Below are 55,518 nucleotides of genomic sequence, written 5' to 3'. Positions count from 1 at the left end.
GCGCATCGTCACCGAGGACTGGGTGTCCGCGGCGATCATCGTCTGCACCCTGCCCCTGATCCCCGTATTCATGATCCTCATCGGCTGGGCCACCCAGTCCCACATGGACCGTCAGTGGCAGCTCCTGTCCCGGCTTTCGGGTCACTTCCTGGATGTGGTCGCCGGCCTTCCGACGCTGAAGGTGTTCGGCCGGGCCAAGGCGCAGGCCGAGTCGATCCGCCGGATCACCGGCGAGTACCGGCAGGCGACGATGCGGACCCTGCGCATCGCCTTCCTGTCGTCGTTCGCCCTCGAACTGCTCTCGACACTGTCGGTCGCCCTGGTGGCCGTGACCATCGGCATGCGGCTCGTTCACGGCGACATGGACCTCTACGTGGGACTGGTCATCCTCGTCCTCGCACCCGAGGCCTATCTGCCGCTGCGTCAGGTCGGCGCCCAGTATCACGCGGCGGCCGAGGGGCTCGCCGCCGCGGAGGAGATCTTCGCCGTCCTGGAGACCCCGGTGCCGCAGTCCGGCGCCGGCGCGGTGCCCGCGGCCACCGGTATCTCCTTCGACGGAGTGACCGTCCGCTATCCCGGCCGGTCCGCGGACGCCGTCTCGGGGGCCGACTTCGAGGTCGCACCCGGGGAGACGGTGGCACTCGTCGGCCCGAGCGGCGTGGGCAAGTCGACGCTGCTGAGCGCGGCGCTCGGATTCGTCCGTCCCCAGGCCGGCCGGGTTCTCGTCGGAGGTGCCGATCTGGCCGGTCTCGACCGGGCGGCGTGGCACGCGCGCGTGGCCTGGGTGCCTCAGCGGCCTCAGTTGTACGCCGGGTCGATCGCGGACAACGTGCGGCTCGTGCGGCCCGACGCGTCGCCCGCTGAGGTCGAGGAGGCGTTGCGCGAGGCGGGGGCCCAGGACTTCGTCCGCGCGCTGCCCGACGGCGCGGACACCCTGCTCGGCGAGGACGGGGCCGGGCTCTCGGCCGGGCAGCGGCAACGGCTGGCCCTGGCACGGGCGTTCCTCGCCGACCGGCCCGTGGTGCTGCTGGACGAGCCGACGGCCGCGCTCGACGGCGAGACCGAGGCGGGGATCGTCGAGGCGGTCCGCAGGCTCGCCGCCGGCCGGACCGTCCTTCTGGTGGTGCACCGTCCCGCGCTGCTGGCCGTCGCCGACCGGGTGGTGCGTCTCGACGTACCGCGTTCCCCTGCGGTGGCGGGGGAGCCTGCGGTACGTCCTGTGCCGCCGGCGCTGGCGGCCGAACTGCCCGGCTCCGTAGAGGACGGTCACGAATCGGCCCTCTCCGGAGAGAGCCGGGGCAGTGTGCTCTCGCGGGTGCGAGGCGCCACACGGGCGCGGCGGGGGCGGCTTGCTCTCGCGCTGCTGCTCGGCGTGCTCGCCCTCGGCAGCGCCGTCGGGCTCATGGCAACCTCCGGGTGGCTCATCTCGCGGGCCTCGCAGCAGCCGCCCGTGATGTACCTGATGGTCGCCGTCACGGCGACCCGCGCCTTCGGGATCGGGCGCGCCTGCTTCCGGTACGGCGAGCGGGTCGTGTCGCACGACGCCGTGCTGCGGATGCTCGCGGACACCCGGGTCGCCGTCTACCGGCGGCTGGAGCGGCTCGCCCCAGCGGGCCTGCGCGCGACGCGCCGAGGCGATCTCCTCTCCCGGCTCGTCTCCGATGTGGACGCCCTCCAGGACTACTGGCTGCGCTGGCTGCTGCCCGCGTCGGCCGCCGCGGTGGTCGGTGCCGCCTCCGTCGCGTTCACCGCCTGGATGCTGCCCGCCGCCGGTGCCGTGCTCGCCGTAGGCCTGTTGCTCTCGGGGATCGGCGTGCCGCTGCTCTCCGGAGCCGTCGCCCGCCGCGCCGAGCGCCGGCTGGCCCCCGCGCGCGGGACGCTCGCCACCCGCGTGGCCGAACTCCTCACCGGCACCGCCGAACTGACCGTCGCGGGAGCGCTGCCCGCGCGCACCGCGCAGGCGAAGGCCGCCGACTCCGTGCTGACGCGGATCGCGTCCCGCGCCGCCACCGCCACCGCGCTGGGCGACGGTCTCACCGCGCTCATCACCGGTCTCACCGTGGCCGGTGCCGCGCTCGCCGGGGTGCAGGGAGTGCGCGAGGGCCGCCTCGACGGGGTCCAGCTCGCGGTCGTCGTCCTCACGCCGCTGGCCGCGTTCGAGGCCGTCATGGGACTCCCACTCGCCGTGCAGTACCGCCAGCGGGTCAAGAAGAGCGCCGAACGTGTCCACGAGGTCCTGGACGCGCCGGACCCCGTACGGGAGCCGGAATCGCCCGCGCAGGCGCCGCAGGACCCCTTCCCTCTGCTGGTGCGCGGTCTCGCCGCGCGCCACGACGGGCAGGGCAGGGACGCGCTCCGCGGGGTCGACCTCACGCTGGAGCGGGGCCGCAGGGTCGCCGTCGTCGGCCCGTCGGGATCCGGAAAGACGACGCTCGCCCAGGTCCTGCTGCGGTTCCTGGACGCGGGCGAGGGGGCGTACACCCTGGCCGGGCAGGACGCGTACGGGCTCGAAGGGGATGCGGTGCGGCGGCTTGTCGGGCTGTGCGCGCAGGACGCGCACCTCTTCGACAGCTCGGTGCGCGAGAACCTGCTCCTTGCCAAGAAGGACGCCACCGACGACGAACTGCGCGAAGTCCTGGCCGCCGCGCGCCTCCTGGAGTGGGCCGATTCGCTGCCCGACGGGCTCGGCACCCTCGTCGGCGAACACGGCGCGCGCCTGTCCGGAGGCCAGCGGCAGCGGCTCGCCCTGGCCCGCGCCCTGCTCGCCGACTTCCCCGTCCTCGTGCTCGACGAGCCCGCCGAGCACCTCGACCTGCCGACGGCGGACGCGCTCACGGCGGACCTCCTGTCCGCGACCGAGGGCCGCACGACGCTGTTGATCACGCACCGGATGGCCGGCCTCGACGCCGTGGACGAGGTGATCGTCCTCGACGCGGGGCGGGTCGTGCAGCGCGGCAGGTACGAGGATCTGATGGCGGTCGACGGGCCGTTGCGCGTGCTGAGGGAACGCGAGCGGGAGGCGGAGCTGTTGGTGGCCGGGTAGCCATGTGGCCGGGTGGCCATCCGTACCGGGCGGCCTCGCGTACCGGGTGGCCGGGCAGTGGCCCGTAACGCCGACTTTCCTCTCCAAATGGGACTAACTAGTCTCGAGGCATGTCAGCTGCACCGGTGCCCGGCGCCACCCCACCGTCCGACGGCGAGCGGGACTCCTCCGACGCGCTGGAGGCGGCGACGCAGGCGACGCGCGGGCTCCAGGGACTGTCTGCCGAGCTGACCGCGCGGGTGCCACAGCTGCTCGAAGCGATGCGCTCCGTGGGCACCGGTCTGGAACTGCACTCCACCCTCGACCGCATCTGCGAGACGGCCGCCGAACTCGCCGACGCCCGCTACGCGGCGATCGGCGTCGTCTCCGAGGACGGCGAGGCACTCTCGGACTTCGTCTTCCACGGAGTCGACGTGGAGACGGCGGAGCTCATCGGGCGGCTCCCCGACGGCCACCACGGGCTCCTCGGAGCGCTCATCCACGACCCGGGCCCGGTACGCCTCGCGAACCTGGCCGACGACTCGCGCTCCTGCGGCTTTCCGGTCCACCACCCGCCGATGCGGACCTTTTTGGGCGTCCCCATCCGTGTACAGGGGGAGATCTTCGGCAACCTCTATCTGACGGAGAAGCACGGCGGGGTCGAGTTCAACGACTACGACCTGAACATGGTCCGCGTCCTCGCCACGGAGGCCGGCATCGCCATCGGCAACGCGCGCCTGTACGAGGCCGCCAGGCAGCGCGAGCGGTGGATCGACGGATCGGTGGCCGTCACGACCGCCCTGTTGTCCGGCAGTGACGCCGAGGAAGCCCTCCAGGTCGTCGCCGAACAGGCCAGGCACCTGTCGGGCTCGGCGGCCGGCATCGTCCTCCTGCCGGCCGAGGAGGGCGGCATGGAGATCGTCGCCGTCTCGTCGGACGAGCCGTCGCAGGCCCTTGGCGTGATCATCCCGGCCGAGAGCGAGATCGTCGCCGAACTCCTGGGCGGCGCGACGGTGTTCGTCGACGACGCGTCCACCGACCCGCGTATACTGACCGATCTCGCGCGCGACTACGGTCCCGCGATGATGCTGCCCCTCCAGAGCGACGGCCGCGTCCTCGGCACACTCGTGACGCCACGCGCGCGTGGCGCCCAGCCCTTCACCGACGCGGAGCGCACCCTCGCCACCCAGTTCGCCTCGCAGGCCGCACTCGCGCTGAAGATGGCGGAGGCGCAGCGCGACCGGGAGCGGCTCGCGGTGTACGAGGACCGCGACCGGATCGCCCGCGATCTCCACGACCTCGTCATCCAGCGCCTGTTCGCCACCGGGATGATGCTGGAGAGCGCCCAGCGCAGGTCCGTCGTGCCCGAGGTGCAGGTCGGTGTCGGCAAGGCCGTCGACGAGCTGGACGTCACCATCCAGGAGATCCGCACGGCCATCTTCGCGCTCCAGCAGGGGCCCGCCGAGGCGCCCTCGGGCCTGCGCACACGCGTCCTGCGCGAGATCAACATGGCGGCCGTGCCGCTCGGCTTCAAGCCCACGCACCACTTCGTCGGCGCTGTCGACACCGTGGTCGGCGAACTCGCCGGCAAGAACCTCATCGCGGCCCTGCGGGAGGCGCTGTCCAACGCGTTCCGGCACGCGGAGGCTGCCCGTATCGACGTGGTCGTCGACGCGAACGTCACGCTCCCCGACGGGCAGCGCGGTGTCCGGCTGACGGTCTCCGACGACGGCGTCGGCATCCCGGAGGGCGGCCGGCGCAGCGGCCTCAAGAACCTCAAGCTGCGGGCCGAGTCCCTGGGCGGCGACAGCTGGTACGGGCCGGGCATCGGCGAGGACGGGGGCGGCACGACGGTGGTCTGGCAGGCGCCTCACTGAGGGCGCGACCCAGGTACCGCGCCTGGCCCTGTTCGGGGGGTATGTATCTGAGCCGTACGGGGCGCCCGCTCCCCCCGGCGTACGAGTTCAGCAGGCCGTCGCCGTAAGCCCCGGGTCACGATCCGAGACATGCGCCGACGCCATAGTCGTCCTCTTGCCGTACCGGTCCTGCTGCGCGCGCTGATCGCGTTCGCCGGGACCCGCACGCAGGCGTCCGAAGGGTCCGACGAGCCGGCACACCGGCCAGGGCTTCGCGGTCGGCATCGGGACACCGGTGCGGGCCGTCGGGGACGGCCGCGTGGTGAGCGTGTCCTGCGGCGGCGCCTTCGGCATCGAGATCGTCGTGAGCCACCCGGGCGGCTTCTACACGCAGTGCGCGCACTTGGCCGCCGTCACGTTCGACCAGGGGGAGCGGGTGCGTACGGGCAGTGGATCGGTCAGTCGGGGACGAGCGGCAACTCGACCGGCCGCACCTGCACTTCGAGGTCCGTCTCATGCCGTACCTCCGGTCGGGAATCGACCCGGTGCCGTGGCTCGCGGAGCATGGGGTGCCGCTTTAAGGGCGGGGACCATGCGCGGGGCGGGCTATGTGTGGGGCGGTGTGTGTGCGGGTCGAGACCATGTGCGGGTCGGACTCACGTGCGGGTCGGACTCACTTGCGGGCCGGACCCACGTGTGGAGGACCGTTTCTTCCAGTGCTCCTAGGAGTCGCCCGGTGCGCCGTCCCCGGAGGGCTGACGCGCCGCCAGGATCTGTTCGATGACCGCGGCCACGCCGTCCTCGTTGTTCGGCACCGTGTGGCCCGACGCGGCGGCGAGCACGTCCGGGTGCGCGTTGCCCATCGCGAACGAGGTGCCGGCCCAGCGGAGCATCTCCATGTCGTTGGGCATGTCCCCGAAGGCGACGACCTCGGCCGCCGTGATGCCGCGCTCGGCGCAGCACAGCGCGAGGGTGCTGGCCTTGGATACGCCGGGGCCGCTGATCTCCAGGAGCGCGCTGGGGCTGGAACGGGTGATCGCCGCGCGGTCGCCGACGGCCGCGCGGGCGAGGGCGAGGAACTCGTCGGGGGCGAGATCCGCGTGGTACGCGAGCAGCTTGAGGACGGGCTGGTCCGCGCAGGGCGAGCCGTCGGCGAGGAGCTTCTCGGCGGCCGCGACGCTCTCCCCCGCCTCCAGGTGCAGCGGCGGGTACGTCGGCTCGTGGTGGAGGCCGCCGGTCCGCTCGACGGCGAAGGCCGTGCCGGGCGCTGCGGCGCGCAGGATGTGTACGACGTCGAGGGCGATCTCGGGGGCGAGGTCCCTGACCTTCACGAACCGGTGGCGACCGGGGCCGCCGTGCAGGTCCACCACGGCCGCGCCGTTCCCGCAGATCGCCAGGCCGTGGCCGTGCACGTGGGCGCTGACGACGTCCATCCAGCGGGCCGGTCTGCCGGTCACGAAGAAGACCTCGATGCCCGCCTGTTCGGCGGCGGCGAGCGCGGCGACCGTCCGCGGCGAGACGGACTTGTCGTCGCGCAGCAGCGTGCCGTCCAGGTCCGTGGCGACGAGCCGGGGCGCGGGGGCGTTGGCGGCCGGGGTCCAGGGCCGAGGAGTCGGTGAGGTCACCGCACTATTGTCCCGCATATGCGCGCACGGGCGTGCGGTGGGGCGCGCAGATGAGTACGGTCCTCGCGCAGGCGCCCCACCGGTTCCGCCGGGTTGCCGCGGGGCCTCAGCCGAGCTGGGCGAGGGCCTCCGTGGCGATGCTTTCGAAGACCTTCTGGTCGGCGGCGAACTCCGAGTCGGGGATGGGCCAGTGGATCACGATCTCGGTGATGCCCAGGGCGGCGTGCTTGCCGGCGAAGTCGACGAAGGCGTCCACGGACTCCAGCGGACGGCTGCGGTCCGGGGTGAACCCGGTGAGGAGGACCTTGTCGAGTTCGGCGGCGTCCCGGCCGATCTCGGCACAGGCGTCGGCGAGCTTGGCGGCCTGTCCGCGAATGGCTTGAATCGACTCCTCGGGCGTGCCCGTCTCGAACAGCTTCGGGTCGCCCGTCGTCACCCACGCCTGCCCGTGCCGGGCGGCCAGCTTCAGTCCGCGAGGTCCCGTCGCGGCCACCGCGAAGGGCAGCCGTGGCCGCTGCACACAGCCCGGGATGTTCCGCGCCTCCTGCGCCGAGTAGAACTCACCGTCGTACGTCACCGAGTCCTCGCTCAGCAGCCGGTCGAGCAGCGGAACGAACTCGGCGAAATGGTCGGCCCGTTCGCGCGGGGTCCACGGCTCCTCGCCGGCCTTCAGGAGCGTCGTCGCGTCGAAGCCGTTGCCGCCCGCGCCGATACCGAGGGTGATCCGGCCACCGGAGATGTCGTCGAGGGAGATCAGTTCCTTGGCCAGCGTGACCGGGTGCCGGAAGTTCGGCGAGGTGACGAGTGTGCCGAGGCGCATCCGCTCCGTGACGGACGCGGCGGCGGTCAGGGTCGGTACGGCGCCGAACCACGGGCCGTCGCGGAAGGTCCGCCAGGCCAGGTGGTCGTAGGTGTACGCGGTGTGGAAGCCCAGCTCCTCGGCGCGCTGCCACGCGGCTCGGCTGCCCTCGTGCCAGCGGCGGTAGGGCAGGATCACGGTGCTCAGGCGCAGGGCGGGCGTGGGCTGACGGGGCTGATCGCTCATGCCCCAGAGCCTAAGCGGCGCGCGCCGGGGGTGATGGCGGCGTGGGGGACCGCGTCTCGCGGGGCCGGTCGGTCTCAGCCGGGAAACCGCAGGTAGCGGGGTGGAACGGCCTCCGTGAGCCAGACGCCGTTGGCGCTGACGCGGAACATGTGGCCGTCCCGGTGCATCGCTCCCGCGTCGACGGACAGCACGACGGGGCGGCCACGGCGGGCGCCGACGCGGGTGGCGGTCTCGCGGTCGGGCGAGAGATGGACGTCGTGCCGGCTCATGGGCCGCAGCCCCTCGGCGCGGATCGCGTCCAGGGCAGCGGCGACGGTGCCGTGGTAGAGGTACGCGGGCGGTGTCGCCGGGGGCAGTCCGAGGTCGACATCCACGGTGTGGCCCTGGCTGGCGCGGATCCGGGAGCCATCGATCGCGAAGCGCCGCTTGTCGTTGGCGGCGACGACATGGTCGAGCTCGGCCCGCGTGATGCGGAAGCCGTGGGCGGCGGCCGCGGCGAGCAGCGTCCCGATCTCGACCCAGCCGCCCTCGTCGAGGGTCAGCCCGATCCGCTCCGGCTGGTGGCGCAGATGCTTCGAAAGGTACTTCGACACCTTGACGGTGCGTCTTTCATCCATCCCATCAGAGTGGCGGGCGTCTCACTCCTCGGCACGTGATTTTTCTGTTCGCAGGTTTGATCCACAGCCAAGTCCGGTTATCCACAGGGGATTTGGCGATTCTGTGGACAACCGTCATGCCGTTGGCGGCATTTGGTCAACAGAGGCGGAATTGCGGTAGCTTGAGGCAAGAGCATCCAATGCTCTTGCTTGTACTTCCCGTTCGGCCGCCGCGGCGATGAACTCGGCGACGCTTTTGGCGCCAACGAGGCTCTGTACGGCACGGATCGTGTCGGCGGGAAGAGCAACCGAATGGGCCTCCTCCACATGCGAGGTGACCGGGCCCTCCGACAGGTGCCGGTGGAGGTGCCGAGTGGCGAACAGCTTCATGGCACGTGCCAGTTCGGCGTCGACCGACTGCTGCGCGAGCGGCCGGAGTCTGCGTACGAGCGAGGCCGCCTCGGCCGCTTCCGCGTCCGTGGGGGGCAACGGGCCGAGGTAGCGCGCGAAGACATGCTCGGTCGTGAACTCCAGGAAACGGGTGGCGATGTGCTCGATCTGCCCCCTCAACTCCCTTAGATGAGCGGAGATCGCGGGCAGCGGGACGCCGGATGCGTGCAACTCGGCTGCCACTGCCAGCTCTTGAGGGCTCGGCACCAGGAACTCGTCCTCGTGCCCCGGGATCTGCTCCAGGATCCCGAGCGCCACCGCGTCGGCGATGGCCGCCTCGTCCTCGCTGCCTCCGAACCGTGCCGCGAGATCGGCGCGCGAGATCCGGTCGGCCTCCTCGTCGCTCCACGGCCCGTCGACCTCCGCGACCAGGCCGAGCACACCACCTAGCCCGCGCCCCGCGTCCCACGCCTCGAGCAGCTCTTTGATCGAGGCCAGGGTGTACCCGCGGTCGAGGAGGTCGGCGATCTGCCGCAGCCGGGCCAGATGCGCATCCCCGTACACATTGGCCCTGCCGCGCCGCTCGGGGCGGGGGAGGAGTCCGCGGTCCTGGTAGGCGCGGATGGTGCGGACCGTGGCGCCGCTGCGGTGCGCCAGGTCCTCGATCCGGTACTCGGCCACAGCCTGCTCCGTCACGCTTCACATCCCTCTGCCGTGCCTGTGGCCGCCGTGCCTGTGGGAAGGCGGCGCCGCCCCGTATTCGGACGCCGACCGCGTGTGGGCCGGACGAAAGTCCCTAGGACAGAGCGGTCCGGCCGATCGCGCCCGCCGCCGTCCTGGCCGCGGGCGACTGCGCCAGATACTCGACGGCCTTGCGCAGCGACCCCTCCTGCGAGGGATGGTACGACCGCCGCAGATAGCGGGGTATCGCCGCACCCAGCTCCCGCCAGCTGGGCAGCAGTCCCTTGCGCACCGCCCTGTTGTGTTCCGCCAGCGAGTAGCGCATCCGTCCGGCGAGCTGCGGGTCGTGGCGTATGAGATACGCCGCGCCCCAGGCCCACAGGTACAGCATCACGGGAGCGGTGACGGCCATGCCCGCGAGCCGGCGGGCGTAGCGGGGCAGGCCCTCGCCGCCGCAGTGCTGGTACATGTCGAACGCGACCACGCGGTGCTCGACCTCCTCCGCGCCGTGCCAGCGCAGCAGGTCGAGCATGACCTCGTCCGTACCCGCCGCGTCGAGCCCTTCGGCGTGCAGTACCCAGTTCCCCAGGACCGCGGTGAACTGCTCGATCGCCGCGACGACGGAGAGCCGGAAGCGTAGCCACTCCTGGGTGGAGACCGGGGCGCCCAGCGGCGGCCGCTCGCCGAGGAGCTTCTCGAAGAGGAAGTCGACGTACTTCGTGAAGTCCCCGGTGTCGAGCCGCTGCGCGGCCAGATGGTCGAGCACGTACGCGTGCTGCACGCTGTGCGTGGCCTCCTGGCCCATGAACCCCTTGACGTCCCCCAGCAGTTCGGGATCGTCGACGAGCGGCAGGCCCTCCTTGAAGACCTTCACGAACCACCGCTCCCCCGCCGGGAGCAGCAGGTGCAGCACGTTGATGACGTGCGTCGCCGTGGGCTCGTCCGGTATCCAGTGCAGCGGCGTCGTCTCCCAGTCGAAGGAGACACGGCGCGGGGTGATCGCGTAGTGCCCGGTGGGCTCCGTGTGTCCGGTGTGCCCGGTGCTCTCCTCGGTGCTCACAACGGCGGCTCCAAGCGTGCGACGGCGCGCAGGGCCTTGGGCATGAAGCGGGACATGAGGTGGGCGCCACGGGCCTCCGGTGTGACCGGGACGACCGCCTGATTGCGTACGACGGCGGTCAGGATCGCGTCGGCGACCTTCTCCGGCGGGTAGTTGCGCAGGCCGTACAGGCGCGAGGACTTCTTCTGGCGGCGCTTCTCCTCCTCGGCGTCGACCCCGGCGAAACGGGCCGTCGCCGTGATGTTCGTGTTCACGAGGCCGGGACAGATCGCGGAGACACCGATCCCCTGGCCCGCCAGCTCGGCGCGCAGGCACTCGCTGAGCATGAGGACGGCCGCCTTGGACGTGCTGTAGGCGGGCAGCGCCTTGGAGGGCTGGAACGCCGCGGCGGACGCCGTGTTCACGATGTGGCCGCCCTGTCCGCGCTCGGCCATCTGCTTGCCGAACAGGCGGCAGCCGTGGATGACGCCCCACAGATTGACGTCGAGGACCTTCTTCCAGTCCTCCGGTGTGGTGTCGAAGAAGGACCCGGACAGGCCGATGCCCGCGTTGTTCACCAGCACGTCGACGATGCCGTATTCGGCGGCGACCTTCTCGGCGAGCTTCTCCATGGCCTGTTCGTCGGTGACGTCCACGGTCTCGGCCCATGCCTGGGGGGCGCCTATGAGTTGGGCCATCTCGGCGGTGCGGGCGGCGCTCTCCGTGTCCCGGTCGACGGCCACCACGCGCGCGCCGGCCTCGGCGAATGCGAAGGCGGTGGCCCGCCCGATCCCGCTGCCCGCGCCGGTGACCAGCACGAGCTGGCCGCCGAAGCGCTCGGCGTGCTTGCCCGTGGCCTTCGTGCGGTGTGCGGGCACGCCCGCCTCCCGCTCCTCGTTCGCCAGGACGAACTCGCTGATCCACGCGGACAGTTGATCCGGCCGGGTGCGCGGCACCCAGTGCTTGGCCTGCAGCGTGCGACGGACCAACCCCGGTGCCCACAGCTCCAGTTCGTCATAGAGCCGCTCGGACAGGAAGATGTCGCCGAGGGGCAGGACGAGCTGCACCGGCACGTGCGCGTACGCGTCAGCGCGTGGCCTGCTCAGCCGCGCCCGTACGTTGTCCCGGTAGAGCCAGGCGCCGTGGGCGGCGTCCGAGGGCAGGGACGGCGTCGGGTAGTCGCCCGCCGGCACCTTCTCCATGCGTTCGAGGATCTTCGGCCAGCGCTTGCCGAGTGGCCCGCGCCAGGCGAGCTCGGGCAGCACGGGCGTGTGCAGCATGTACACGTACCAGGACTTGGCGCCCTGGCCGAGCAGCTGGCCCACCCTGCGGGGCGTCGGCCGCGCCATGCGCTTCTTGATCCAGTGCCCGAAGTGGTCGAGCGACGGGCCGGACATCGAGGTGAAGGACGCGATCCTGCCCTCGGTGCGCTGGACCGTGGCGAACTCCCAGGACTGCACCGAACCCCAGTCGTGGCCGACCAGATGGACCGGCTCGTCCGGGCTGACCGCGTCGGCGACCGCGAGGAAGTCGTCCGTCAGCTTCTCCAGCGTGAACCCGCCGCGCAGCGGCGTCGGCGCCGTCGACCTGCCGTGGCCCCGTACGTCGTACAGGACCACATGGAAGCGGTCGGCGAGCCGCTCGGCGACCTCCGACCACACCTCCTTGGAGTCCGGGTACCCGTGCACGAGCACCACCGTGGGCCGGGTCGGGTCGCCCAGCTCGGCCACGCACAGCTCGATACCGCCCGTGCTCACCCAGCGCTCCCGCGCTCCGGCCAGCCCCTTGAGTTCCGCCATCAGATGCCCTCCGCCCAGCGCCGCACATGCGGCAGATCGTCGTCCAGCCAGAACGCGCTCTGCTCGGGGTCCTTGGAGTCGGTGACGACCAGGATCTCCTCGAACTTCGCGCCCGTACCCCGGAATCCGAGGTGCGGCTCCACCGCCCACAGGCCCGGCTGCGGCGGATGGTCGGAGAACTTGTACGGCGACCACAGCGGGGACCAACCGTCCCGGTGCCCATGGATCGCGTCGCTCGCGAGTCCCTTCAGGGACTGCGTGCCGAAGCCGAACAGCGTCGGGGAGATCCGGCGCTCCTTGACCCGGTCCACCTTGTGCGCGATCACCCCGAACGGGTACGCGCGATGCCGGTTCGCATAGCCCTGGCGGACCATGAGGCGGTCCACGTCCTCGTAGATCTCCCGCAGGGAACGGCGCTCACGGACCTCGCGCACTATCAGCTCGCGGTGCGCCTCGAGGTCGGCGAGCAGCTTGTCCTGCACGGGATTGAGGCCGAGCGAGCCCGAGTAGCCGATGTCCGCCGTACAGCCCTTGTAGACCGGGGCCATGTCGAGGATGAACGGCATCCCCGCCTCCAGCTTCCGGTTCGTCGGGAAGAACTGGAGCGGGATCCGGAAGCCGGCGAACGCCGTGCGGTCGCCGAACCAGGCGAACGGCAGATGGAACCAGTCGCGCACCCCGCGCTCCCGCAGCCACTCCCGCTGCATCCGGGCGGCCTCGCGCTCCGTCACGCCCGGCTTGAGCTGCGCCGCGACCGCCTCCGCGCACTCGTACGCGAGGGACTGGACTTCTCTGAACCCCCGCAGCTCCGCGGAGAGTTCACGTACCACTGCTGGGGTCATGCCACCGTCCGTCCGTGTCCGGTCCGTTGCCGTACGCGCTCGTAACTTGACACTGATGAATGTGACAATGGTTGGAGGCTGCGTCAAGGGGTGTGCACGGGCGCCTGTGGAAAACTCCGGGAGCTCACGGAGGGCGACTCAGGGAGGAACCCCTAGGGACCCGTAGTACTCGAGTCTGAGACGGGGACAAGCCCCTGGTCTGACGATCCGTGTGGTCTGCGCCACTACCTTCGAGGTGTGACTGTGATCGCGACCGAAAGCCTGAGCAAGCGGTTCCCCCGGGTGACCGCGCTTGACCGGCTCTCCATGGACATCGGGCCCGGTGTGACGGGACTCGTCGGAGCCAATGGAGCCGGCAAGTCCACACTGATCAAGATCCTTCTGGGTCTGTCCCCCGCCACGGAGGGCCGCGCCGCCGTGCTCGGCCTCGACGTGGCCACTGAAGGCGCCGCCATCCGCGAACGCGTCGGCTACATGCCGGAGCACGACTGCCTGCCGCCCGACGTCTCGGCCACCGAGTTCGTCGTCCACATGGCGCGCATGTCGGGCCTGCCGCCCACCGCGGCTCGCGAGCGCACCGCCGACACCCTCCGCCACGTCGGCCTCTACGAAGAGCGCTACCGCCCCATCGGCGGCTACTCGACGGGCATGAAGCAGCGCGTGAAGCTCGCGCAGGCTCTTGTCCACGACCCGCAGCTGGTCTTCCTCGACGAACCGACGAACGGTCTCGACCCGGTCGGCCGTGACGACATGCTCGACCTGATCCGCCGCGTACACACCGACTTCGGCATCTCGGTCCTCGTCACCTCGCACCTTCTGGGCGAGCTCGAGCGCACCTGTGACCACGTCGTCGTGGTCGACGGAGGAAAGCTCCTGCGCTCCAGTTCCACCACGGACTTCACCCAGACCACGACGACTCTGGCGATCGAGGTCACCGACTCCGACGAACACCCGGACGGCACGCGCGCGTTGCGCGAGGCCTTCGCCCTGCGCGGCATCGAGACCGCGACCGGCGGAGAGCTGCCCGGCGCCGGACACACGGTGCTGATCACCACCCAGAGCGACGACACCTACGACCTCGTGCGCGACATCGTCGCCGAGCTCGGCCTCGGGCTGATCCGGATGGAACAGCGCAGGCACCACATCGCGGAAGTCTTCCGCTCAGAGACGGACAACGAGCGGAAGGAGGCGGTCACCCATGGCGGTTGAGCAGTCCCTCACCCCCGCCGGTGAGCAGACCCGCATCCACAACATCGGCTACCGCCACTACGACGGCCCGCGCCTCGGCCGCGCCTACGCCCGCCGCTCGCTCTTCTCCCAGAGCCTGCGCGGCGCCTACGGCCTCGGCCGCTCGGCCAAGTCCAAAGTGCTGCCGATGCTGCTCTTCGTCGTCATGTGCGTCCCCGCGCTGATCATGGTCGCGGTGGCCGTCACCACCAAGATGAAGGACCTGCCGGTCGACTACACGCGCTACGCGATCCTCCTGCAGGCCGTCATCGGTCTCTATCTCGCCTCCCAGGCACCCCAGTCCGTCTCGCGCGACCTGCGCTTCAAGACGGTCCCCCTGTACTTCTCCCGCCCCATCGAGCGCGGTGACTACGTCCTGGCGAAGTTCGCGGCCATGACCTCCGCCCTCTTCGCCCTCACGGCGGCCCCGCTGATCGTGCTCTATGTAGGCGCGCTGCTCGCCAAGCTCGACTTCGCCGAGCAGACCAAGGGATTCGCCCAGGGACTGGTCTCCGTGGCTCTGCTCTCGCTGCTCTTCGCCGGCATCGGCCTCGTCGTCTCGGCGGTCACCCCCCGCCGCGGCTTCGGCATCGCCGCCGTCATCGCCGTCATGACCATCTCCTACGGAGCGGTCTCCACCGTCCAGGCCATCGCCGACTCGCAGGACAACGGCGGCGCGATCACGTGGCTCGGCCTCTTCTCGCCGGTCACCCTCATCGACGGCGTGCAGACCGCCTTCCTCGGCGCCACCTCCGCCTTCCCCGGCGGACACGGCCCCTCGACCGGCCAGGGCGTCGTCTATCTGCTCGTCGTGCTCGGACTCATCGCGGGCTGCTACGGCCTCCTGATGCGCCGCTACCGGAAGGTCGGACTGTGACCACGATCAACATCGACCACGTATCGCGCTGGTTCGGCAACGTGGTGGCGGTCAACGACATCACGATGACGATCTCCCCCGGCGTCACCGGGCTCCTCGGCCCGAACGGCGCGGGAAAGTCCACCCTCATCAACATGATGGGTGGCTTCCTCGCCCCGTCGAACGGGACGGTCACCCTCGACGGGGAGCCGATCTGGCGCAACGAACAGGTCTACCGCCACATCGGCATCGTCCCCGAGCGCGAGGCGATGTACGACTTCCTCACCGGCCGCGAATTCGTCGTCGCCAACGCCGAGTTGCAGGGCCTTGGCACGCACGAGGCGCAGAAGGCGCTGGCCACGGTCGAGATGGAGTACGCGCAGGACCGCAAGATCTCGACGTACTCCAAGGGCATGCGGCAGCGCGTGAAGATGGCGTCAGCCCTTGTCCACGAGCCGTCCGTGCTGCTGCTCGACGAGCCGTTCAACGGCATGGACCCGCGCCAGCGCATGCAGCTCATGGACCTCCTGCGCCGCATGGGCGCCGAGGGCCGCACGGTCCTCTTCTCGTCCCACATCCTCGAAGAGGTCGAACAGCTCGCCTCCCACATCGAGGTGATCGTCGCCGGGCGCCACGCGGCCGGCGGGGACTTCCGCAAGATCCGCCGCCTGATGACCGACCGCCCGCACCGCTATCTCATCCGCTCCAGTGACGACCGCGCCCTCGCGGCCGCGCTGATCGCGGACCCGTCCACCACGGGCATCGAAGTCGACCTCAAGGAGGGCGCGTTGCGCGTCCAGGCCGTCGACTTCGGCCGGTTCACCACCCTGCTGCCCCAGGTCGCCAAGGCCCACGGCATCAGACTGCTCACGGTCTCGCCGTCCGACGAGTCCCTCGAGTCCGTGTTCTCGTATCTGGTCGCGGCGTAGGAGGCCCTGATGTACGACCCCACTGTCGCCCGGCTCACCTACCGAGCCCTGCTCGGCCGCCGCCGGGCCCTCATCCTGTGTGCCCTGCCTGTCCTGCTCATCGCCATCTCCGCGCTCGTGCGCGGCCTCACCGGAGCGGACGACCAGATCGCCGCCGACGTCCTGGGCGGGTTCGCGCTCGCCACGATGGTGCCGATCATCGGCGTCATCGCGGGCACGGGCGCGATCGGCCCGGAGATCGACGACGGTTCCGTCGTCTACCTCCTCGCGAAGCCGATCAAGCGCCCGACGATCATCTTCACCAAGCTGATCGTCGCCATCGCCGTGACGATGGCGTTCTCCGCGGTCCCCACGCTCATCGCGGGCCTGATCCTGAACGGGAACGGGCAGCAGATCGCCGTCGCCTACACGATCGCGGCCCTCGTCGCCTCCATCGCGTACGCCGCGCTGTTCCTGCTCCTCGGCACGATCACGCGCCACGCGGTGGTCTTCGGTCTCGTCTACGCCCTGGTCTGGGAGGCGCTCTTCGGGTCGCTCGTGGCCGGTGCGCGCACCCTCAGCGTGCAGCAGTGGTCCCTCGCCGTGGCCCACAAGGTGGCGGGCGGCGACCTGATCACCTCGGACGTCGGCCTGCCCCTCGCCACCGTCCTGCTCGCCGGGGTCACCGTGCTCGCCACCTGGTACGCGGGCCAGAAGCTGCGCACGCTGAAGCTCGCCGGCGAGGAGTGACGGCTCTTGACAGCGGCTTCACCCTCCCACCAGGACACTGGTCGGGAGGGTGACCTGTTTTCCAGGGGAGCGAACCGTTTTCCAGGAAGGCGACCCGTTCCAGGAGGAGTGGAGATGGCGGCGGATCCGGAGCACGAGCGGGACGAGACGTGGGAGGACGTGACCTTCGACGAGGACTTCATACGGTCCGCCGAGACCACGGAGCCGTCCGCGAGGGCCCGCATGCTCGCCGCCCGCTGGCGGAACGAGTCGCCCGAGCCCCAGCCGTGGCGCTCCGACAAGCCCCCCGCGGGCTGGTTCTTCAGCCGCGCCCGACGCCGCAAGTGGCGCAGACGCTAGCCGCGTCCCGGTCCCGGTTTTATTCGGTGGCACCCAACTCCCAGTAGGGGCACAGTAGTTCTGTAACCGCGCCGCGCACGGCGCCCGCCTGCTGGGAGAGGAGCGAGACGATGTCGGTCAAGATTCCGTCGAGCTCCCGGCAGGGCAGCCCACGGCGGGCTCCGGAGTAGTTACTCACTCCGTACGAGCCGGCTCACGGGGAGGCTGCCCGGGGCGGCCGCTTCGAGCGCGCACCTTCCGGGTGCGCGGGCCGCCCACCCAGAATTTTCGATGCCGCGCCCTTCGGGGGAACGGCAGCCGCAGACGGCCGCGGCGACGGCAGGCCGTCAGCCCAGCAGGCGTTCCAGGACCACCGCGATGCCGTCGTCCGCGTTCGACGTCGTGACCTCGTCCGCGACGGCCTTGAGCTCCGCGTGGGCGTTGGCCATCGCCACGCCGTGCGCCGCCCAGCCGAACATCGGGATGTCGTTGGGCATGTCGCCGAAAGCGATCGTGTCGGCCGCCTTCGCGCCCAGTCGGCGCGCGGCGAGCGAGAGACCGGTCGCCTTGGACAGACCGAGCGGCAGCAGCTCGACTATGCCCTCGCCCGCCATGGTGACGCCCACCAGATCACCGGCCACGGCCAGCGCCACGGCGGCCAGCTCGTCGTCGGTCATGCCGGGGTGCTGCACGTACACCTTGTTCAGCGGTGCTTTCCAGAGCTCGGTGACATCCGTGAACGGGATGACCGGCAGGGGGCCTTCCTGCACCTGGTAGCCGGGCCCCACGATGACCTCGCCCTCGAGGCCGTCACGGCTCGCGGCCAGGGCCAGCGGCCCGGTCTCCGCCTCGATCTTGGAGAGCGCGAGACCGGCCAGCTGCCGGTCGAGCGTCACCGACGTCAGCAGCCGGTGCTCGCCGGCGTGATAGACCTGCGCGCCCTGCCCGCACACCGCGAGGCCCTCGTAACCGAGGTCGTCGAGGATGTGCCGGGTCCAGGGCACGGCCCGCCCGGTCACGATGATGTGGGCGGCGCCCGCCGCGGTGACCGCGGTGAGCGCCTGACGCGTCCGCTCGGAGACCGTGTCGTCGGGCCGCAGGAGCGTCCCGTCGAGATCGGTCGCGACGAGTTTGTACGGGAACGGGTGAACGAGCGGAGCAGGGTGGCTCACTTGTTGATCGGCTCCAGGATCTTTCGGCCCCCCAAGTACGGACGCAGCACCTCGGGCACCCTCACGGAGCCGTCGGCCTGCTGGTGATTCTCAAGGATGGCCACGATGGTGCGCGGCACCGCGCACAGCGTGCCGTTGAGCGTCGCCAGCGGCTGCACCTTCTTGCCGTCGCGCATCCGGATGGACAGGCGACGGGCCTGGAAGCCGTCACAGTTCGACGCCGAGGTCAGCTCGCGGTATTTGCCCTGCGTCGGGATCCACGCCTCGCAGTCGAACTTGCGCGAGGCCGAGGACCCGAGGTCGCCCGTCGCCACATCGATGACCTGGAAGGGCAGCTCGAGGCCGGTCAGCCACTGCTTCTCCCACTCCAGAAGCCTCTTGTGCTCGGCCTCGGCGTCCTCGGGAGCGACGTACGAGAACATCTCGACCTTGTCGAACTGGTGCACGCGGAAGATGCCCCGGGTGTCCTTGCCGTACGTACCGGCCTCGCGGCGGAAGCACGGCGAGAAGCCGGCGTAACGCAGCGGCAGCTTGTCCGCGTCGAGGATCTCGTCCATGTGGTACCCGGCGAGCGCGACCTCGGAGGTGCCGACCAGGTAGTAGTCGTCCTTCTCCAGGTGGTAGACGTTCTCCGCGGCCTGGCCGAGGAAGCCCGTGCCCTCCATGGCGCGCGGACGCACCAGGGCGGGCGTCAGCATCGGGATGAAGCCGGCCTCGGTGGCCTGCGCGATCGCCGCGTTCACCAGGGCGAGCTCGAGGAGCGCGCCGACGCCCGTCAGGTAGTAGAAGCGCGAGCCCGATACCTTGGCGCCGCGCTCGACGTCGATGGCGCCGAGCGCCTCGCCGAGCTCCAGGTGGTCCTTGGGCTCGAAGCCCTCGGCGCCGAAGTCACGGATCGTGCCGTGCGTCTCGAGGACGACGAAGTCCTCCTCGCCGCCGACCGGGACATCCGTGTGCACGATGTTGCCCAGCAGGAGGGCGAGGCGCTGGGTCTCCTCGTCGGCCTCGCGCTGCTCGGCCTCGGCGCTCTTGACGGCGGCGGAGAGCTCGCCGGCCTTCTTCAGGAGCTCCTGCTTCTCGTCGGCGGGGGCCTTGGGGATCAGCTTGCCGAGCGACTTCTGCTCGGAACGGAGCTCGTCGAAGCGGAGCCCGGACGACCTGCGCCGCTCGTCGGCGGAGAGCAGGGCGTCGACGAGCGCGACGTCCTCTCCACGGGCGCGCTGGGAGGCGCGAACACGGTCGGGGTCCTCACGGAGCAGGCGAAGGTCAATCACCCCTCAAGGCTACCGGTGCGCGGTTCCACCGCACGAACCGATATCCCGTGCGTTACCTTATGACCGATATGCCGGAATATGAATTCGGCAATGCGAGGTCAAGCGCGACGAAGCGCGTGGCCGAAATGGATCTTCTCGGGACCGGTCGGACGCTGTGGGCGCCGGTCAATGAAAAGGGCCCCATTCCCCGAAATGGGGCAGACGCGGCACGGCCGCTTGACCAAATCCCCTTGTATGCAGCGGGACTTGGGGGCGGGGTTGTCCACAGGAATGCGGCTCTCCGAAAAGTTATCCACAGGCTGTGCGAAAGATCTGTGGACACCGGAAGAGATCGTTCTGAAAGCCGCATGCGCGGCGAAGGATTCCCGATCCAAACCCATCTCACACGCACTTTCGAGTGGAAATGGTTCGCTCTATAGAGTTGATCAAAGGAAAAGAGTGGACGAGGGGTGACGTGAGCGCCTGTGGACGGACTTGAGGGCTGTAGGGCGATTTGTCGACCATGTAGCGAGATGGTGTCGACTTGTCCCCAGGTCGAGAAGCACACCTGTGGATAACTTCTGTGGATGGCGAAAATCTGCAGGTAGGACTGGTTCTCGGAACGTCGAAATCCGGCGCCCGAAGACGCCGGAAAGCCCTCGGAACCCGTATGCCCGAAGGCTCCGCGACCTGGAACCCGAAGGCGTCAGAAACGGCCGTCCTGGCAGCGCGCGAGCCAGTCGGACGCCGCCATGAAGTCGCTGTCGGACGTCCCTGTTCGCGGAGTCCGGACGTCCGCCCTGGTGACCCCGGCCCTCGGATACGAGCCCAGGAAGCGCACCTGCGGGCAGACCCGCTTGAGCCCCATCAGCGCCTCGCCCACGCGGCGGTCCGAGATGTGGCCCTCCGCGTCGATGGCGAAGCAGTAGTTCCCGATGCCCTCACCGGTCGGCCGGGACTGCAGCAGCATCAGGTTGACGCCGCGCACCGCGAACTCCTGGAGCAGTTCGAGCAGCGCGCCCGGGTGGTCGTCGCGCTGCCAGATGACCACGGAGGTCTTGTCCGCACCGGTGGGCGCCGCGGGGCGGGCCGGCTTGCCGACGAGGACGAACCGCGTCTGTGCGTTCTCCGCGTCGTGGATCTCGGTGACCAGCGGCACCAGGCCGTAGCGCTCGGCCGCGAACTCGCCCGCGAACGCCGCGTCGTAGCGGCCCTCCTGCACCAGGCGCGCGCCGTCCGCGTTGGACGCCGCCGACTCCCACGTCACGTCCTCGGCGAGATTCGCCTTCATCCAGTTGCGGACCTGCGGCTGAGCCGCCGGGTGGGCCGTCACCGTCTTGATGTCCGACGCCTGCGTACCGGGCCTGACCAGCAACGCGAAGGTGATGGAGAGCAGTACCTCGCGGTAGATCATCAGCGGCTCGCCGGCCACCAGCTCGTCGAGCGTGGTCGTGATGCCACCCTCGACGGAGTTCTCGATCGGCACGAACGCGGCCTCGGCCTCGCCGTTGCGTACGGCGTCGAGTGCAGCGGGCACGGACACCACCGGAACGAGTTCCCGGGTGGCGGTCTCCGGGAGCGTGCGCAGAGCAACCTCGGTGAAGGTGCCCTGGGGTCCGAGATACGCGTAACTGGCTGACATATTGGTCACCCTAATCGGCCTCCAGCAACGCCTGCCCCACGTAATCGCCCTCGCCTGCCCCGCCGGGCACCGCGAACAGCCCGCTCGACTCGTGACGGATGAAGTCCGACAGGGCGTCTCCCCGGTCGAGCTTGCGCTGCACCGGGACGAAGCCCCGCAGGGGGTCCGCCTGCCAGCAGACGAAGAGCAGCCCGGCGTCCGGCACCCCGTCGTGACCTATGCCGTCGTGGTACGAGAACGGGCGGCGGACCATCGCGGCGCCGCCGTTCTGGTCGGGCCGGGTGATGCGCGCGTGGGCGTTGATGGGGATGACGAGCTTGCCGTCGGCGCCGGTCTTCTCCAGGTCCGGCTCCGTGGTCTCGGTGCCGCCGGTCAGGGGCGCGCCGTCGGACTTCTTGCGTCCGATGACGTCGTCCTGCGCCTTCCCCGACAGCTTCTCCCAGTCGTCGAGCAGCATGCGGATGCGTCGTACGACGGCGTACGAGCCGCCGGCCATCCAGGCGGGTTCGCCCGAAGCGGGCACGAAGATCCGCTTGTCGAAGTCGGCGTCGGCCGGCTTCGGGTTGTTCGTTCCGTCGATCTGTCCCATGAGGTTGCGGGCGGTCATGGGGTGGGAGGTGGCGCCGGGCGAGCGGTTGAAGCCGTTCATCTGCCAGCGCACCCGGGCCGCTTCCCCCGCGTCCCCCTGGACCGCGCGCAGTGCGTGGAACGCGACCAGCGCGTCGTTCGCGCCGATCTGCACCCACAGGTCGCCGTTGCTGCGGGCCTTGTCGAGGTGGTCGGAGAAGAAGTCGGGCAGTGGGTCGAGGGCGGCCGGGCGCTGCTTCTCCAGCCCCGTACGGGAGAAGAAGCTGTGGCCGAAGCCGAAGGTGAGCGTCAGCGAGGAAGGGCCGGCGTCGCGGGCGACATCGGTGTCGGAGTCGCCGAGCGTCTCGCCGGCCATCAGCCGCTGGGCGGTTGCCGACCAGCGGCGCATCAGGGCCGCTGCTTCCTTGCGCCCGGCGCCCGGCGCGAGATCGAAGGCGATCAAGTGCCCGCGGGACTGCGTCGGGGTTGTGATGCCGGGCTGATGTTTCCCGTGAAACATCACGCGGTCCGCGCCGAGGGAGGTCAGCGACGCGGCGGCGTCGGGGGAGTTCGACGACGCGGTCGCGTACCCGGCGGCGCCGCCCACGGCGCCCAGGGCGAGGCCCGTCGCGCCCGCGGTACCGAGGAGTCGCCGTCGGGAGATGCCGGAGTCGGTCCGGTTCTCGGAGTCAGCCATGGTGGGGGTCAGCCGATCTTCGCGTTCTTGTTGACGGTCACTTGGTCGATGTCGGAGGTGCGCACGGTGACCGCGATCTTCCAGTCGCCCGCCACGGGGATCTGTACGCCGCTCGCGCTCCAGTGTCCGGTGGCGATGTGATCGGGAACGACCGGCAGAGGGCCGATCTTCTTCGCGGCGAGGGTGAAGGAGACCTTCACCTCGGGGATGTCGAACGCCTTGCCGTTGGGGCGCTCCACGTAGACGTGCATGTCGTTGCTGCCGGTGCGTCCGGGATCCATGTCCAGGAGGAGCGTGCCCTTGCCGTCCTGGCCGCCCGTGTCGAACGGCAGCTTCAGGGAGAGCGGCCCCGACCGCTGGGAGGCCGCCGCGGTGACGGCCTTGGCCTCCTCCTCGGTGCGGCCCGGCTCCGTGGAGGTGAGCACGGTCGTGACGACGAGCAGGACGACGGCCACACCGGCCTCGGTGAGTACGGAGCGGCGCAGTCCGGAGCGGCCCGGGTCGGCGTCCCGTATGCGCTTGTCACGGGCGGTGGCGAGCGCCGCGCGCTGTCGTGCGAGCTGGGCGGACCGCTTGTCGTCGACACCGGAGCCGGAACCGGAACCCGTATCAGAGCCGGAACCTGAATCCGTATCGGCACCGGAGCCGGAACCCGCATCGCCCCTGGCGTCCCCCGACGACGACCCCTTCGACGCGCCACCTGCCGGTACCGTCACCGCCTCCTCCGACCGCGTGCCTTCCTCGATCACGGTGGTTGCGGCGGCCTCCGGGGCGAGCTCTTCCGACAGGCGTCCCGTCCACTTCCGCGAGATCCAGGCGACGCCGACCATGACGGCGACGAGCCCGATCTTGAGCAGCAGCAGTTGCCCGTAACGGGTGCCGGTGAGTGCCGACCAGGAGCCGACCTGGCGCCAGGACTGGTAGAGCCCGGTCGCGGCCAGCGTGGAGACCGCGCAGAACGCCACCCGGGAGAACCGCCGGACGGCTGTGGCCTCGATCGAGGGCGCCCGGTACAGGGCGACGAGCAAGGTGGTGAGTCCGCCGAGCCAGGCCGCGACCGAGAGCAGGTGAAGTACGTCGACGGGCATGGCGAGTCCGGCCTGGATGCCGGTGGAGGCGTGCTCGGCCATCGCCCAGGTCGCGGCGAGACCGGCGGCGACGACCGCCCCGCCGATCGCGAGCCCGAAGGTGAGGTCCTTCTTCTCCTTGGGGTCGGTCCGCTTCTCGTACGCGCCGAAGAGCACGGCGATGAAGAGTGCGGCGGCGGCCAGCAGCAGGAGCCGTGACACCAGGGCCGCGCCCGACTTGGTCTGCAGGACCTGCCCGAGGAGGGTGAGGTCGAAGATGTCACCGACCGCGCCGGACCCCGTGTAGGAGCCGCGCATCAGGAGCATGGCAAGGGTCGCGCCGGTGAGGGTGATCCAGCCGCCCACCACGACACGCTGCACGGGGCGGACACCCGCTCCGTGCGGCCAGCAGGCGAGGACGAAGGCCGCGCCGCCGACGGTGAGGATGAAGCCCGCGTAGGAGAGGTAGCGCGCGACGCCGTAGAGCCCGCCGACGACGCCGCCGCCCGCGGTCTGGTCGGGCAGGGCCGCGGTGGTCTTGGAAGGGGCGCCGATGGAGAAGGTGAACGCCCCGGAGACGGGGTGGCTGTCGGCCGACACGACCTGGTAGGCGACGGTGAACGTGCCGTCGGGCAGCCCGGAGTGGAGGGGGACGCCGTAGGTCGTGCCGCCGAGGTCGGTCGTCTTGCCGGTGTCGACGCGCTTCCCGGCCGGGTCGAGGACCCGTACAGAGCCGTCGGACATGGCGACCTCCTCGGAGAAGGTCAGGGACACCCGGGTGGGGGCCTGCTCGACCACCGCGCCCTGCTTCGGGTCGCTCCCGGTCAGCGCGGCGTGCGCGGAGACGGGCGCGGCGCCGGCGAGGAGGGCGCCGGTGACGGCGAGGAGCAGCAGCAACAGGTGCCGGAAGCGGGGAGCGATGGTCTTCACGAACGGTCAGCCCCTCAGTGCGACGTGTGCGACGACTTCGCCGTCGGGTTGTAGGTGGCGGCCTTCACCGGGAAGGTCACCGTGACGGTGCCGGACTTGGCGAAGTGCAGCTCCACCGACACCTTGTCGCCCTCCTTGGGCGTCTGCTTCAGGTTTTCGAACATCAGGTGGTTGCCACCGCGTTCGAAGTCGAGCTCGCCGTCGGCCGGGACGGGGAAGGACTTCTGTTCCTTCATCGCCCCGCCCTTGGTGCTGTGGAGGGTGACCTGCCGGGCGATGGCACTGGTCACCGAAGTGAGCGTGTCGGCGCCGCCGCTGTTGTGGACGACGAAGAAGCCGGCCGCCATGTCGCCGCCCGCGGGCGCCGGTATGAACGCCCCGCCGACCTTCACCGCGGGCTTGCCGGAGGGCGCCGGGGCCGACGAGTCGCCGGAGCCGCAGGCCGTGAGGGCGAGTCCGGCCGCCAGCGCGGTGGCGCCGAGGGCGAGCGGTGTACGCCTCACGGCTGCTCCCCCTTGATGATCTTGGGGAGGTCCTTGGTGTAGTCGTCCACGGTGGCGTCCTCGCCGTACAGGACGTATCCGGCGTCGGTCTTCGGCGAGAAGGCGATGACCTGCGTGCCGTGCATCGAGACGAGCTTGCCGTTCTTGTCCTTCTGCGTCGGCTCGACGGAGATGCCGAGGGTGCGGGCGCTGCCCTGGATGGTGGCGAAGTCGCCGGTCAGGCCGATGAAGTCGGGGTCCTGCGCCTTGAGCCACTTGCCGAGGACGGGCGCGGTGTCGCGGTCCGGGTCGGTGGTGACGAAGACGACCTGGAGCTTGTCCTGCTCGGCCTTGGGCAGCGCCTTCTTGGCGACGGCGATGTTGCTCATCGTCAGGGGGCACACGTCGGGGCAGTGGGTGTAGCCGAAGTAGATCAGCGTGGGCTTGCCCTTGGTCTGCTCGCGCAGGTCGAACTTCTTGCCGTGGGTGTCCGTGAGGACGAGGTCCGGCTTCTTGAAGGGCGTGTCGAGGACGGTCGCGGCCTTGTTGGAGCCGGTCTCGGCGGAGACCTCTGCCACGGGCTTGTTGCTGTCGTCGCCACTGCCGCAGGCGGAGAGGGTGAGCGACGCCGCGGCGATGAGCCCGGCGGCGAGCAGCGTCTTCTTACGGAGGGCCTGGCGAGGAGCTGTGTGCGGGGTCTTACGGGGAGAGCGCATAGAAAAATGTCCCAGATGTGAGGCGGGCCGGTGTGCACCGGGGTCGGCCGGCGGCCGCGGAGGGCCGCCGCCTGCGCCGGCCCCGGTGCACACCCGCGGCTGGTTCAGCTGTTGGTACGACGGCGTCCCGCGAGCACGCCGAAGGCCACGCCGGCGGCGCCGACGACGATGCCGGCGATGCCGAGGGCGCGTGCGGTGGTGTCGCTGCCGGAAGAGCCGTCGGAGGAGCTGTCGGACGAGGACGCGGTCGTGGCCGCCTTGTCGTCACCCGACTTGGCGCTGTCGTCGGCCGCGGCGCCGCCGTGGTGGTCCTCGGTCGCGGCCGAGAGCTCCAGGGTGGGCGCCGGGTTCTCCGGCTCCTCCTGGCCCTTGGCCTGCGGCTCGATCCAGCGCACGACTTCCTTGTTGTCGTACGTTTGGATCGCCTTGAAGACGAGCTCGTCCGTGTCCTCGGGCAGCTGCCCGATGGAGAGCGGGAACTTCTGGAAGAAGCCGGGCTGGATGCCCTTGTCCTTGCCCGAGCCGTCGGCGGTCCAGGTGACCTGGGAGACGGCCTGGTCGATCTTCTCGCCGTGCATCTCCAGCGGCTTGTCGAGCTTGGACTTGGTGACCTTGGCGGTCCAGCCGGGGATGGGCTCGGGCATGACCGAGGCCAGCGGGTGGTCGGTCGGGAAGTTGACCTCGACCTTGGTGGTCGCGGCGTCGTCGCGCTCGTTCGGCACCTTGAAGTTCACGACGGCGTATCCGCCCTTGGCGGCGACGCCCTCCGGCTGCACGCTCACGTGTGCGAAGGCGGGGACGGAGAGCACCAGGACGGCGGACGCGGCGCCGGCGCCGACTACGGCGACGCGGGAAATCTTCTTCATGGCAGAAACCACTCCACTCGGGTTCAGCGGGATCAGGCGAACGGTGAGTGCGCGCACCGGAAAAGGGGCACGCGCGCGTGCCGCACGACACCCCTCCGCGCTGTGCGGAAACCCGTACAAGGGCCCCGCGTGGAGTACGTGTGTCGTGTCAGGCAGCGAGACGGAACGCGTCGCCCGCGGGCGGGCCGCGCCTGATCACCGAGTGCTGAAGTGCCGTCGTGCGCAGGGGCAGTGGCGCGAGGAGCCCGATGGGCACCACGTGGGGCGCCGCTTCGGAAGCCCCGGGCAGGCCCGCCCTGAGGGCGCGTACGAGAGCGAGAGCGGCGCGCAGGGAACAGACGAGCGCCCCCTGGGCGACTCCATGCGCCGAGTTCACCGAGAGGCGGACGAGCCGACCGAGAGCGAGGTCCCCGTGGCGCAGCAGCCAGCCCGCGACGACCGCGGCGAGCAAGTGCCCGAGCAGCATCGGCAGGGACGGCAGCAGCGGCATGGAGGTGGCCGCTTCGGTGACGGCGTGGTGGTGCATGGCCGTTCCGGAACCGGGTTCGACGCCGGCGTCCGACAGGATCTTCTGCGCCTGCGCGGGGCTGATCGCCGCCATGCCCGTGCCGCACATGAGCCGGGCCGCGCGCTCCACGACCGAGGGTTCCTGGGCGGTCTGCGCCATCGTCATGGTGCCGTGCTGGCCCACTCCGAAGAGGGTGTGCAGACCGGTCTGGCCGACCGCGAGAGCGGCGGCGATGCCCGGCAGCGAGCGCTCGCGCCCGGCGAGCGGCGCCGCGACGGCGAACACCGCGAGGAACCCGACGCCCAGCGTCCACAGGGGGACGGTGACACACGAGGCGAGCACATGTCCGGCCGCGGACAACGCGACGCAGACCGCGGTGAACACCGCGGCCCTCAGCAGCCGGACATCCGTTCCGGTGCGCGCCTCGCGCTGGTGGGGGGCAGACATGGCGGGCTCATCATCGCACTGGGCTTACCCGCCTCATACGGCAGGTCCACAAGGTCCGGAATCTTCCGCCCCGCCCCCTTGAGGCCGACTCCGTACACCGCCGCCATCGGTCCGCGCGTCCGCCGTATGGGCGATATCACGCGAAGCACGCGATTGCACAGGGGCCGTTGCGGCAATACGTATCGGTATGTCGAGCCGTGGCCTGGAGGCTGGAGCATGAGCATCTGGTGGTCTCTGCACTTGCGCCGCGAGGCCGCGAGCGTCCCACTCGCCCGGCGCCTGCTGATCGACACCATGGAGACCGCGGGCGTGGACCCCGACATCTCGTACGACCTGTCCGTCGCGCTCACCGAGGCGTGTGCCAACGCCGTCGAGCATGGCGGCGATCCGGACCCCGACGATCCGGCGGGTGCCTACCGGGTCACTGCCTACCTCGAGGGCGAGACCTGCCGTATCGAGGTCGCCGACTCCGGTCCCGGCTTCCCGGCGCTGCGCGGCCGCGGCACCACCCTGCTCAAGCCCGCCCCCGACCACGCCGAGCACGGCCGCGGACTCTGTCTCATCCAGGAGCTCGCGGACCACGTCCACTTCGTCAACAGACCGGGCAGAGGCGGCGCGGTGGTCAGCTTCGACAAGGTGCTCAAGTGGCGCGAGAACGCGCCCCTCGTCTCCGCCTGACCCCCTCCGGACACGACAGCGGCCGGGCACCGTCCTGCCGTGCCCGGCCACTTCGCAAACGCGTCTCTACGCGCGCGTGGTTCAGCCCTTGAGCTGAGCCATCCAAGCCTCGACCTCGTCCGAGCGGCGCGGCAGACCGGCGGAGAGGTTCCGGTTGCCGTCCTCGGTCACGAGGATGTCGTCCTCGATCCGGACACCGATGCCGCGGTACTCCTCCGGCACGGTCAGGTCGTCGGCCTGGAAGTACAGACCGGGCTCGACGGTCAGGCACATGCCGGGCTCCAGCGTGCCGTCCACGTACGTCTCCGTGCGCGCGACCGCGCAGTCGTGGACGTCGAGGCCGAGCATGTGACCGGTGCCGTGCAGCGTCCAGCGGCGCTGGAGACCGAGCTCCAGGACGCGTTCGACCGGGCCCTCGACGAGGCCCCACTCGACGAGCTTCTCGGCGAGCACGCGCTGCGCGGCGTCGTGGAAGTCGCGGTACTTGGCACCCGGCCTGACGGCCGCGATACCGGCCTCCTGGGCCTCGTACACGGCGTCGTAGATCTTCTTCTGGAGCTCGGTGTAGCGGCCGTTGACCGGCAGCGTGCGCGTGATGTCGGCGGTGTAGAGGCTGTGCGTCTCCACGCCCGCGTCCAGGAGGAGCAGGTCGCCGGAGCGGACCGGGCCGTCGTTGCGGACCCAGTGCAGGGTGCAGGCGTGCGGGCCGGAGGCGCAGATCGAGCCGTAGCCGATGTCGTTGCCCTCGACGCGGGCGCGCAGGAAGAACGTGCCCTCGATGTAGCGCTCGCTGGTGGCCTCGGCCTTGTCGAGGACCTTCACGACGTCCTCGAAGCCGCGGGCCGTCGAGTCGACGGCCTTCTGCAGCTCGCCGACCTCGAAAGCGTCCTTCACGAGGCGGGCCTCGGAGAGGAAGACGCGCAGCTCTTCGTCGTGCTCACGGGTGACCTTGTCGACGAGGGCGGCCTCGATGCCGGCGTCGTGGCCGCGCACCACGCGGACCGAACCGGTGGCCTCGGCCAGCTTGCCGGCGAGCTCGCGCACGTCGGAGGCGGGGATGCCGTACACCTGCTCGGCCTCGGTGAGGGAGTGACGGCGGCCGACCCACAGCTCGCCCTGGCCGTCGAGCCAGAACTCGCCGTTCTCGCGGTCGGAGCGCGGCAGCAGGTAGATCGTCGCGTTGTGCCCGGTGGCCGTCGGCTCGAGGACGAGGACGCCGTCCTCCGTCTGGTTGCCGGTCAGGTACACGTACTCGGTCGAGGCGCGGAAGGCGTACTCGGTGTCGTTCGAGCGGGTCTTGAGGTTGCCCGCGGGGACGACGATGCGCTCACCGGGGAAGCGCGCGGAGAGGGCGGTGCGGCGGGCGGCCGTCTCGGACGCCTGCGCGATCGGCTCGAGGCCGTGCAGCTCGGTGTCGGCCCAGCCGGACTTCATGCTCTCGGCGAGCTCGTCGGACACGCCCGGGTACAGGCCGTTCTTGCGCTGCTTGATCGGCTCGTCGCTCTCGGTCTGAGAGATCTCCGGGTTCTCCGGGGTGAGCTCCTCCGACACGTCTTCCTCCTAGATACGGCCCTGGGAACGGCCAAGGGTGCGGCCTGGGTACAACGGTGGACCCCGTCCATCGTACGGTCGTACGGAAGGGGCCCAGGGCCGGAAGACCTGTTACATCGGGGGCTACGGGTCGTACCGCCCCGGTCACCGGAATCACTCGAAGCGCGCGGCGAGCAGCACGACGTCCTCGTCGCTGTCGGCGGCGTCGAGCCCGTCCGGCAGGACGGTGTGCAGGACGTGGTCGGCGATCGCTCCGGGGTCGTCGCGGATCGTGCGCGGGACGCCGGCGGCCGCCGCGTGCAGGCGGGCGAAGGCGCGGTCCATCGGGTCACCGGTGCGGTGCAGCAGGCCGTCCGTGTACAGCAGCACGGTCTCGCCGGGTTCGGGGCTGAACTCGACACTCGGCGCCTCCCAGCAGGCCAGCATGCCGAGTGGCGCGGACAGCGACGTCTCCACGAACTCGGTGCGTCTCTCGCCGATCACCAGCGGCGGGCTGTGCCCGGCCCCGGCCAGGACGATCTTGCGCAGGGCGGGCTCGCAGTAGGCGAAGAGGGCGGTGGCGCTGCGCGCGGGCTCGGTCAGCCGGAGCAGCAGCTCCAGATCGGACAGGACGGCGACGGGGTCCTCGCCCTCCATCACCGCGTACGCCCGCATGCTGGCTCTGAGCCGGCCCATCGCGGCGACGGCGCTCGCCCCGGAGCCGGTGACGGAGCCGACGATGAGGCCGAGCGCGCCCTCGGGCAGCGGCAGCGCGTCGTACCAGTCGCCGCCGCCTCGCGGGCCCGTGCGGTGCCGGGCGGCGAGCTGGACGCCTGCGACCCGTGGGAGTCGCGGCGGCAGCAACTCCTCCGCGATGGTGCGGGACTTGGTGCGCGCCCGCTCCAGTTCGAGCAGGCGCGCGAGGTGTTCGGTGGCGTAGCGCGTGTACAGACCGACCAGATGGCGCTGGCGTTCGACGGGCTCGGCGGGCTCGTCGTAGAGCCACACCGCGGCGCCGAGCCGGCCCGCCGCCTCCGTCGCGAGGGGCAGCGCGAAGCTCGCGGCGTAGCCGAGCCGGGCGGCGACCTCGCGGTGACGCGGGTCGAGCCCGTCCTCGGACAGCAGATCCGCGTGCACCTCGGGCTCGCCTGTCCCGTCCGTGCGGTCGAGGATCTTGCCGTAGGAGGTCGCGCCGCGCGGCACCGTCTCGATGTGGCCGAGGTCGGCGCGGGCGAGGCCGAGCCCCACGGTGGTGTCGGGGCCCAGGCCGTCGGCGGGCTCCAGGACGACGAGTCCGCGGCGCGCGCCGACGAGTGCGGCACCGGCGCGGAGGACCTCGTGCAGGGCATCGTCCATGACGGCCGTCCTGGCCAGGCGCTCGGTGAGTTCGTGCAGCGTGGTGAGGTCGGAGACCCAGCCGGCGAGCCGGTCCTGGATCAGCGCTCCGGGGGCTCCGGGGGCTCCGGGGGAGGAAGGGGGCGCGGGCGCGGGTGACGCGGGCGCGACAGTGTGTGCCGGTGGGGGAACCGTTGAATCGATTCCAGCCACTTTCGGAAAGTGCGGGACTGTCATGGCGTCCGGCTTTCCGACCGGTGCGTATTGCTCAATAGCATCGCAAACCCCCATGTGATTCTGCGCCGCCAGCAGTGCCTCCACATCTACACGCACTGATGAGGGGATGTCCAGCATTGTCCTGCTGGGATTCCTGGTGTCCAGGAGGCCCGTGCGGCATTAGTGATCTCTGATCGAACTTGGCCAAAAAGTGCCTCGGGTAAGGGCATATTGCGGTCGACTGGCATTGTTCGGCAGAGCGTCACAGCGGTCGTGATGGGTACGTACTCGGAGAAGGCCAGGGGCAGTTGGGATCGACCCGGAACCTGGCGACGGACCCGGGCGTCTTAACCACCGACGACCGTGCCCCATCCTCCCGTGGCGGAGACGGCGAGTAACACGCGCGACGGCAAACGCCAGGCGCCGCCACCCCACGCCAGGCTTTTCAAGTACGCGGCCGGCGCTCGGACAATAGGGGTTCCCCCCGCTCAAGGCTGGGGTGCGGCGCTCCCAGTACGTACGTTCAGTGAAGTGATCGACACATGGTGTGATGTGGCCCACAGCGTTCTCTTCGGTTCTACGGAAAGGAACGAGCGCTCATGCGCGAGATCCTCGGAAGGCGACGCAGGCTCCTGTCCAGGCGAAACAACGGGAAGTCTGATCAGTTCAGCGCGGCCCTGACCTTCGCGACCGCATGGCAGTGGCCCGTGCTCCCGGGCGTGGGGCTGGTAGGGGCGCGGCGCCGTGACGGCGTCAGCTGCGCCTGCCCCGACCCGGAGTGCACGGTGCCGGGCGCGCACCCCTTCGACCCGGGGCTGCTCGCCGCGACCACGGACGAGCGCATGATCCGCTGGTGGTGGACCAACCGTCCGGCCGCGCCGATCGTGCTGGCCACGGGGGCCGGTGCGGGCGCGAGCGGCGGTCGCGCCCCCTGCGCCGTGAGCCTCCCCTCGGTCGCCGGAGCCCGCGCCCTCAAGGCACTCGACCGTACGGACATCAGGCTCGGCCCGGTCGTGGCCACGAGGGATCGTCTCTTCATCCTGGTGGCGCCCTACTCCATGGAGCAGCTGGGCGAGCTCCTCTACGCCCAGGACTGGGTGCCGGGGTCCCTGCGCTTCCACGGCGAGGGCGGCTATCTGGCACTGCCTCCGTCCGACACCGGCCTCGGCCAGGTCCGCTGGGAGCGCGCCCCGCTGCCCGGCTCCGCGGCACCCTGGGTGCCCGATGTGGAGGCCGTGGTGGACGCAGTGGTGGACGCCCTCACTCGTACGGGTGTGAGCGCGCCCGAGTTGTAGGGGAATTGGGCGCGCGGCGAGGGGTGCGAAGGGGCGGCGCCGATATCTTCGGCGCATGCCCTCCTTCCCCAAGCTCTCGACCAGCCTCGAGCAGGGGAGACCCCATTCGCGCCTCCGTCTGCTCGGTCTTCTCGCGGTCGCGGTCCTGACCGTTCTCCTCCCGCTGGCGGGCGCGTCCGCGGGCCCCGTCGGCGACACCGCCGCGGAGGACAGCCTCAACTCCGGCGAACTGCCCACCGGTAACACCGGCAGCACGAGCAGCGCCGACAAGGTCGACGACAAACCGGGTGCAGGCACGAGCGACCCGGCGGACACCGCGGCGTCGGATAGGGCCGGCAAGGTGCGCCGGTCCCACGAGCGACCGCCGGGCACCACCCTCCTCGCCGGTCTCGGAATCGCCACGAAGGCGCGGTGCGGACCCGAACTCGCTTCTCCCGACGGCATCGAGGCGCAGACCTGCGTACTGACCCAGGGGCGGGACACATGGGCGAGGACCTATTACCGGAACGCGACAGGGGGGCCGCTGAGTTCCGTGCTGACCCTGATGGCGCCGGGAGGCCGCACCGTACAGATGCACTGTGCGGTGGGTGCTCAGGACGAACCGGGGACGTGTGACACGCCGCGGGAGCGCACTTCGGGTGAGGCGAGCGACTACTCGGCGGTGGCGGAGTTCGCAGGAGCCGGGGACGCGGGGCCGCTGCTGCTCAGGTCGGGAAGCAACGCGCCGACGCCGGCCGGACGCTGAGCGAGCGGGACGATTTCCCGGGCGCAGGCCCACGGGGAAGTCCCGGAAAAACAAGGACCCGGTTGCTGGCGACGGGGGATGCACCAGCAACCGGGCTACTCGAACGGTAACAAGAGATCGGCCGTTAGCAAATTCGATCTCGGCTATTCGTATGCGGATTTACCTGCCGCTACGGGGAGTTGTGACCGGAGTCACCTGTTCCGAGAGCTTCCTGTGGCTGACCGGTCGGTCAGCTGAGCGTCACCTGTCGGTTGGTGAGGCCACCGCGCGCCTTGCGCTCGTCGACGGTCAGCGGCGCCTCGGAGGCGAGGGCCGTGGCGAGCCGCTCGGCGAACTCGGCCGCCGGCTTCTCGACATCCTCGGCGCTCACCCCGGTGGGCAGGTCCCAGACGGGAACGGTCAGACCGTGCGCGCGGAACGAGCCGACCAAACGCGTGCCCTCGCCGAGCGAGGACGTGCCGGCCGCGTGCAGCCGGGCGAGCGCGTCGAGCAGCTGCTCCTCGGGGTGCGGCATGACCCAGCGCAGGTGGTTCTTGTCGGGGGTCTCGCACCAGTACGCGCCGTCGACGCCGGACAGCTTCACGGTCGGGATGGCGGCCGCGTTGGCCCGCTCCAAGGAGGCGGCGACCTCCGGGCTCGCGTTCTCCGAGTCGGGCACCCAGAACTCGAATCCCGTGTGCACGACCGGCTCGAAGGGGGCCGCGGGGTCGAGCAGGTCCTGCAGGCGCGGGCCGTCGGCGGGTGCGCGGCGCGCCTGCATCGGCGTACCGGGCTCGGCGGTGAGCGCGCGCTGGAGGGTGTCGGCGAGGTCACGGCTCAGGTCGCCCGACGAGGTGTCGTTCTGCAGGCCGAGCAGGACCGAGCCGTCGTCGCGGCGCAGTGCGGGCCACGCCATCGGAAGCACCGTCGCGAGTGTCACGGACGGAACGCCGTCCGGGAGGCTCTCCTTGAGGGTGAGCCGCACCGTCGCGGCGGGCACCAGTTCGCGCAGCGCGATCCAGTCGCCCTCTCCCACGAGGCCCTCGAACGGGCGCTGCACCAGCTCGGTCACCGCGTGCGCGGCGGCACGGCCGTGGCAGGCCTTGTACCGGCGGCCGCTCCCGCAGGGACAGGGCTCACGGGCGCCGACGACCGGGATCTCCCCGCTGCTGACGTGCGACTTGCCCTTGGTCTGGGGGCGCTTCTTGGCCATCTTGGGTGTCTCCCGGTTACGGCTCTCTTACGTACGGGCGCGAGCCTAGCCCCTCGTACGGCCGGGGGCGGGGATCAGGCCGGGCCGCCGGGTCGGAGCGGGTTTCAGCCCAAGTCCTCGAAGGCGTCCGCGAAATCGAGGTCGGACATGCCCGCGGGCGCACGGCTCGCCACGCGCGTAGCGAAGTTGCCCTGCCCCTGTGTTTCGGCTTCGGAGCGCACGTCCTTGTGCACAACCACCCAGACGGTGACTTCACCGGGGGCGTCGTCACGTACGCCCCAGTCGTCGGCGAGCGCCGAGATGATGTTGAGCCCGCGGCCGCCGTGCGCGGTGACCGAGGGCGTGGCCGGAACCGGGCGGGTCGGACCACCACCGTCCGTCACCTCGACGGTGAGACAGCCCCGCGCATCGACCCTCCAAGCGGCCCGGACGTCGCCGTCCCCGGCCATGTCGTCGCCCAGCGGCCTGCCGTGCCTGCAGGCGTTGCTCAGCAGTTCGGACAGGATCAGTACGGCATCGTCGATGACCGCTTCCGAGACCCCGCCGACGCGCAGCTGATCACGCATCCGGTGTCTTGCTCCGCCCACGCCCGCAGGGCCATGGGGTACGGCCATGCTCGACGACGTGGGCACCTCCTGTGCCACCACCAACGCCACCCCCGAGACCTCCTTTGCCCCACGCCACGGTGTGAATGCCCCAATGGACTGGACCGGAAACCGGCCAATCCACGCTCAGTGACGCACTCGTAACGATCGAATACGGAGCGAACGCGCCGGAGCACTCCCTGTGAGGGTGATGGCCGGATTTAGTCCCTCCCGAGCTGGCGCAGAACCGCGCGGGGCCGGTTCGTGATGATCGCGTCGACGCCGAGGCCGACGCACAGGTCGACGTCCTCCGGCTCGTTGACCGTCCACACGTGCACCTGGTGGCCCGCCCGCTTGAGCTTCTCCACGTACCCGGGGTGGCTGCGCACGATGCGGATGCCCGGGCCTGCGATCGGCACTCCCGTGGGGAGGCGGCCGTCGCGGTGGCGGGGCGAGACGAACTGCATCAGGTAGACCGTCGGCAGGTGGGGGGACGCGGCCTGGATGCGGTGCAGGGAGCGGGCCGAGAAGCTCATGACGCGCACCGGGGACGGTGCGTCCGGCGCTCCGGTCGGGGCGTCCAGGCCGAACCGCTTGAGGAGCATCAGGAGGCGTTCCTCGACCTGGCCGGCCCAGCGGGTGGGGTGCTTGGTCTCGATGGCGAGCTCCACGCGGCGGCCCGCGTCGGCGACCAGTTCCAGCAGCCGCTCCAGGGTCAGGACGGAGGTGTCCTCCCAGTCGGGGCCCTCCGTGCTGGTGCGGCCGGCCTCGCTGTTCTTCCAGGAGCCGAAGTCGAGCGCGGCGAGATCCGCCAGTTCCAGGGCCGACACCGCTCCGCGTCCGTTAGACGTACGGTTGACGCGGCGGTCGTGCACACAGACGAGATGGCCGTCCGCGGTGAGCCGTACATCGCATTCGAGGGCGTCGGCACCGTCCTCGATGGCCCTTCTGTACGCGGCCAGCGTGTGCTCGGGGGCCTCGTCGGAGGCTCCGCGGTGGGCGACGACCTGGATCTGCTGCTGTCGTGCGAGGGTCACCGCGTCATGGTGCCATTGCGAGGCGCTGGGCCGCCCAGCGGATGCGTCCGTTTCGCCCGGCGTAAAGGATGGCACCGAACACACAGGAACGCCTTATGGTGCCCTGACGTCCCGTGGGAAAAGCTGACCGCATACAACCAGCAATGCCGATGGAATCAGCTGGTACAGCCGTGGATCGAGGAGAAGAGCTGTGAGCACCGAGAACGAGGGCACTTCGGTACCCCCAGCCCCGTCCGCACCCCCCGTGCCGGTGGAATCTCCCGCTACTCCCGCACCCGCGCCCGCCGGATCCGCACCGCCTGCGGAGCCCGCCGACGCACCCACCGCGGCGATGCCGCCGGTCGAGGGCGCGGCGCCGGGGGCACACGAGGGTCACGGCGCGGCCTCGGGGGCTGCACCGGGACCCGGCGGGCAGCACGAGGCCGCGAACGCGGCCTCGGGTGGCTGGCCGCCTCCACCGCCCGCCGTTCCCTCGTACGTGCACGGCGGCGGCGGTGGGCACCCCTGGGGCGCCTCCTATCAGCCTCCGGAGCCCAAGCCGGGCCCCCGGCGTGGCGGGCTGCTGGCCGCGGTGGTCGCGGCGGCCCTGATCGCGGGCGGTGTCGGCGGCGGCATCGGCTACTGGGCGGCCGAGCGCAACGACGACGGTGGTTCGGGCTCGACGACGGTCTCCGCCTCGGACAACCCGGCCGACTTCAAGCGTGACCCGTCCTCGGTCGCCGGCCTCGCGGCGAACGCGCTGCCGAGCACCGTCACCATCGAGGCCGAGGGCAGCGACGGCGAGGGCGGCACCGGCAGCGGCTTCGTCTACGACACGCAGGGCCACATCCTCACCAACAACCACGTGGTGGCCTCCGCAGCCGACGGAGGAAAGCTTTCGGCCACGTTCTCGAACGGCAAGAAGTACGACGCCGAGGTGGTCGGCCGTGCCCAGGGCTACGACGTCGCGGTCATCAAGCTGAAGAATGCCCCGTCGAACCTGAAGCCGCTGGTGCTCGCCAACTCGGACAAGGTCGCCGTCGGTGACTCGACCATCGCGATCGGCGCGCCCTTCGGCTTGTCGAACACGGTGACCACGGGCATCGTCTCGGCGAAGAACCGCCCGGTGGCCTCCAGCGACAGCTCGGGCAGCAGCAAGGCGTCGTACATGAACGCGCTGCAGACCGATGCGTCGATCAACCCCGGCAACTCGGGCGGTCCGCTGCTCGACGCGCGCGGCGCGGTCATCGGCATCAACTCGGCGATCCAGCCGGCGAGCAGCGGCGGCATAGGAGGCTCCGGCCAGTCGGGCTCGGTCGGCCTCGGCTTCGCCATCCCGATCAACCAGGCGCGGAACGTCGCCAAGCAGCTCATCAAGACGGGCCAGCCGGTCTATCCGGTGATCGGTGCGTCGGTCGCGCTGGACGAGCAGAGTGACGGCGCGAAGATCACCGAGCAGGGCGCGGGCGGTTCGTCCGCGGTCACGGCGAACGGCCCGGCGGACAAGGCCGGCCTGAAGCCCGGCGATGTCATCACCAAGCTCGACGACACGGTGATCGACAGCGGTCCGACCCTGATCGGCCAGATCTGGACGCATCAGCCGGGCGACACGGTCAAGATCACGTACAAGCGCGGCAACGCGGAGCACACGGTCGACGTGGTCCTCGGCGAGCGCAAGGGCGACAGCTGACCGAACTCCCGGCCGAACCCGCTACCCTGGTCCTCGCTCCGCCGGTCGTCGGCGGGACGAGGGTGGGTTGCCCGAGCGGCCTAAGGGAACGGTCTTGAAAACCGTCGTGGCGCGAGTCACCGTGGGTTCAAATCCCACACCCACCGCTTGCAGATCAGCTTAGGTGCTGGTCAGAAGGGGTGCCCCGGTCTCCGGAGCACCCCTTTCGTGTGCCGACCGTCTCACCCCATCTCGCCCGTATCCCAACTCTGACCAGTGCGTATGGGCCATCTGTGGGCCCACATCAGGGCTGGTCCCCCTCGTCGAGGGCGCGGGAGATCAGGTTGTTGGAGTGTTGCTGACCGCCCTTAAGGATCTTCGCGTAGAACCGGTACAGAACCGCGATGCTGTGGCCGGCCCGAGCGGCGACCTCCGCGGGGTCTACTCCCGACTTGATCCAGAGGGAAACCCCCGCGTGCCGCAGCGAGTACGGCACGGCTGCGAGCGCTGAATCGACTTCGCGTCGTGAGAGCCCCGCCTTTCGCGCTCTCTTCCAGACTTCGCAGTACTCCGTGGAAGGCACCCGCTCCCCCCGTGCCGCACGGAAGAGCCGGCCATCGTCAGCCGTGCCGTAGCGGGCGATGTGCTCTCGGAGTAGGTGCACCAGAACAGGCGGAATAGGCACGGTCCGCGTCGCGCCGGACTTACGGTGCTTGAGGCCGCGCGTCTCGTACGACGTGCCCTCTTCTGTCCAGCCTCCACCGACCTCTGGGCGAGTCTCCCCGAGTAGTAGTTCGCCCCATTCCTTGACGCTGTCACGCGAGTTGGGCGGCAGTGTGCAGTCCGACTCTTTGAGTGCGACGATCTCGCCCGGCCGCATGGCCGCGTAGTAGAGGCAGCCGAAGAAGGCATGCAGGTGCTGGCCGCGTGGACCGGAGTCGCGGACTGCACCAAGCAAGGCACGCGACACATCTGGGCCCGGCACGTGCCGGAAGTCAATCGCGTCATCGCTCTCAGGCGGCGTCCAGTCCACACGCGGCAGAGGGTTCGCGCTGAGTAGGCCTTTCTCCTCAACCGTGTAGCGCAGCACATTGCTCAGCACCATTCGCTTGCGCCGGACCGTGTTCTCTGCCGCCTTGCCGCCGTCAAGACGGAGCGAGAGGGCCTCCAGGGCGGGGCGTAGAAGCGCGGGATTCTCCAAGTCCTTGACCTTGACCGAGCAGGCGGCGATCCACTCCAACGCAGACATGATCTCGGCAGGCGGCTCCTCCATGACATGCCGAGAGACCCAATCCCCCTCCGGGCCGCGCACTGCCCGGAACGCCCACTGGTACAGCGCGGCACGCAGAACCGCGGCGTTGGGTGCTCCGCGCTTGCTGGTGACGAGCGTGGGCGTCACCACGGCGAGCGATTCCGCGATGCTCGCCCGGTGCTTGGCAGCGGCACGGGGCCACTTCATCAATACGTACTCCGTGACGTGCTCGTACCAGGAGGGGGAATTGCGGGCCATCAACTCCCCTTCGGGGAGGCCCGTTCCCTCGTCGAATCGCTGACGGTCGCGCAGAGCGGCCATCAACTGTGACTGACGTCCCTCCGCTTGCGTCTTGAGCTTGAAGCTCCGCGAGTGGGGCTGCTCGCCTACCCGCCAACGCAGTTCCCACGGCTTCGGGCGTCCGGCACGCTTGCGGATGGACCAGAAATCGACGTCGTACGTGAGCATGTCTCTCCAAACAGAAAGAGAGGGGCCCGCGCTCAGCGCGGGCCCCAAAGAAGTGATCGGATTACGCGGCGCGCTGCTCGCAGTTCGCCCACCAGGCGTCGAGGTCAGCGCGGTTGACGCGGAGTTGGCCGTTGGGGAGCTTCTGGAGGCGGGGGGCTTGGCCGCGGGCGCGCATGCGGTAGAAGGCCGCGCGGCTCATGTCGATCTCTTCGAGAACTTCAGCGAGCTTGAGCCTTTTCGGGCTGGCCACTGTGCGACTCCTTCTCGGATCCAGTGCGGAAACCGGGGAATCGCTGACAGAACTGACAGAACCTCGACACATGGCCGCTGACCAGCATGTATGGGCGGGTCGGGGTCTTTGACAGAACTGAATTAAAACCTGACAGAACCTCTTGGGAGGGGGTTCTGTCACAGCGCCCCCGGCGGGGGCCGGGGGTTCTGTCAGCATTAAATTCAGTTCTGTCACAACCGCGATCACGGACGTTTGTGCAGGTCAGTGGCGGTGTCGGGGGGTTCTGTCAGTTCTGTCAGCGGGTTGGGGGTTGTGTCAGGCGCCCCGGCCGATGCGGGGGTGGGTCTCGTAGCGGGGCGAGGGCGGCCGGCCACCGCGTCCGGTGCGCGGGGGCGGCGGCTGCTGACGGATCCAGCCGTGTTCCTCGAGCAGGGCCAGGGCGGGGTCGAGGTCGCCGATGGCGGGGAAGTCGGCCCGCCGCAGGGCCCGGAACAACTCCCGTTTGGTGATCTGGGCCGGGCGGCTGCTGAGCAGGTGGGCCAGGACGGTCAGGGCGGCGTCGTGGGCGGGGTCGGCGCTCATGGTGTCGAACACGTCCAGGGCGTGCGCGGTGAAGTAGACGCCCAGTTCCGTGGCGGCGGCCATGGTGGCTGCTTCGATGGGCTTGTGCCATCCGTCCTCGGGGTGGCTGGCCAGGTGGAGCAGGCCCGCGATGCGTGCCACGGCCCCGTCCCGCTTGGACGCCCATTTCACGATCGGCGCGAAGCTTCCGTCCCGCCCCAGTCGCGCTTCGGTGACTTTCTGGAAGGCGAGCATGACCGCGTCCGCTTCCGGGGTGAGGGTCAGGAGCGCGGGGTCGGTCCAGTCGGCCAGTGCGAGGGTGAGGCCCGCGAGTTGGCGGGTGTAGGTGGCGGCCACCTGCTCATCCAGGAGTTCCGGGGACAAGCTGCGGCTGCCGACCAGGGACAGGGGCTTGGAGTACAGGAAGCGGGCGAGCAGGCCGCGTCCGTCGGCCCCGTCAATGCGGGCGAGAGAGTCGAGAACTTCCGGCTGGATGGCCAGGCCGACAGTGACGGCTGGAGAGTCGATGTGCTCGGCCTCGCGGCTTTGCCGGTTGACGCGGATCATGTCGCCGGCGTGGCCCTTGAGGAACATGCCCATGTTGGGCTTGCCGGTGTAGCGGCCCGCGATGATGTCGAACAGCTCGCCCTCGGCGCTCATGCACGAGATCCGCCCGTTCTGCTGGGCGAGCAGGGTGCCAATGGTCTCCGGGGTCGCATCGTCCGCCACGAGCTGCGGCACGGACGGGATCGTCAGTTCCTCGGCGGCCTGAGCGAGTTCAACCGCCTCGGCAGTCAGCGCGTCCCGCTGCCCCGGCTCGGCCCCGGCCGCCTTAGCCGCGGCCTTCTCCGCGGCTGCTTTGGCGAGACGGGCCAGGGTCTCAGCCTCGGCCCGCACCGGGCCGGACAACTCAATGAGCGCCTTCTCAGCATCGAGCAGGGGGCGCACCATGAGGTCGAACACCGCGGACTTGCGGTTGCCAGGGTCCAGGGCCACTGCGGTGTAGATGTTCGCTGGCTCGCGCCAGTGGCCGCGCACGCAGACCTTCACCCGGCCGCCGACGGCGGTGGCGATGACTGCGAGGGCGAGGCATCCGGCGAGGTCGATGGGGGTCTGGGTTTCCTCGGCGACGCCGCGGACCATGTCACCGAGCCACGCCGGGAGGGTGTCGACGGGGAAGGTGGGCAGGGGCGGGCGGGCCTTGAGCGGGACGGGTTCGTCCCAGGCCGGGCCGGTGATCTGCTCGGGGTCGATGTCGAACCCCTCCCACAGGTCGGGGCTCATGTCGTTGGGGATGCTCATACGGCCTTGCCTCCTTCCTTGGCGTTGGCGAGCTGCGGGCAGGTGTCGCGGTGTTCGCTGTGCGCGGCCACGAGGCTCAGTACGGCGGCGCGGCCGATGGCGGTCCGTTCACGGCCGCAGGAGCACCACGAGTGGGCCGAGGGGGTCACGCGCCAGTCCGGGGGCGCCACGACGTGCAGAACGGCCCGGGGGCGGTATCCGTCGTTCGTCCGCAGGCCAGGGCGAACAGCAATGGGGACGCCTTCGGCGACGCCCTTTCGGTCGCCCACGACAAGCCGCAGGTGCCGTCGCTCGGCGGCGTGGGGGGCACGGGGGTGAGGGCTCATGCTGCCCTCCTTGCATCGGCGTTGAGGCCGTTGTCGACGGCGCGGGCCGCGTATGGCTCGGGAACCCCAACGGACACGGCGGCGGCGATGACCTCTTGCCCGAGTGCGTCCAGGCCGCAGGGGCCGGGGCACTGTGCGTGCTGCTTGGCGAGGAACTGGGCCACCCCGAACGCCCGCGACGCGGCACCCGATTCGGTACGAGCCAGGACCAGGGCCAAACCGCGGGCGAGGCCGGTGCGGACGTACTTCTCGGTGTGGCGGCAGCCGGTGGCCACGCTCACGTCCCACGTGGCGCGGCCGGGGGATGAAGAGACCAACTCCCCGCGGGCGGGGTTGGTCTCTTCCTTCTCGACCAGGGCGCGGACGGCGTCCGGCAGGGGCGTCATGGTGCCGGTGCCGGGTCCGAGCCAGCGGGCGTATTGCATGAGCGATTTGATGTCGATGCCGGGGCGTACGGCGTTCGCCGACCGCATTGCCCCCAGGTAGATCCAGTGCTCTCCGCGGGTGGTGGGCACGGTCCGGGTCGGTGGCAGGCTCTCGCGCGCCCAGGCGACCGCGTCGGTGTCGTCCAGGTCGACGACCGTCAGCCAGGCCCCGCCCGGGTGGTAGGCGACGGCCGATGCCTGCGCCCACGCGAACGTCCATGCTCGGGACGTGAGGACGTCGGGGTTCGTGGTGGCGGCAGCCCACGCGTGGCAGGGACGCGGGCAGTGGCACGGGCCGGGCGTCTTCATGTTCGGTCGGCCGCCGCACCCGTTCTTGGCGCACTCGGGGCAGTTCCCGAACGGTACTTTCCCCGCCCGCAGCGGCAGTGCTGGCACACCGGATTCCGCAAGGCTCAGGGCGGTGCTCAGATGCTCGTTCAGCGGCGAGCTGTGGACTCGCGTGACATCGGTGGTTTGGGTCATGCTGGGGTCTCCAGTTCCTTCGTGGGTACTGGCTGGCAAGGGCGGCCCTGCTTCTTTGGCGAGACGACGGGGGCCGCCCTTGGCATAGCTACTGCTTGCAGGCGGGGTAGCCCTCGCCCTTGGTGCAGCGGTTGTAGTTGTGGATGTGCGCCTCGAACTCCTTTCGCTCTCCCTTGGCGGTGCGCACGATCAGGTAGTAGTGGCGGCTCTTGGTCACGGACGACCAGCGGTCGGCTTTGGCGACGACCACGCCGGACGGTCCGTCGGGCAGGCCGCAGGAGGTCAGCAGGGCGATGGCGCTCGCGGTCGCCACGATGGCGGCGCGAGTGCGGCGGCTCATGCCGCCTCTCGGTCGGCGGCGGGGAGTTGGGGCAGGCCCGCGGCGTTCACGGCCTGGGGGTTGAAGCCGGGCAGGGCGGCGCGGGTGATGAGTGCGGTGGCGAGTTGTTCGGCGTAGGCGGCGCCGGCGCGGGCGGATTCGATCTGGGCCCCGGCCTTGAGGGCTTCCACGCGTTCGATGTGGGCGTGTTCCTCGCGCCGCACGCTCGTGTGCCGCTGGTGGGCGGTCGTCTCGCGGCGCTCAGTGCGCCAGTAGCGGGCCGCGATCCCGTACGCAGCCACCGTCGCCAGCACCCACAACAGGAGGGGCAGCGAGAGACCGTCGGCGTATCCGGCGACGCCGGTGAAAGCGAGCGCACCGGAGGCGGCGAACGCCGTTCCGGCGATGACCTTGTCTCCGCCGTGGCCCATCGAGGCGAACACTCCGGCTGCCCCGGCCGCGAGGGACAGGGCAGTCATGAGGACGGCGTTGCCGGTGGAGTGCTCGGCGCCGTTGGCGTTCCAGATCCGGGCCAGGATGAGGACGGTCGAGGTGGCCAGGACGGGGGCGGCTTTGGCGGCCGCGGCGGCGAGCCAGTGCCGGGCAATGATCTGTTCGTTCACCTCAAGCTCCTTCAGTTTCCGTCGCTGGGGATGGCGTTGACGACGGCGGTGGTCAGGTCGTTGATGGTGGTGCGGGCGCCGGTGTCGGCGAGGTAGAGGCCGAACAGGACGGCGATGGTGGCCGCGCCCCAGCCGACCGCGCGGAAGCGCAGGAGGGCGGCGAGGGCGAGGCCGAGCAGGAAGACGATGGGGATGGTGAGGGTCACCGCTTCCCCCTTGCCTTGCGGCGGGCGGCGGCCCTGGCGTCCTCGCGGGCCTGCGCTTCCTCGCGGATGCGGGCGGCTGTCCTTTCGATGCTGCGGATGGATTTGCCGCGGGCCTCGCGCCGCACGGCGCGGGCGGAGAGCAGGATGATGCGGGCGGTCTCGCGGGCGTTGTAGGGGTCCTTGTCGCTGATAGCCATCAGGGTTTCTCCCGAGTCGAGTTGAGGTCGTGCCGGGGCGGTGCGGGGCGTGTTCAGCGGGTGCCGGCCTGGTAGGTGCGGCGGGCGCGGTTGTAGAGGTGGCGGCCGACGCGTATGCGGATGCCGTAGCCCTTGCAGCGGCGGCATTCCTTGGCGCGCTTGGGCCGGTTCTTGCGGTCGTACTTGATGTGGTGGCCCATGCCGTCGCACTTGCGGCAGTTGCCGAACGGGCTGAGCCAGCACCGCACGCCGTAACCCAACGTGACGAGCAGTAGGCAGGCGAAAGTAAGGGCGGGGAGCGTCATGAGGGGTCTCCAGGGCCGGTTTCCGGGGTTTGCGCAGGTCGGCCGCTATCCGCTAGCGGCCTGATCAGGGCCGGTTTGGGTCGCTAGCGGGGTCGCTAACGTTAGCGACGGCTGCCGCTAGCGCTAGCGACCCCGGAGAGCTATCCGGCGTCCCGCCTTTCGTTGCGCTGGGTAATCGCGGCGGCGAGGTCTTCGCGCTTGATGCCGCGCTTGTTCACGGGCTTGCCGTCGATGCGGCGGCCGATCTGCTCGGTGGCCACGCCGTACGGCTTGAGCGCTGCGGTGAGTGCTTCCGCCTTGGGCTTGGGCTCCAGTTCGGCCCAGGCGCCGTAGGTGTCGGGGCGCAGGTCGGCGAGGCGGTCGACGATGGTCTCGGACCACACCTTGGTCTCGCCCTTGCCGAGGACCTGGCGACGTCGTCCAGGACCGTGGCCGAAGCCTCCGGCGCAGGGGCCTCGCCGGCCGCGTCGCCGGTCAGGGTCCCCTCGGCCTCGCGCAGGGCTGCGGCGCGGGTCAGGATGCGTTCGGCGTCCTGGCCGTCGGCGAGGTAGGTGCGCACGATCCCCGAGTCGTCCGACATGCCCTTGAGCAGGCCAACACCCTTGTGGGACTTGAGGAGCTTGGACGCGTCCAGACCCTCGCTGTAGGAACCGGCACCCAGGATGGTGTCGGAGACCTGGTAGGCGCCGACCCGCAGGGCGAAGCGGGCCTGGTGCTGGTCACGCAGCTCGGACGGGCAAGCCTTGTCGTCCGGCTTCTGCGTCGACGTCATCACGCTGACGCCGACCGCGGGGGCCACGCGGGCGAGGTAGACCAGCAGGGCAAGGATCTCCTTGCCGTGCTCGGGGTGCTGCAAGTACTCCTGCACCTCGTCCACGACGAACAGCGTGAGGGGCATGTTCAGCTTCTTGTCCCGGCTGATCTCTGGGGTGAGCTTGCCCTCCGGGCAGATGTGCAGCGGCAGTTCGGAGAGCCGGTGGTAGCGGTCCTCCACATCCGCCTTCAGCTCCCGCAGCGAGGACAGCAGGTGCACGACCGGATCGAACCCGTTCTTGGGCACGATTCCGAACGCGATCCGGTGCGCGACCTTGGCGAACTTGCGCCAGTCCGGCGAGGCCTTCCCGTCGAACACGTACAGCCGCACGTACGGATCCAGGGCCGCGGCGAGCGCGATGGTGCGGGCGGAAAACGTTTTGCCCTGCCGCGGCACCGCTCCGACCAGCAAAGACAGCCACAGCATCGTGGCCATGACCGGGTTGCCCCGCTCGTCCACGCCCCACGGGAACGGCTTCCAGAAGTCCACCCGAGTTGCCCCGAGCAGTGGCGACTTACCCGACGGGACCGCGAGCGGGTCACGGTCGGCGATCCAGTACGACACCCGTCGGCCGCTCGTCTCGTCCTTGTCCAGGAAGAGCTGAGTGGGGGCGATGTCCATGCCCGACGCGAGGCGGGCGTGTGCCTTGACGGCGTCCTCGAACGTCTTGCCGTACGGGAGGTCGACGACCACCCGCCAGCCGTCCCCGTCCCGGCCGATCGGCCGAGGGAAGGCAACCGACTGATCCTTGGTGGTCAGCCCGGATGCATCGTGGGCCCGGATGATGATGTCCGAGGACAACTTGCGCTTGCGGAACGTCACCTTGGCCCGGTCGATGAGTGGCCGATCGGCCGGCGCCCCCACCGCCCCCAGCGTTGTCGTCAGCGCCGCCACGGACAGCAGCAACAGCCACGAGGGGGCCATGACGTACAGGGTCAGGGCGGCGGCCAGGCCGATGAACCCCGCGATCGTGGCGAGGACGCCGCGCAGCTTCACCCGGTCGTTGCGCTGACGGGACAGGGCCAGATACTCGCCCGCATCCTCAGCTGCGACCGCGGCCAGACGCAGGGCCTTGCCCTCACTGTCGAACACCCAGCGGCCGATAGCGGTCGACCAGCGCCACGCCCCGCGCGGCGAGTAGGCCAGGATCTTCGGGGTGTAGATGCACGGCAGCCGAACGGCGTGGTAGCCGACCATCGTCGAGTAGTGCCGCACTGCCCACTTACGGACCGCAGTGCGCTGGTCAGGCAGCTTCACCCAGTCCGGCAGGACCGGAAGACGCGCCTTGTCCTTGGCCTCCATCCACTCGCTCACCGAGGGCGGGTAGACCTCGCGGGGCGGGTCGACCTCCGCACCCTCGGTAAGTTCGTCGGCCTCGGGGTCGTCAGTGTCGGGGAGGTCTGCCTCCCACTCGCCCGGCTTCACCTCGCCGGCAGCCGGGTCCTGCTTCTTCAGGCGGAACGGCAGAACATCCGCCGACTCGTTCTCCGGCTCCTCCGCGGGAGGACCGGACAGATTCGTCTCCGTCATGCTGGGCCAACTCCTCTAAAGGGTCGCGTGGTTGTCGCTGTTTGCGCAGATCAGGCACATGCCGAGCGAGGTCGGCAGGCAGTAGCCGTAGGTGATGCGGCAGACGGGGCAGGTGCGGCGGGCGAGCATCGCCAGGGCGAGCGCGCCCCACTTGCGTGAGGTCATCGGCCGCACCGGTTTCGCGGCGTCGACCCGGTACAGGTAGGCGAACGCCGCGCCCGCCTTGCGGCGGCGCGAGGTGCGCATGAGCTGGGCCGCTATCGGCTGACCACCCGGCCGCAACCCCTGCTCACGAAGCTGTCGGCGCGTGCACAGGCCGTCGGGAGCGAACTTCCACGGATAGGTGGGGATCCCGTAGCGGGCGCCGGACGGGTCGTAGCACTTGCTGTAGGCAGTGCCCATCACGCCGCCTCAGCGCGCTCGGCACGCAGGGTGTCCCGCAGGATCCGGGCGTTCTTCGGGGAGGTGTGGACCGCGAGGCGGATGCCCTCGGCGGTCAGCTTCGCGTCCGGCCAATCGGCCGTCACCGTGCGGGCCTCATCGAGCAGCTCGACCGCGGTCCGCTTGGGGCGGGGCGATCGAGCAGCGTCCGGCACGCGGCCGGTGGCCCCACGGGGCCGGGTCGATTCGGCGGCCACGGTGCGCTTCTCGATCGGGCGCACCGGGGCCGACTCGATCGCCGGAACTGGCTTGCTCGCCAGGGTCGACTTCAGGAAGCCGACCGCGACCGGAGGCGGCAGAACGATCGGATTCGCCTTGATCGGCGCCGGGGTCGATTCGGGCAGGTCAGCCGTAGACCAAATCATCATGGTCTCGGTAGATTCCTCCGCATTCGCGCCCACAGTCGGCAGAGCGTCCGGAGCGAGGCGGAACATCGACCCGAGGGCGGCGTCCGCGCCGATCGTGACGCGCTGACGCTGCACATCGAGCAGCCTCGATCCAAGCTCCGCATCACCCGATCCGACCTTGCGGGCCAGTCGCCACGACGCCCGATCCGACCACTTGCGGATTCGTTCGCTGGGGTGGTTGGTGGCGCGGGCCCGGTGATAGGCGAGCCGCTGGACGACCTCGACCGCGCGGCGCTCGCCTTCCGCGTCCCGGCCGTCGGTGTGGACCGCGATGCGGCGGGCCAGGAACGCCATGCCCTCGGCCGAGACGCACATGCCCATCGGGGTGATGGCGTAGATGACTGTCGTACCCGGGTCGTCGGCCGCCATAGCGGCCATCGCGGATGCGGCGGCCGGCAGGGCCCACAGCCCGAGTCGGATGATGCGAGGGGAGGACTGGCCCAGCATGGTCAGCCCGAGCAGCACGAGCGCGAGGACGGAGGTGGCGCCCTCACCCGCGGACACGGCCCCGAGCGCGGTGCCCTTGCCGTAGGCGCCACTGATGTTGCTGTAGGTGCCGATCCCACCGAACACGCCGGTGGCGAGCATCGGCGCGAACGCCGCGCTCAGCACGATGATCTGAACCTTGGTCAGCGGCTTACGAGCCTGCGTGGTCATGCCGCACCGCCCGTCTGCACGAGCGTGGCGGACCTGTTCGCCAGCTCGCGCCGAGCGGCCAGAACCTTGCGACGGGCCCGGCGGATGCGCCGCTGGTCCAGCTCGGTGGCCGGCCGGTCCAGGGTGGCGATCTGTGCGTCCAGCAGCTGTACGCGAGCGAGGATGACGGGCATCTCGTTCTCGATGGCGTCCAGTTCCGCGGCCGTCGGCTCGCGGCCGAAGTCATCGGCCGTAACGAGCGCCTGAAGTGCAGCGATGTTCTTCATGAGTCGTGTTCTCCCTAGCAGGTGGTACGGCTCGAAGGCGGCCCCGGAGGTGCAACTCCGGGGTCGCGCGCCGTTGAAGTGGGTTGAAGGCGAAAGCCGCGCGGTGGGCGGCGTTCGGTCAGCAGGTCGGAGTGGTCAGTGCTGGTCAGTGCCTGTTGAAGCCGGGGCAGCCATTGACCATGTGGTCCACGCACTGCGGGCAGTCCTCTCGGGGGCCGAGCCTCCGGTGAATTGCGCGGTTGTGGGCGTGCTCCCAGCACTGCGGGCACTCACGCTTCGGTACCGGCCTGGCCTTTGATGACGTTCCGAACAGCCCCACTACGGGTTCCTTCTGGTCGATGGGGATCGGGTGGCGCCCTACTGAGCGGTCGGATGACCGCAGTGCCCTGGCCGGGAGTCGAACCAGCCTGCGACCGTCAGGGCAGTGAGAAGCGAGGGTCTAAGCCCTCGCGAAGGTGCTGCGGATTCAGATCACGCAATGCCAGTCACGCCCCGGAGGGCGGAACTGGGCAGGTCACCCGGCCCGACATGGGCGGTCAGGATGGTGACCCGCACCCATCGACCGCCCGTGTTCAGGCGGCTGGGTCGGCACTCTGTTCAGTTCTCAAGGCGGTTCCGCTCCCAGCCCGTCGGGGAGTGACTGAAGTCGCTCCCCCAGCTCTTCCGGCTGGCGCGGGTACTGCGGTTCGTTCGGCTCCGCCGGTGCAGGCGGGCACTGACATGCAGGTCAAGTAGGCTCGGTGAGCGACCTAGGTCGCTTGCCGTTGATGTGAAAGCTACCTAGGTCGCTTGTGACCGTCAAGTGGTAGCGCGACCTGATTCCAAACGACCTAGGTCAAGTACGCTTTCGAGGTGGACTCACAGCCGAAGAGGAAACCCAACGCCCGCGAAATCGCCGCCAGGATCAGAGATGAGATCGCCGCAGGGACGTTCGGTCCTGGGGACCGACTCCCCGGCGGCCGGGCCTACGCCCAGAAGCTCGGCGTCTCCCTGATGACCGTCCAGAACGCCTACGCGCAGCTCCGGGAAGAGGGACTGGTGGAAGGCGTCTCGGGTAGCGGCACCTACGTGCGCGACACTGCCCCTGGCGAGGAGGCGCCCCGCGAGGCGGCTCAACGCATGACCGACCTGCAAGCTGAAGTCGCGCGCGTCTCGGCCGAATTGGCTGGCCTTGTCGAGCGCATCAAGCAGCTTGAGGCGGCCGTGGGCCCCACCGAGGGGAAGCCCGGCGCCTAGCGTCTCTCGCGGTGCGTTCGTCGTCATGCATTAAGCGTGTCCCGACGAGCGCACCGTGAGTACGTACTCCCGCCGCCCCTGCACCGAACTAATCCGAACTTTGGCTGCTTAACGGGGTGTTGGCGTGCCGTCAGCGGCTGCAAGACTGGCCGCATGGCCGAACTAAACGGAAACCCCGTCACCCTCGACGACCTCCAGGGCCTCGCCCTCACGAACTACGGGCACTTCACGTCCATGCGGATGGAGGACGGCACCATCCGGGGCTTGTCGCTCCATCTGGACCGTTTGGTGCGGGACTGCCGCATCGTCTTCGGTGTCGAGTTGGACCGAGAGCGGACGCTGAACTACATCCGTAAGGCAGCCGACGGCGTCACCGGTGTCGCCGGCCTCCGTGTCACCGTCTTCGATCCCGCCCTCGACATGGGGCGACCGGCTGACGCCAAAGACCCCCACGTCCTGGTGAACCTGCGGCCCGCGGGTGCCATGCCGCCACCGCCCCTCACAGCCAAGACCTACACCTTCACCCGCGACAACGCGGAGGTGAAGCACATCGGTCTTCACCCGCAACTCCGGCTTCGCCGTGACGCCCAACTGGCCGGGTTCGACGACGCCGTTTTCATCGAGCCGGACGGACGTGTCTCCGAGGGCGGCACGTGGAACCTCGGCTTCGTCGACCAGGACGGGACGGTCATCTGGCCGGACGCCCCCGTGCTCCCCGGCACGACGATGCTGCTCCTTCAGGGCCTCGACGCCCCGAAGCAGATCACCGCACCCGTGCGGCTCGCCGACATCCCGAACATGGCCGCCGCCTTCGCCACGAACACGACGATCGGCGTGCGCTCAGTCAGCGCGCTCGACAACGTGCAGTTCCCGCAGGACCACCCCGTGCTCGACGCACTGCGTGACGGCTACGTCGGGATCCCCGGCGACCGCCTGTAGACGCGTGCCGCCGCCCCTCGCGGGGGCGGTGACTCACGACAGAGGTAGCCCATGCCACTCGTAACGAAATGGACCGGACGTGAAGTTAAGGCACTGCGTGAAGCCGTACGGATGAGCCTCATGGAGTTCGCAGAGAAGCTGGGAGTATCCGATCGCATCGTCTCCCGGTGGGAGGCGGACGGCGAATACGCCTCCCTTCGCATGGTCAACCAGGCAGCCTTGGACACCCTGCTTGCCAAGGCTGACCAGGATGCTCAGGGCCGCTTCGTCGGCATCCTCGCGGCAGATGACATCCCCAGCCAAGCTGTCATCGAGCCGGACGAAGACCGGACGAGCAGCGGCGAGTACGTGAAGCACCCCGGAGACGGGAAGCTCATGGCGCAGGTCCCGGAAGGGATCTTCTTGTCGGGCGAGGGGGACGACCCCGTGTGGGTGGACGAATTCCACATAGACACATTCCCGACCACCAACGCCGACTACGCGCGGTTCTGCGCGGCCACCCGGCGGGCTGTGCCCGAGCACTGGGAGAACGGCCGATGTCCCCGCGACCTGTACGACCACCCTGTCGTGCACGTGACTTGGCGGGACGCGAATGCGTACGCGACCTGGGCGGGGAAGTCGCTTCCGACAGCCGAGCAGTGGGAAAAGGCGGCGCGCGGTACCTCTGGGCGCACCTTCCCGTGGGGGGACCAGAAGACCGCCGCCAAATGCAATGTCCGGGAGACCGGCGTGGAGCGCACGACATCTGTCTCCAGGTACCACAGCGGTGTTTCGCCCTACGGGGTCTACGACATGGTGGGCAACGTGTGGGAATGGCTTGCGACGTCGACAGTGCCAGGACGTTATGAACTCCGGGGAAGCGCCTTCACGAGCCCTTTGTTCCGCGGGGCTCCCGCAATCCAAAATGATGCTGCCGAAACGATGCAAGATGATGACACAGGGTTTCGCTGCGTGTCAGTCGTGAGCACTTGAGTGTATCCAGCCAAAGGGGCGAAATGTCATCACAGTCGGTCAGCGAAAAAATAAGCGCGTCCGTCGTGATGCTCGTTATAGGAACGATCGCAGACGTGACAGCTGCGGTGTTCTTTCTGGTCTCGTCGGATACGCGAACTTGGTTGCGTGACCACTATATGGCCCTCGCTGTCGTCGGCCTGCTGCTAGTGGCTGCCGTGTTGGCCCTTTTGAATATGCTGATATCTCAGCAAGCGAAAATCTCCGATCTCATTGAAACCCGGAGCGAGCTCGAAGCGCGTTTGGCCCCTCCATCTGCTCACGATGCCGATATGTTTCAGGCGATCAATCAGCATGCCTCACCTCAGAGTAATCTGCTGATCTGGCTGAGGGACGGGTTCATGGTGACTTCGTATGAAGGCAGTCAGCTGAATTTGCTAAATCAGTTCATAGACTTCTTCGATAGGGACCCACGGGGGTTCGATGATGTCGAATTGAACGCAATGTATCGAGCGCTAATTCAGAAGTTTCGCACTCTTCGCGAGCAGATCGGGCCTAATATTTTCTCCGTCCCTCATAGTGACCGGTACTCGATTCCGCCAGAGTGGGAAGATGAGCGCCCCGAGCAGCATCGGGCAGTAATACAGACGATTTCCGCTGCACATGACGAGCTCTTGCAGGCATACGACACCTTCATTGTTGCGGCGCAGCGCAAGCGCTTTAGGAGCCATCTATAGGCTCGGGCCATACGCACCGATCCCTTGACGCTCTTGAGAACCGCCACGAGGTAGGCGCGATAGAACTTTCCCTACTCGCATCAAGGCCCGCGCACGGCGCGGGCGCGCGCCGCCTTGTCGGCGGGGCCGCCGCCCTGTCTTCGCCAGCGGCGGCCCCGCCCGGCGGCGCGCTAGCGAGCTGCGGGCGTGAAGTGGGAGACACCCTCTGTGGCTGGGGCGGTCGGCTCCACGGCTTTAGGCAGCCACTTTGGGGCGAGCCTCGAAGATCATGGCCCCAACGTCGTGCTTTAACGGGCAGGTCCACAGACTGCCCGACTCGCCGGAAGCTTACGGGGCCATGATCACTCGCCCCAAAGCAGCTCCAGCCCAAAGCCGCTCCGCCGACCTCTCAGGAAACCCGCACACCGAGACCGCTCATGCTTTAAAATTCCTTCTTTGAAGCCATCTGTTCCTTCTGGAAGCAGGAAAATGCAAAGCAGGCCAGCCCCCCGCGTCTTCGTTTCCTACTCCCACGACTCCGATGAGCATAGACAGCGGGTATTGGATCTCATCCAAGCCCTCCGTCGAAATGGAGTGGACGCCTGGGCCGATTTCTTTGTCGAAAGTACCCCGCCCGCCAACTGGCCAGTTTGGATGCAAAACCAAGTTGAGGATGCCGATTACGTACTCACTGTAGTGACGGAGACATACGCCAGAAGATTTAATCAGAAGGAGGTTCCAGGGATCGGGGCAGGGGTTCGCTGGGAAGGAACTCTGGTGACGGCGGATATCTACTATGGCACCACCGAAAAGGTCAAATATATTCCGGTCATCTTCTCGGCGGAAGATTTCGAATACATTCCGACGTTGCTCAAGATGACAAACAGATACGTCGTGTCTCCTGATGATGACTCCAGCCTGATCCCTCTCCTTCGTCATTTGCTGCAAGCGCCGGAATTCGTTCCAGGGCAAATCGGTGAGGCGCCACCACTGGTCAGTCGAGAGAGTTCCCCTGGCGTGGGTGCAACGATGGATCCACGGACCGTCGCAGCTATTCACTTGAGTGAGAGCGATCCGAACAAGGCTCTCGATGACCTGGCGGAACTTCTCAACTCGCTGCGTGGATCAGAGAGGGCCTTTGCATACTGTGCCATGGGTGAGATTCATCAAAGGATGGGATTCTGGGCGCCAGCCCTCACGGCCTATCAGCGGGCGCTAGAGAGTAACCCGGATAAGCAAACTGCGGAGATCGCTGCCAGGAACATGCGGTTTGCCGTCGACGCAATGAATTCTCACTTCCGTGAGGGTGGGCCTGTCGATACTGCTAACAAGTTTGTGCGCACTGTCAAGAAGAAGAAGAAATTTAATCGTTCGTGGGAACTACTCACTCCGAAATTCCGACTGGTCTTGGCGCAGGCGTGGATTTGGGCTAACCGGGATCACGAGAATCTTGCTCCGTATGACCGAGATGACTTGGCCAAGTCGCTCTCAAGCCTCAAATCCAATCACCCACTCGCTAAAGATTTTGCTGCTACTCAGCTTGGTGAATTCTGGACTTCTTTCTCGTCGATTGACGAAACGTGGGGTGCGGCTAGTAACCCTCGCCCTATCGGGATTGACTATGAACTCGTTGTGCTATCTCCGACTGGTGGGGACATCATGATCTTTGACGAGCATAGCGGGCCTGTCCAGACAGCTCCATTCCTTATGCGGCAGATGATGGGGGAATGGAGAGTTGAGAATTTCTGGCCTGCGTATAGCATTCCTGGTTGGCCGCCGACTCACGAGGAGATCCCGGCAGAGGTTAGTAATCTCACTATCGTTCGGAACTTCGAAGTCGGCGAGATTGAAAGTGACTGACAGTGGCGGCGAAGTATCGGTAAAGCGTCTGGAATTTCTTCAATCGACTCTCATGCTCTCTGCCTGTTTTATGCCCCACTGCTTGCGGTGAATCTGGCGGTTTTTTCTGGAGCTGAGTGATCCAAGCCTGCATCAGATCCGAGTACCCTTTGCGACGCGGCAGGCGCCTGTGAGTGCACAGCCCGTCTGCGCGTGCCACAGACGTGCCACATGGTGCGGTCAACCACGGTGAACGGCGGCTCGCCACAGTCGAGATGTACTGATGAGCTGGGCTGGCTCTTTAGACGGAGTGACCTGCGCATCGCTGCTACCGACCACAGCTGCCCTTACAACGCAGTAGTCGCGGACACCTCGGCGCGCCAAGATCTGTCTATGCACGAGTACAACTGGCCAAAGCGCCCCCCTGACGTGACGGGGCAGTCGCCGGAAGAGGTCTGGACGGCGACGCTTGCAGCTCTCCCCCTGGGAGCCTCCGTCACAGGAGAAGCGATTGCACGTCAGCCCTTCGGCGTCTTCATCCGCGTCGACGGAGTCCCGAACGCCATGGCGCTTGCCGAGATCACTGCCATACCCGAGGAGATGGGGCTGCCCGCACTCGGCACACGCATCCGCGGTGAGGTCATCGACCACGTTGAGCACAACCACCAGGTGAGAGTTCGGCTGCAGCGATCAGAGGCGGCGCTTGAGTGGCGCTCGGGTTAGTGTGCGACGCATGACCAGCGACGTTCTGCCCTGCCCCGAATGCAGGCAGCCCTTGAAGTCTGGTGGTCTCGTGCTCTCCAAGCGCAAGGACGACGGCCGGCGGGCCTGTCAATCACTGTGGCGGTGTGCCAGTCGGCACGTCTGGTGGGGTTGGGCGGATCGGCCGGACGAGCCGTTGGAGATCTGCCCTGTGCCGGAGCTGTTCCGCTGACATCCAACGCTGACATCAACGACCACGCACAGCCGCAGCCTTGGGCGCATGCAGAAGGCTCCCGGGAGCACAGTTGGGCCCAGCCAAGGCCGAGGCGGATCGAACTCCTAAAGCGGTAGTCAGTCCCGTGCCGTGGGCCATGTGTGGGCCATAGGACGTCTTCGGCGGTCTGATGCAGCTTTCGGTGCAGGTCAGCGGGTTGCATCTACTGCATGCATGGCGGTCTTGAAAACCGTCGTGGCGCGAGTCACCGTGGGTTCAAATCCCACACCCACCGCCGGTAGGTAGGTGTTAGTAAGGGGCGTTCGCTATGGCGGGCGCCCCTTACGCGTGTCTTGGGGAGGCGGGTTCGTCCGGGTGCAGGGAGGGCTTGCCCTCCGGACGTCGTGTCCTACGCCTCCGCGTCGTTGCGCTGGGTCAGGCGGGCCGCTGAGGCGATCGTGGAGCGGGCCTCGCGTTCCGTCAGGCCCGTGCGGGTCGCGGCTTCCACGAGGGCGTTCGTGAGGCTGTCGCCGAGGTCGCTCTCAT

54 protein-coding genes, 2 tRNA genes and 1 pseudogene (2 of these 57 cut by a window edge) are annotated in these 55,518 nt (G+C 69.3%); 20 read left to right on the top strand and 37 right to left on the bottom strand.

The window, feature by feature from the left end; translation table 11 throughout:
- From cydD to ACWFR4_RS12930, 3 genes and pseudogenes are all read left to right on the top strand, one after another.
- Positions 1-3,043, top strand: partial view of a thiol reductant ABC exporter subunit CydD gene (gene cydD, locus ACWFR4_RS12940; RefSeq protein ID WP_453652339.1) — the 3' portion only. Its footprint begins 452 nt before the window's first position; the window shows 3,043 of its 3,495 coding nt (coding positions 453-3,495); its start codon lies off the left edge, out of view; the stop codon is at positions 3,041-3,043.
- A 110-nt stretch (positions 3,044-3,153) separates the two neighbouring features.
- Entirely contained in the window at positions 3,154-4,899 is a 1,746-nt protein-coding gene (locus tag ACWFR4_RS12935) for a sensor histidine kinase (protein ID WP_453652337.1), read from the top strand.
- Between the two features lie 229 nt (positions 4,900-5,128).
- A pseudogene (locus ACWFR4_RS12930) lies at positions 5,129-5,459 on the top strand (M23 family metallopeptidase); the annotation flags it as partial.
- A gap of 141 nt (positions 5,460-5,600) precedes the next feature.
- Here ACWFR4_RS12930 and ACWFR4_RS12925 read toward each other — a convergent pair.
- The 7 genes from ACWFR4_RS12925 to ACWFR4_RS12895 form a co-directional block, all read right to left on the bottom strand.
- Complete coding sequence (locus tag ACWFR4_RS12925) at positions 5,601-6,521, bottom strand: HAD-IIB family hydrolase (protein ID WP_453652335.1); 921 nt, start codon at positions 6,519-6,521, stop codon at positions 5,601-5,603.
- Between the two features lie 88 nt (positions 6,522-6,609).
- Positions 6,610-7,548 (bottom strand): LLM class flavin-dependent oxidoreductase, encoded by a 939-nt coding sequence (locus ACWFR4_RS12920; protein WP_326712136.1) that lies wholly within the window; start codon positions 7,546-7,548, stop codon positions 6,610-6,612.
- 74 nt (positions 7,549-7,622) lie between these two features.
- On the bottom strand, positions 7,623-8,165 hold the full coding sequence (locus ACWFR4_RS12915) for an RNA 2'-phosphotransferase (RefSeq protein ID WP_453456526.1): 543 nt from the start codon (positions 8,163-8,165) through the stop codon (positions 7,623-7,625).
- A gap of 114 nt (positions 8,166-8,279) precedes the next feature.
- Positions 8,280-9,230 (bottom strand): MerR family transcriptional regulator, encoded by a 951-nt coding sequence (locus ACWFR4_RS12910; protein WP_453652333.1) that lies wholly within the window; start codon positions 9,228-9,230, stop codon positions 8,280-8,282.
- 100 nt (positions 9,231-9,330) lie between these two features.
- Positions 9,331-10,275: a metal-dependent hydrolase gene (locus ACWFR4_RS12905; RefSeq protein ID WP_453652331.1), complete on the bottom strand. Its 945-nt coding sequence runs from the start codon at positions 10,273-10,275 to the stop codon at positions 9,331-9,333.
- The gene (locus tag ACWFR4_RS12900; RefSeq protein ID WP_453652329.1) at positions 10,272-12,053 is read right to left on the bottom strand and encodes an SDR family oxidoreductase; all 1,782 of its coding nucleotides are present in this window, start codon (positions 12,051-12,053) and stop codon (positions 10,272-10,274) included. Before ACWFR4_RS12900 ends, ACWFR4_RS12905 begins: the two co-directional genes overlap by 4 nt.
- The gene (locus ACWFR4_RS12895) at positions 12,053-12,895 is read right to left on the bottom strand and encodes a M24 family metallopeptidase (RefSeq protein WP_383530489.1); all 843 of its coding nucleotides are present in this window, start codon (positions 12,893-12,895) and stop codon (positions 12,053-12,055) included. Before ACWFR4_RS12895 ends, ACWFR4_RS12900 begins: the two co-directional genes overlap by 1 nt.
- A 243-nt stretch (positions 12,896-13,138) precedes the next feature.
- Here ACWFR4_RS12895 and ACWFR4_RS12890 point away from each other — a divergent pair, with 243 nt between their 5' ends.
- From ACWFR4_RS12890 to ACWFR4_RS12870, 5 genes are all read left to right on the top strand, one after another.
- Positions 13,139-14,104, top strand: a complete 966-nt coding sequence (locus ACWFR4_RS12890) for an ABC transporter ATP-binding protein (RefSeq protein ID WP_100597170.1) — start codon at positions 13,139-13,141, stop codon at positions 14,102-14,104.
- Positions 14,094-14,999 (top strand): ABC transporter permease, encoded by a 906-nt coding sequence (locus ACWFR4_RS12885; protein ID WP_100597169.1) that lies wholly within the window; start codon positions 14,094-14,096, stop codon positions 14,997-14,999. The genes ACWFR4_RS12890 and ACWFR4_RS12885 overlap by 11 nt, the downstream gene beginning before the upstream one ends.
- A complete protein-coding gene (locus ACWFR4_RS12880) occupies positions 14,996-15,907 on the top strand; it encodes an ABC transporter ATP-binding protein (RefSeq protein WP_453652326.1) in 912 nt (303 codons plus the stop codon). Before ACWFR4_RS12885 ends, ACWFR4_RS12880 begins: the two co-directional genes overlap by 4 nt.
- A gap of 9 nt (positions 15,908-15,916) precedes the next feature.
- Positions 15,917-16,636, top strand: a complete 720-nt coding sequence (locus ACWFR4_RS12875) for an ABC transporter permease (protein ID WP_116512136.1) — start codon at positions 15,917-15,919, stop codon at positions 16,634-16,636.
- 114 nt (positions 16,637-16,750) lie between these two features.
- Positions 16,751-16,975, top strand: a complete 225-nt coding sequence (locus ACWFR4_RS12870; protein ID WP_326712144.1) for an SGM_3592 family protein — start codon at positions 16,751-16,753, stop codon at positions 16,973-16,975.
- A gap of 326 nt (positions 16,976-17,301) precedes the next feature.
- On the opposite strand, the gene ACWFR4_RS12865 is transcribed toward ACWFR4_RS12870, so the two are convergent.
- The 9 genes from ACWFR4_RS12865 to ACWFR4_RS12825 form a co-directional block, all read right to left on the bottom strand.
- Positions 17,302-18,126: an HAD family hydrolase gene (locus ACWFR4_RS12865; protein ID WP_453456544.1), complete on the bottom strand. Its 825-nt coding sequence runs from the start codon at positions 18,124-18,126 to the stop codon at positions 17,302-17,304.
- Positions 18,123-19,400 carry a serine--tRNA ligase gene (gene serS, locus ACWFR4_RS12860; RefSeq protein WP_453456547.1) on the bottom strand — a complete coding sequence of 426 codons (1,278 nt, stop codon included), beginning with the start codon at positions 19,398-19,400 and terminating at the stop codon, positions 18,123-18,125. The genes ACWFR4_RS12865 and serS overlap by 4 nt, the downstream gene beginning before the upstream one ends.
- Before the next feature lie 685 nt (positions 19,401-20,085).
- A complete protein-coding gene (pheA, locus tag ACWFR4_RS12855; protein WP_453456550.1) occupies positions 20,086-21,021 on the bottom strand; it encodes a prephenate dehydratase in 936 nt (311 codons plus the stop codon).
- A 10-nt stretch (positions 21,022-21,031) separates the two neighbouring features.
- Entirely contained in the window at positions 21,032-22,285 is a 1,254-nt protein-coding gene (gene efeB / locus ACWFR4_RS12850; RefSeq protein ID WP_453652324.1) for an iron uptake transporter deferrochelatase/peroxidase subunit, read from the bottom strand.
- An 8-nt stretch (positions 22,286-22,293) separates the two neighbouring features.
- Entirely contained in the window at positions 22,294-24,282 is a 1,989-nt protein-coding gene (locus tag ACWFR4_RS12845) for a copper resistance CopC/CopD family protein (protein ID WP_453652322.1), read from the bottom strand.
- A 14-nt stretch (positions 24,283-24,296) separates the two neighbouring features.
- Complete coding sequence (locus ACWFR4_RS12840; protein WP_453652320.1) at positions 24,297-24,785, bottom strand: copper chaperone PCu(A)C; 489 nt, start codon at positions 24,783-24,785, stop codon at positions 24,297-24,299.
- On the bottom strand, positions 24,782-25,480 hold the full coding sequence (locus ACWFR4_RS12835) for an SCO family protein (RefSeq protein WP_453456560.1): 699 nt from the start codon (positions 25,478-25,480) through the stop codon (positions 24,782-24,784). Before ACWFR4_RS12835 ends, ACWFR4_RS12840 begins: the two co-directional genes overlap by 4 nt.
- A 104-nt stretch (positions 25,481-25,584) precedes the next feature.
- Complete coding sequence (locus tag ACWFR4_RS12830; RefSeq protein ID WP_453456563.1) at positions 25,585-26,346, bottom strand: YcnI family copper-binding membrane protein; 762 nt, start codon at positions 26,344-26,346, stop codon at positions 25,585-25,587.
- A gap of 148 nt (positions 26,347-26,494) precedes the next feature.
- Positions 26,495-27,301, bottom strand: a complete 807-nt coding sequence (locus ACWFR4_RS12825) for a hypothetical protein (RefSeq protein ID WP_453652318.1) — start codon at positions 27,299-27,301, stop codon at positions 26,495-26,497.
- 216 nt (positions 27,302-27,517) lie between these two features.
- Here ACWFR4_RS12825 and ACWFR4_RS12820 point away from each other — a divergent pair, with 216 nt between their 5' ends.
- The gene (locus ACWFR4_RS12820) at positions 27,518-27,979 is read left to right on the top strand and encodes an ATP-binding protein (protein ID WP_116512146.1); all 462 of its coding nucleotides are present in this window, start codon (positions 27,518-27,520) and stop codon (positions 27,977-27,979) included.
- Positions 27,980-28,060: 81 nt separating this feature from the next.
- On the opposite strand, the gene ACWFR4_RS12815 is transcribed toward ACWFR4_RS12820, so the two are convergent.
- Complete coding sequence (locus tag ACWFR4_RS12815; protein ID WP_453456568.1) at positions 28,061-29,530, bottom strand: aminopeptidase P family protein; 1,470 nt, start codon at positions 29,528-29,530, stop codon at positions 28,061-28,063.
- Between the two features lie 153 nt (positions 29,531-29,683).
- Positions 29,684-31,198 (bottom strand): PP2C family protein-serine/threonine phosphatase, encoded by a 1,515-nt coding sequence (locus ACWFR4_RS12810; protein WP_453652316.1) that lies wholly within the window; start codon positions 31,196-31,198, stop codon positions 29,684-29,686.
- Between the two features lie 461 nt (positions 31,199-31,659).
- On the opposite strand from ACWFR4_RS12810, the gene ACWFR4_RS12805 reads away from it, so the two are divergent.
- Entirely contained in the window at positions 31,660-32,355 is a 696-nt protein-coding gene (locus ACWFR4_RS12805; protein WP_366120722.1) for a bifunctional DNA primase/polymerase, read from the top strand.
- Positions 32,356-32,410: 55 nt separating this feature from the next.
- Positions 32,411-33,100 carry a hypothetical protein gene (locus ACWFR4_RS12800; protein WP_453456574.1) on the top strand — a complete coding sequence of 230 codons (690 nt, stop codon included), beginning with the start codon at positions 32,411-32,413 and terminating at the stop codon, positions 33,098-33,100.
- Between the two features lie 229 nt (positions 33,101-33,329).
- On the opposite strand, the gene ACWFR4_RS12795 is transcribed toward ACWFR4_RS12800, so the two are convergent.
- The 3 genes from ACWFR4_RS12795 to ACWFR4_RS12785 form a co-directional block, all read right to left on the bottom strand.
- Complete coding sequence (locus ACWFR4_RS12795) at positions 33,330-34,292, bottom strand: DUF5926 family protein (protein WP_453456577.1); 963 nt, start codon at positions 34,290-34,292, stop codon at positions 33,330-33,332.
- Positions 34,293-34,396: 104 nt separating this feature from the next.
- Positions 34,397-34,948, bottom strand: coding sequence for an ATP-binding protein (locus tag ACWFR4_RS12790; protein ID WP_453456579.1), 552 nt, complete (start codon positions 34,946-34,948; stop codon positions 34,397-34,399).
- A 149-nt stretch (positions 34,949-35,097) separates the two neighbouring features.
- Positions 35,098-35,913, bottom strand: coding sequence for a glycerophosphodiester phosphodiesterase (locus ACWFR4_RS12785; RefSeq protein WP_453456582.1), 816 nt, complete (start codon positions 35,911-35,913; stop codon positions 35,098-35,100).
- Positions 35,914-36,103: 190 nt separating this feature from the next.
- Here ACWFR4_RS12785 and ACWFR4_RS12780 point away from each other — a divergent pair, with 190 nt between their 5' ends.
- Both ACWFR4_RS12780 and ACWFR4_RS12775 read left to right on the top strand, forming a co-directional pair.
- Positions 36,104-37,582 (top strand): S1C family serine protease, encoded by a 1,479-nt coding sequence (locus ACWFR4_RS12780; protein ID WP_453652314.1) that lies wholly within the window; start codon positions 36,104-36,106, stop codon positions 37,580-37,582.
- A gap of 61 nt (positions 37,583-37,643) precedes the next feature.
- Positions 37,644-37,728, top strand: a tRNA-Ser gene (locus ACWFR4_RS12775).
- Between the two features lie 137 nt (positions 37,729-37,865).
- On the opposite strand, the gene ACWFR4_RS12770 is transcribed toward ACWFR4_RS12775, so the two are convergent.
- The 15 genes from ACWFR4_RS12770 to ACWFR4_RS12700 form a co-directional block, all read right to left on the bottom strand.
- Complete coding sequence (locus ACWFR4_RS12770; RefSeq protein WP_453652312.1) at positions 37,866-39,281, bottom strand: tyrosine-type recombinase/integrase; 1,416 nt, start codon at positions 39,279-39,281, stop codon at positions 37,866-37,868.
- Positions 39,282-39,342: 61 nt separating this feature from the next.
- Positions 39,343-39,531, bottom strand: a complete 189-nt coding sequence (locus ACWFR4_RS12765; protein ID WP_453652310.1) for a helix-turn-helix transcriptional regulator — start codon at positions 39,529-39,531, stop codon at positions 39,343-39,345.
- Positions 39,532-39,828: 297 nt separating this feature from the next.
- On the bottom strand, positions 39,829-41,376 hold the full coding sequence (locus ACWFR4_RS12760) for a YfjI family protein (protein WP_453652308.1): 1,548 nt from the start codon (positions 41,374-41,376) through the stop codon (positions 39,829-39,831).
- On the bottom strand, positions 41,373-41,702 hold the full coding sequence (locus ACWFR4_RS12755) for a hypothetical protein (RefSeq protein ID WP_453652306.1): 330 nt from the start codon (positions 41,700-41,702) through the stop codon (positions 41,373-41,375). The genes ACWFR4_RS12760 and ACWFR4_RS12755 overlap by 4 nt, the downstream gene beginning before the upstream one ends.
- On the bottom strand, positions 41,699-42,610 hold the full coding sequence (locus tag ACWFR4_RS12750) for a bifunctional DNA primase/polymerase (protein ID WP_453652304.1): 912 nt from the start codon (positions 42,608-42,610) through the stop codon (positions 41,699-41,701). The genes ACWFR4_RS12755 and ACWFR4_RS12750 overlap by 4 nt, the downstream gene beginning before the upstream one ends.
- Positions 42,611-42,698: 88 nt before the next feature.
- A complete protein-coding gene (locus ACWFR4_RS12745; RefSeq protein ID WP_453652302.1) occupies positions 42,699-42,950 on the bottom strand; it encodes a hypothetical protein in 252 nt (83 codons plus the stop codon).
- The gene (locus ACWFR4_RS12740; protein WP_453652300.1) at positions 42,947-43,552 is read right to left on the bottom strand and encodes a hypothetical protein; all 606 of its coding nucleotides are present in this window, start codon (positions 43,550-43,552) and stop codon (positions 42,947-42,949) included. The genes ACWFR4_RS12745 and ACWFR4_RS12740 overlap by 4 nt, the downstream gene beginning before the upstream one ends.
- Before the next feature lie 11 nt (positions 43,553-43,563).
- Positions 43,564-43,758 carry a hypothetical protein gene (locus ACWFR4_RS12735; RefSeq protein ID WP_326774117.1) on the bottom strand — a complete coding sequence of 65 codons (195 nt, stop codon included), beginning with the start codon at positions 43,756-43,758 and terminating at the stop codon, positions 43,564-43,566.
- Positions 43,755-43,955 carry a hypothetical protein gene (locus ACWFR4_RS12730; RefSeq protein ID WP_453652298.1) on the bottom strand — a complete coding sequence of 67 codons (201 nt, stop codon included), beginning with the start codon at positions 43,953-43,955 and terminating at the stop codon, positions 43,755-43,757. The genes ACWFR4_RS12735 and ACWFR4_RS12730 overlap by 4 nt, the downstream gene beginning before the upstream one ends.
- Positions 43,956-44,008: 53 nt before the next feature.
- The gene (locus ACWFR4_RS12725) at positions 44,009-44,260 is read right to left on the bottom strand and encodes a hypothetical protein (RefSeq protein WP_453652296.1); all 252 of its coding nucleotides are present in this window, start codon (positions 44,258-44,260) and stop codon (positions 44,009-44,011) included.
- A 214-nt stretch (positions 44,261-44,474) separates the two neighbouring features.
- Positions 44,475-46,604 carry a cell division protein FtsK gene (locus tag ACWFR4_RS12720; RefSeq protein ID WP_453652294.1) on the bottom strand — a complete coding sequence of 710 codons (2,130 nt, stop codon included), beginning with the start codon at positions 46,602-46,604 and terminating at the stop codon, positions 44,475-44,477.
- Positions 46,605-46,619: 15 nt separating this feature from the next.
- Positions 46,620-47,006 carry an RRQRL motif-containing zinc-binding protein gene (locus tag ACWFR4_RS12715; RefSeq protein ID WP_453652292.1) on the bottom strand — a complete coding sequence of 129 codons (387 nt, stop codon included), beginning with the start codon at positions 47,004-47,006 and terminating at the stop codon, positions 46,620-46,622.
- Positions 47,006-48,109, bottom strand: a complete 1,104-nt coding sequence (locus ACWFR4_RS12710) for a conjugal transfer protein (protein ID WP_453652290.1) — start codon at positions 48,107-48,109, stop codon at positions 47,006-47,008. The genes ACWFR4_RS12715 and ACWFR4_RS12710 overlap by 1 nt, the downstream gene beginning before the upstream one ends.
- Positions 48,106-48,375, bottom strand: a complete 270-nt coding sequence (locus tag ACWFR4_RS12705; RefSeq protein ID WP_453652288.1) for a DUF6284 family protein — start codon at positions 48,373-48,375, stop codon at positions 48,106-48,108. Before ACWFR4_RS12705 ends, ACWFR4_RS12710 begins: the two co-directional genes overlap by 4 nt.
- A gap of 145 nt (positions 48,376-48,520) precedes the next feature.
- Positions 48,521-48,688 carry a pRL2-8 gene (locus ACWFR4_RS12700; protein WP_453652499.1) on the bottom strand — a complete coding sequence of 56 codons (168 nt, stop codon included), beginning with the start codon at positions 48,686-48,688 and terminating at the stop codon, positions 48,521-48,523.
- A gap of 539 nt (positions 48,689-49,227) precedes the next feature.
- Between ACWFR4_RS12700 and ACWFR4_RS12695 the strand changes: the two genes are divergently transcribed.
- The 7 genes from ACWFR4_RS12695 (at position 49,228) to ACWFR4_RS12665 (ending at position 55,271) form a co-directional block, all read left to right on the top strand.
- Entirely contained in the window at positions 49,228-49,611 is a 384-nt protein-coding gene (locus tag ACWFR4_RS12695) for a GntR family transcriptional regulator (RefSeq protein ID WP_382710168.1), read from the top strand.
- A 153-nt stretch (positions 49,612-49,764) separates the two neighbouring features.
- On the top strand, positions 49,765-50,550 hold the full coding sequence (locus ACWFR4_RS12690; RefSeq protein WP_453652286.1) for an aminotransferase class IV family protein: 786 nt from the start codon (positions 49,765-49,767) through the stop codon (positions 50,548-50,550).
- 120 nt (positions 50,551-50,670) lie between these two features.
- Positions 50,671-51,522: an SUMF1/EgtB/PvdO family nonheme iron enzyme gene (locus ACWFR4_RS12685; RefSeq protein ID WP_453652284.1), complete on the top strand. Its 852-nt coding sequence runs from the start codon at positions 50,671-50,673 to the stop codon at positions 51,520-51,522.
- A 95-nt stretch (positions 51,523-51,617) separates the two neighbouring features.
- Positions 51,618-52,238, top strand: a complete 621-nt coding sequence (locus ACWFR4_RS12680) for a hypothetical protein (RefSeq protein WP_453652282.1) — start codon at positions 51,618-51,620, stop codon at positions 52,236-52,238.
- Between the two features lie 468 nt (positions 52,239-52,706).
- The gene (locus ACWFR4_RS12675) at positions 52,707-54,077 is read left to right on the top strand and encodes a TIR domain-containing protein (protein ID WP_453652497.1); all 1,371 of its coding nucleotides are present in this window, start codon (positions 52,707-52,709) and stop codon (positions 54,075-54,077) included.
- Between the two features lie 372 nt (positions 54,078-54,449).
- Positions 54,450-54,779, top strand: coding sequence for a hypothetical protein (locus ACWFR4_RS12670; protein ID WP_453652280.1), 330 nt, complete (start codon positions 54,450-54,452; stop codon positions 54,777-54,779).
- Positions 54,780-55,152: 373 nt separating this feature from the next.
- Positions 55,153-55,271: transfer RNA gene (locus tag ACWFR4_RS12665), tRNA-Ser, on the top strand.
- 110 nt (positions 55,272-55,381) lie between these two features.
- Here the strand turns inward: ACWFR4_RS12665 and ACWFR4_RS12660 are convergent.
- Positions 55,382-55,518, bottom strand: partial view of a bifunctional DNA primase/polymerase gene (locus tag ACWFR4_RS12660; protein WP_453456587.1) — the final stretch only. Its footprint extends 748 nt past the window's final position; 137 of the gene's 885 nt are visible here — the last part of the coding sequence; its start codon lies beyond the right edge, outside the window; its stop codon occupies positions 55,382-55,384.

The sequence above is a fragment of the Streptomyces sp. NPDC055140 genome (assembly GCF_053607285.1).
Note: the sequence above shows the minus strand (reverse complement) of the source record. Positions and strands in the feature narration are given on the sequence as shown.

What these genes read in the sequence shown, in the direction of transcription:
- ACWFR4_RS12935 (WP_453652337.1), top strand. Translation starts at nt 3,154, where the DNA reads ATGTCAGCTGCACCGGTGCCCGGCGCCACCCCACCGTCCGACGGCGAG.
- ACWFR4_RS12925 (WP_453652335.1), bottom strand. Translation starts at nt 6,521, where the DNA reads ATGCGGGACAATAGTGCGGTGACCTCACCGACTCCTCGGCCCTGGACC.
- ACWFR4_RS12920 (WP_326712136.1), bottom strand. Translation starts at nt 7,548, where the DNA reads ATGAGCGATCAGCCCCGTCAGCCCACGCCCGCCCTGCGCCTGAGCACC.
- ACWFR4_RS12915 (WP_453456526.1), bottom strand. Translation starts at nt 8,165, where the DNA reads ATGGATGAAAGACGCACCGTCAAGGTGTCGAAGTACCTTTCGAAGCAT.
- ACWFR4_RS12900 (WP_453652329.1), bottom strand. Translation starts at nt 12,053, where the DNA reads ATGGCGGAACTCAAGGGGCTGGCCGGAGCGCGGGAGCGCTGGGTGAGC.
- ACWFR4_RS12895 (WP_383530489.1), bottom strand. Translation starts at nt 12,895, where the DNA reads ATGACCCCAGCAGTGGTACGTGAACTCTCCGCGGAGCTGCGGGGGTTC.
- ACWFR4_RS12885 (WP_100597169.1), top strand. Translation starts at nt 14,094, where the DNA reads ATGGCGGTTGAGCAGTCCCTCACCCCCGCCGGTGAGCAGACCCGCATC.
- ACWFR4_RS12875 (WP_116512136.1), top strand. Translation starts at nt 15,917, where the DNA reads ATGTACGACCCCACTGTCGCCCGGCTCACCTACCGAGCCCTGCTCGGC.
- ACWFR4_RS12870 (WP_326712144.1), top strand. Translation starts at nt 16,751, where the DNA reads ATGGCGGCGGATCCGGAGCACGAGCGGGACGAGACGTGGGAGGACGTG.
- pheA (WP_453456550.1), bottom strand. Translation starts at nt 21,021, where the DNA reads ATGTCAGCCAGTTACGCGTATCTCGGACCCCAGGGCACCTTCACCGAG.
- efeB (WP_453652324.1), bottom strand. Translation starts at nt 22,285, where the DNA reads ATGGCTGACTCCGAGAACCGGACCGACTCCGGCATCTCCCGACGGCGA.
- ACWFR4_RS12835 (WP_453456560.1), bottom strand. Translation starts at nt 25,480, where the DNA reads ATGCGCTCTCCCCGTAAGACCCCGCACACAGCTCCTCGCCAGGCCCTC.
- ACWFR4_RS12830 (WP_453456563.1), bottom strand. Translation starts at nt 26,346, where the DNA reads ATGAAGAAGATTTCCCGCGTCGCCGTAGTCGGCGCCGGCGCCGCGTCC.
- ACWFR4_RS12825 (WP_453652318.1), bottom strand. Translation starts at nt 27,301, where the DNA reads ATGTCTGCCCCCCACCAGCGCGAGGCGCGCACCGGAACGGATGTCCGG.
- ACWFR4_RS12820 (WP_116512146.1), top strand. Translation starts at nt 27,518, where the DNA reads ATGAGCATCTGGTGGTCTCTGCACTTGCGCCGCGAGGCCGCGAGCGTC.
- ACWFR4_RS12810 (WP_453652316.1), bottom strand. Translation starts at nt 31,198, where the DNA reads ATGCTGGACATCCCCTCATCAGTGCGTGTAGATGTGGAGGCACTGCTG.
- ACWFR4_RS12805 (WP_366120722.1), top strand. Translation starts at nt 31,660, where the DNA reads ATGCGCGAGATCCTCGGAAGGCGACGCAGGCTCCTGTCCAGGCGAAAC.
- ACWFR4_RS12800 (WP_453456574.1), top strand. Translation starts at nt 32,411, where the DNA reads ATGCCCTCCTTCCCCAAGCTCTCGACCAGCCTCGAGCAGGGGAGACCC.
- ACWFR4_RS12795 (WP_453456577.1), bottom strand. Translation starts at nt 34,292, where the DNA reads ATGGCCAAGAAGCGCCCCCAGACCAAGGGCAAGTCGCACGTCAGCAGC.
- ACWFR4_RS12770 (WP_453652312.1), bottom strand. Translation starts at nt 39,281, where the DNA reads ATGCTCACGTACGACGTCGATTTCTGGTCCATCCGCAAGCGTGCCGGA.
- ACWFR4_RS12760 (WP_453652308.1), bottom strand. Translation starts at nt 41,376, where the DNA reads ATGAGCATCCCCAACGACATGAGCCCCGACCTGTGGGAGGGGTTCGAC.
- ACWFR4_RS12755 (WP_453652306.1), bottom strand. Translation starts at nt 41,702, where the DNA reads ATGAGCCCTCACCCCCGTGCCCCCCACGCCGCCGAGCGACGGCACCTG.
- ACWFR4_RS12750 (WP_453652304.1), bottom strand. Translation starts at nt 42,610, where the DNA reads ATGACCCAAACCACCGATGTCACGCGAGTCCACAGCTCGCCGCTGAAC.
- ACWFR4_RS12745 (WP_453652302.1), bottom strand. Translation starts at nt 42,950, where the DNA reads ATGAGCCGCCGCACTCGCGCCGCCATCGTGGCGACCGCGAGCGCCATC.
- ACWFR4_RS12730 (WP_453652298.1), bottom strand. Translation starts at nt 43,955, where the DNA reads ATGGCTATCAGCGACAAGGACCCCTACAACGCCCGCGAGACCGCCCGC.
- ACWFR4_RS12725 (WP_453652296.1), bottom strand. Translation starts at nt 44,260, where the DNA reads ATGACGCTCCCCGCCCTTACTTTCGCCTGCCTACTGCTCGTCACGTTG.
- ACWFR4_RS12720 (WP_453652294.1), bottom strand. Translation starts at nt 46,604, where the DNA reads ATGACGGAGACGAATCTGTCCGGTCCTCCCGCGGAGGAGCCGGAGAAC.
- ACWFR4_RS12715 (WP_453652292.1), bottom strand. Translation starts at nt 47,006, where the DNA reads ATGGGCACTGCCTACAGCAAGTGCTACGACCCGTCCGGCGCCCGCTAC.
- ACWFR4_RS12710 (WP_453652290.1), bottom strand. Translation starts at nt 48,109, where the DNA reads ATGACCACGCAGGCTCGTAAGCCGCTGACCAAGGTTCAGATCATCGTG.
- ACWFR4_RS12705 (WP_453652288.1), bottom strand. Translation starts at nt 48,375, where the DNA reads ATGAAGAACATCGCTGCACTTCAGGCGCTCGTTACGGCCGATGACTTC.
- ACWFR4_RS12690 (WP_453652286.1), top strand. Translation starts at nt 49,765, where the DNA reads ATGGCCGAACTAAACGGAAACCCCGTCACCCTCGACGACCTCCAGGGC.
- ACWFR4_RS12685 (WP_453652284.1), top strand. Translation starts at nt 50,671, where the DNA reads ATGGAGTTCGCAGAGAAGCTGGGAGTATCCGATCGCATCGTCTCCCGG.
- ACWFR4_RS12675 (WP_453652497.1), top strand. Translation starts at nt 52,707, where the DNA reads ATGCAAAGCAGGCCAGCCCCCCGCGTCTTCGTTTCCTACTCCCACGAC.
- ACWFR4_RS12670 (WP_453652280.1), top strand. Translation starts at nt 54,450, where the DNA reads ATGCACGAGTACAACTGGCCAAAGCGCCCCCCTGACGTGACGGGGCAG.